44 protein-coding genes and 1 tRNA gene (1 of these 45 only partly in view) are annotated in these 57671 nt (G+C 45.1%); 30 read left to right on the forward strand and 15 right to left on the reverse strand.

From position 1 onward, the window contains the following. Nucleotides 1–31: 31 nt before the first annotated feature. From PBAL39_RS19390 to PBAL39_RS19435, 10 genes are all read left to right on the forward strand, one after another. Nucleotides 32–811 (forward strand): hypothetical protein, encoded by a 780-nt coding sequence (locus tag PBAL39_RS19390; RefSeq protein WP_008244718.1) that lies wholly within the window; start codon nt 32–34, stop codon nt 809–811. 144 nt (nt 812–955) lie between these two features. Beyond that, nucleotides 956–1405 (forward strand): DinB family protein, encoded by a 450-nt coding sequence (locus tag PBAL39_RS19395; protein WP_008244719.1) that lies wholly within the window; start codon nt 956–958, stop codon nt 1403–1405. A gap of 102 nt (nt 1406–1507) precedes the next feature. Further along, nucleotides 1508–2080, forward strand: a complete 573-nt coding sequence (locus tag PBAL39_RS19400; RefSeq protein ID WP_008244720.1) for an RNA polymerase sigma factor — start codon at nt 1508–1510, stop codon at nt 2078–2080. An 88-nt stretch (nt 2081–2168) separates the two neighbouring features. Next, nucleotides 2169–2702, forward strand: coding sequence for an RNA polymerase sigma factor (locus PBAL39_RS19405; RefSeq protein ID WP_008244721.1), 534 nt, complete (start codon nt 2169–2171; stop codon nt 2700–2702). Between the two features lie 42 nt (nt 2703–2744). Beyond that, nucleotides 2745–3887, forward strand: coding sequence for a FecR family protein (locus PBAL39_RS19410; protein WP_008244723.1), 1143 nt, complete (start codon nt 2745–2747; stop codon nt 3885–3887). 74 nt (nt 3888–3961) lie between these two features. Next, nucleotides 3962–7273, forward strand: a complete 3312-nt coding sequence (locus PBAL39_RS19415; RefSeq protein ID WP_008244724.1) for a TonB-dependent receptor — start codon at nt 3962–3964, stop codon at nt 7271–7273. An 11-nt stretch (nt 7274–7284) separates the two neighbouring features. Then, a complete protein-coding gene (locus PBAL39_RS19420) occupies nt 7285–8964 on the forward strand; it encodes a RagB/SusD family nutrient uptake outer membrane protein (protein WP_008244726.1) in 1680 nt (559 codons plus the stop codon). Then, nucleotides 8964–10967, forward strand: a complete 2004-nt coding sequence (locus tag PBAL39_RS19425; protein WP_008244728.1) for an FAD-dependent oxidoreductase — start codon at nt 8964–8966, stop codon at nt 10965–10967. Before PBAL39_RS19420 ends, PBAL39_RS19425 begins: the two co-directional genes overlap by 1 nt. A 155-nt stretch (nt 10968–11122) precedes the next feature. Next, nucleotides 11123–12409 carry a carcinine hydrolase/isopenicillin-N N-acyltransferase family protein gene (locus PBAL39_RS19430; protein ID WP_157274116.1) on the forward strand — a complete coding sequence of 429 codons (1287 nt, stop codon included), beginning with the start codon at nt 11123–11125 and terminating at the stop codon, nt 12407–12409. Between the two features lie 60 nt (nt 12410–12469). Next, a complete protein-coding gene (locus tag PBAL39_RS19435) occupies nt 12470–13042 on the forward strand; it encodes a Crp/Fnr family transcriptional regulator (RefSeq protein WP_039867186.1) in 573 nt (190 codons plus the stop codon). An 80-nt stretch (nt 13043–13122) separates the two neighbouring features. On the opposite strand, the gene PBAL39_RS19440 is transcribed toward PBAL39_RS19435, so the two are convergent. After that, the gene (locus tag PBAL39_RS19440) at nt 13123–14532 is read right to left on the reverse strand and encodes a DNA/RNA non-specific endonuclease (RefSeq protein ID WP_008244735.1); all 1410 of its coding nucleotides are present in this window, start codon (nt 14530–14532) and stop codon (nt 13123–13125) included. 411 nt (nt 14533–14943) lie between these two features. On the opposite strand from PBAL39_RS19440, the gene PBAL39_RS19445 reads away from it, so the two are divergent. From PBAL39_RS19445 to PBAL39_RS19465, 4 genes are all read left to right on the forward strand, one after another. Next, on the forward strand, nt 14944–17385 hold the full coding sequence (locus PBAL39_RS19445; RefSeq protein WP_008244737.1) for a TonB-dependent receptor: 2442 nt from the start codon (nt 14944–14946) through the stop codon (nt 17383–17385). 43 nt (nt 17386–17428) lie between these two features. Beyond that, nucleotides 17429–18610: a PepSY domain-containing protein gene (locus PBAL39_RS19450; protein WP_008244739.1), complete on the forward strand. Its 1182-nt coding sequence runs from the start codon at nt 17429–17431 to the stop codon at nt 18608–18610. A 266-nt stretch (nt 18611–18876) separates the two neighbouring features. Next, nucleotides 18877–19278, forward strand: coding sequence for a hypothetical protein (locus PBAL39_RS19460; protein WP_008244742.1), 402 nt, complete (start codon nt 18877–18879; stop codon nt 19276–19278). 71 nt (nt 19279–19349) lie between these two features. Further along, entirely contained in the window at nt 19350–19781 is a 432-nt protein-coding gene (locus PBAL39_RS19465) for a DUF1801 domain-containing protein (RefSeq protein WP_008244754.1), read from the forward strand. A gap of 44 nt (nt 19782–19825) precedes the next feature. Here the strand turns inward: PBAL39_RS19465 and PBAL39_RS19470 are convergent, their stop codons facing one another. Further along, nucleotides 19826–20416: a WG repeat-containing protein gene (locus tag PBAL39_RS19470; RefSeq protein ID WP_083801781.1), complete on the reverse strand. Its 591-nt coding sequence runs from the start codon at nt 20414–20416 to the stop codon at nt 19826–19828. Nucleotides 20417–20459: 43 nt separating this feature from the next. Continuing rightward, the gene (locus PBAL39_RS19475) at nt 20460–21935 is read right to left on the reverse strand and encodes a serine hydrolase (protein WP_008244760.1); all 1476 of its coding nucleotides are present in this window, start codon (nt 21933–21935) and stop codon (nt 20460–20462) included. Nucleotides 21936–22228: 293 nt separating this feature from the next. On the opposite strand from PBAL39_RS19475, the gene PBAL39_RS19485 reads away from it, so the two are divergent. Next, nucleotides 22229–24820, forward strand: coding sequence for a TIM-barrel domain-containing protein (locus PBAL39_RS19485; protein WP_198139857.1), 2592 nt, complete (start codon nt 22229–22231; stop codon nt 24818–24820). 142 nt (nt 24821–24962) lie between these two features. Here PBAL39_RS19485 and PBAL39_RS19490 read toward each other — a convergent pair whose 3' ends face one another. Further along, entirely contained in the window at nt 24963–28958 is a 3996-nt protein-coding gene (locus PBAL39_RS19490) for a hybrid sensor histidine kinase/response regulator transcription factor (protein ID WP_050784369.1), read from the reverse strand. 303 nt (nt 28959–29261) lie between these two features. Here PBAL39_RS19490 and PBAL39_RS19495 point away from each other — a divergent pair, with 303 nt between their 5' ends. From PBAL39_RS19495 to PBAL39_RS19505, 3 genes are all read left to right on the forward strand, one after another. After that, a complete protein-coding gene (locus PBAL39_RS19495; protein ID WP_008244766.1) occupies nt 29262–32243 on the forward strand; it encodes a SusC/RagA family TonB-linked outer membrane protein in 2982 nt (993 codons plus the stop codon). Nucleotides 32244–32253: 10 nt separating this feature from the next. Then, a complete protein-coding gene (locus PBAL39_RS19500) occupies nt 32254–33993 on the forward strand; it encodes a RagB/SusD family nutrient uptake outer membrane protein (protein ID WP_008244767.1) in 1740 nt (579 codons plus the stop codon). A gap of 164 nt (nt 33994–34157) precedes the next feature. Then, nucleotides 34158–34967, forward strand: coding sequence for an oxidoreductase (locus tag PBAL39_RS19505; RefSeq protein WP_039867189.1), 810 nt, complete (start codon nt 34158–34160; stop codon nt 34965–34967). Between the two features lie 234 nt (nt 34968–35201). Here the strand turns inward: PBAL39_RS19505 and PBAL39_RS19510 are convergent. Next, nucleotides 35202–35286, reverse strand: a tRNA-Ser gene (locus PBAL39_RS19510). A gap of 515 nt (nt 35287–35801) precedes the next feature. On the opposite strand from PBAL39_RS19510, the gene PBAL39_RS25935 reads away from it, so the two are divergent. After that, nucleotides 35802–35996, forward strand: a complete 195-nt coding sequence (locus PBAL39_RS25935; RefSeq protein ID WP_008244772.1) for a Bor/Iss family lipoprotein — start codon at nt 35802–35804, stop codon at nt 35994–35996. A gap of 59 nt (nt 35997–36055) precedes the next feature. Here the strand turns inward: PBAL39_RS25935 and PBAL39_RS24820 are convergent, their stop codons facing one another. Next, complete coding sequence (locus PBAL39_RS24820) at nt 36056–36793, reverse strand: DUF4142 domain-containing protein (protein ID WP_008244773.1); 738 nt, start codon at nt 36791–36793, stop codon at nt 36056–36058. A 91-nt stretch (nt 36794–36884) separates the two neighbouring features. After that, the gene (locus PBAL39_RS19525) at nt 36885–38144 is read right to left on the reverse strand and encodes a pyridoxal-dependent decarboxylase (RefSeq protein WP_008244778.1); all 1260 of its coding nucleotides are present in this window, start codon (nt 38142–38144) and stop codon (nt 36885–36887) included. 171 nt (nt 38145–38315) lie between these two features. On the opposite strand from PBAL39_RS19525, the gene PBAL39_RS19530 reads away from it, so the two are divergent. After that, nucleotides 38316–38717: a cytochrome c gene (locus tag PBAL39_RS19530; RefSeq protein WP_157274118.1), complete on the forward strand. Its 402-nt coding sequence runs from the start codon at nt 38316–38318 to the stop codon at nt 38715–38717. 7 nt (nt 38718–38724) lie between these two features. Next, nucleotides 38725–40011, forward strand: coding sequence for a cbb3-type cytochrome c oxidase subunit I (locus tag PBAL39_RS19535; RefSeq protein ID WP_083801783.1), 1287 nt, complete (start codon nt 38725–38727; stop codon nt 40009–40011). 1 nt (nt 40012) lies between these two features. Here the strand turns inward: PBAL39_RS19535 and PBAL39_RS19540 are convergent, their stop codons facing one another. Next, a complete protein-coding gene (locus PBAL39_RS19540; protein WP_008244784.1) occupies nt 40013–40375 on the reverse strand; it encodes a glyoxalase in 363 nt (120 codons plus the stop codon). Between the two features lie 152 nt (nt 40376–40527). Here PBAL39_RS19540 and PBAL39_RS19545 point away from each other — a divergent pair, with 152 nt between their 5' ends. The 3 genes from PBAL39_RS19545 to PBAL39_RS19555 all read left to right on the forward strand — a co-directional run bounded on the left by PBAL39_RS19545 (nt 40528) and on the right by PBAL39_RS19555 (nt 43643). Then, a complete protein-coding gene (locus tag PBAL39_RS19545) occupies nt 40528–41388 on the forward strand; it encodes an AraC family transcriptional regulator (RefSeq protein ID WP_008244786.1) in 861 nt (286 codons plus the stop codon). 68 nt (nt 41389–41456) lie between these two features. Further along, nucleotides 41457–42788 (forward strand): amidohydrolase, encoded by a 1332-nt coding sequence (locus tag PBAL39_RS19550; RefSeq protein WP_039867166.1) that lies wholly within the window; start codon nt 41457–41459, stop codon nt 42786–42788. 114 nt (nt 42789–42902) lie between these two features. Further along, the gene (locus tag PBAL39_RS19555) at nt 42903–43643 is read left to right on the forward strand and encodes an SDR family oxidoreductase (RefSeq protein ID WP_008244788.1); all 741 of its coding nucleotides are present in this window, start codon (nt 42903–42905) and stop codon (nt 43641–43643) included. 124 nt (nt 43644–43767) lie between these two features. Here PBAL39_RS19555 and PBAL39_RS19560 read toward each other — a convergent pair whose 3' ends face one another. The 4 genes from PBAL39_RS19560 to PBAL39_RS24825 form a co-directional block, all read right to left on the reverse strand. After that, entirely contained in the window at nt 43768–44469 is a 702-nt protein-coding gene (locus PBAL39_RS19560; protein WP_039867194.1) for an AIM24 family protein, read from the reverse strand. 155 nt (nt 44470–44624) lie between these two features. Beyond that, nucleotides 44625–47123: a YfhO family protein gene (locus tag PBAL39_RS19565; RefSeq protein ID WP_008244790.1), complete on the reverse strand. Its 2499-nt coding sequence runs from the start codon at nt 47121–47123 to the stop codon at nt 44625–44627. Nucleotides 47124–47418: 295 nt separating this feature from the next. Next, nucleotides 47419–47571, reverse strand: coding sequence for a lmo0937 family membrane protein (locus PBAL39_RS25455; protein ID WP_008244792.1), 153 nt, complete (start codon nt 47569–47571; stop codon nt 47419–47421). A 98-nt stretch (nt 47572–47669) separates the two neighbouring features. Beyond that, a complete protein-coding gene (locus tag PBAL39_RS24825; RefSeq protein WP_157274119.1) occupies nt 47670–48035 on the reverse strand; it encodes a hypothetical protein in 366 nt (121 codons plus the stop codon). Nucleotides 48036–48250: 215 nt separating this feature from the next. On the opposite strand from PBAL39_RS24825, the gene PBAL39_RS19575 reads away from it, so the two are divergent. The 4 genes from PBAL39_RS19575 (at nt 48251) to PBAL39_RS19590 (ending at nt 53468) form a co-directional block, all read left to right on the forward strand. Then, entirely contained in the window at nt 48251–48877 is a 627-nt protein-coding gene (locus tag PBAL39_RS19575; RefSeq protein ID WP_008244795.1) for a hypothetical protein, read from the forward strand. Nucleotides 48878–48915: 38 nt separating this feature from the next. Then, nucleotides 48916–49914 (forward strand): hypothetical protein, encoded by a 999-nt coding sequence (locus tag PBAL39_RS19580; protein WP_008244797.1) that lies wholly within the window; start codon nt 48916–48918, stop codon nt 49912–49914. A 94-nt stretch (nt 49915–50008) separates the two neighbouring features. Beyond that, on the forward strand, nt 50009–51739 hold the full coding sequence (locus tag PBAL39_RS24830; RefSeq protein WP_008244798.1) for an ATP-binding protein: 1731 nt from the start codon (nt 50009–50011) through the stop codon (nt 51737–51739). Between the two features lie 109 nt (nt 51740–51848). Then, complete coding sequence (locus PBAL39_RS19590; RefSeq protein WP_008244799.1) at nt 51849–53468, forward strand: hypothetical protein; 1620 nt, start codon at nt 51849–51851, stop codon at nt 53466–53468. A 4-nt stretch (nt 53469–53472) separates the two neighbouring features. Here PBAL39_RS19590 and PBAL39_RS19595 read toward each other — a convergent pair whose 3' ends face one another. Next, nucleotides 53473–54084 (reverse strand): hypothetical protein, encoded by a 612-nt coding sequence (locus PBAL39_RS19595; protein ID WP_008244800.1) that lies wholly within the window; start codon nt 54082–54084, stop codon nt 53473–53475. 207 nt (nt 54085–54291) lie between these two features. On the opposite strand from PBAL39_RS19595, the gene PBAL39_RS19600 reads away from it, so the two are divergent. Further along, nucleotides 54292–55410: an acyltransferase gene (locus PBAL39_RS19600; RefSeq protein WP_008244801.1), complete on the forward strand. Its 1119-nt coding sequence runs from the start codon at nt 54292–54294 to the stop codon at nt 55408–55410. A 144-nt stretch (nt 55411–55554) separates the two neighbouring features. Further along, complete coding sequence (locus PBAL39_RS19605; RefSeq protein WP_008244803.1) at nt 55555–56037, forward strand: hypothetical protein; 483 nt, start codon at nt 55555–55557, stop codon at nt 56035–56037. 27 nt (nt 56038–56064) lie between these two features. Here the strand turns inward: PBAL39_RS19605 and PBAL39_RS19610 are convergent, their stop codons facing one another. Together PBAL39_RS19610 and PBAL39_RS24835 are read right to left on the reverse strand one after the other, a co-directional pair. Continuing rightward, nucleotides 56065–56814: a LytTR family DNA-binding domain-containing protein gene (locus tag PBAL39_RS19610; RefSeq protein ID WP_008244804.1), complete on the reverse strand. Its 750-nt coding sequence runs from the start codon at nt 56812–56814 to the stop codon at nt 56065–56067. Nucleotides 56815–56921: 107 nt separating this feature from the next. Then, a protein-coding gene (locus PBAL39_RS24835) for a sensor histidine kinase (protein ID WP_008244805.1) crosses the window boundary here: on the reverse strand, nt 56922–57671 show its end. It continues 2040 nt past the right edge of the window; 750 of the gene's 2790 nt are visible here — the last part of the coding sequence; the start codon falls outside the window, past its right edge; it ends in the stop codon at nt 56922–56924.

A 57671-nucleotide genomic window follows, 5' to 3' on the forward strand; every position in this document is an offset into this window, starting at 1 on the left:
GTATTATTGATTACACACAAATGTAAACGATATGAAAAAATTACTCATCATCGCAATGGCTTGCTATGGCCTTAGCGCAACTGCCCAGCTGCAGGAATCAAAAAACTTTTTATACCTCTATTCCGACTCTGTTATTTATGCAGACAGGATCCGGATGCGAATGGATTTGTCTGACAGACTGCAGGTCAGAGCGGACTCCAGGCGTGTGCCTCTGGGTCAGGTGAAGTTCATCAACAATCAGGACGGATTTTTTGCCAACACTAGAAAGCTAGGGTCCAGTCGCTACGACGGTCTGGCGGAGAAAGTAATTGAGGGGCGCATGAATCTTTTTCAGGACATCTCTTTCGGTGAGCTCTATCGGGACCAATTCTGGCCGGAAGCAGAATTCAGGCGCCGGTCGGGATATCGGTCGACATATTCCAGTGCACAATCGATCACCGGTACAATGTATTATAATAAGGGATACGGTGATCTTAAGAAAGTGAAATATATCAATCTTAAAAATGACATGTCTGACGACAAGGAGAGCCTTGATCTACTTGAAGGATATAGGAAGAGCATGAGAACCACCAAGGTGTTGTATGTTGCTGCTGGTGTTTCACTGTTGGCATCAACAGTGGCTTTTTTTGTTGATGTAAATAAGGTCAATGAACCTACCGGACCATTTGGGTTCCGGGAGCCAAGAGGAGGCAATATGACGGGAGCTTTCGCGCTGATGGGGGTAGGTGCAGGTTTTGCATTTGGCGGGGTGCTTAAACATCTGTCGACAGCCAGGAAGCTGGAAGCTGCGATAGACCATTATAACAGGTAATAACAGCTCCACATCAGGGGTGCAGGGCAGATTTAATTAACTGCGGTTCAGTTGATCAGATGGACATCCTGAATTGCAATGAAATAGATTGAAGATTATGATTAATTTGGCAACAGATTTTTCTGTTCCTAATAAAATGATCCGATGTTAAAAAAGCTCTGCACCTATAATAACTGGGCCAATGCCTTAGTATTTGATGCCCTAACCAAGCACCAGGCGCTACTGCCTGAGACCTGTGTGCGTATATTCTGCCATATTGTGAATGCGCAGTCCATCTGGTTGAGCAGGATCAGTGGCATTCAGCCGAACCGTGGCGTATGGGAGTTAGCCGAGTTATCGGATTGTGGACAGTATCTCGAAGAAAGTGCAGCGGGGCTGACCGCTTATCTCAAAGCAACAGACCTGAGTAATGTTCAGCCGATCCGTTATACAAATACCCAGGGCATCGCTTATGAAGATGGTAACCTGGATATACTGACGCATATTTTCAATCACGGCACGTATCACCGGGCACAGATTGCCACGCTATTCAGGCAGGCAGGAATCAACCCTTTGAATACCGACTACATTCAGTTTGTAAGGCTTCCGGTTTAAGCGGAGCGGCTTGTTCTCAAATTAATTTCATAGTCATTGAGAACCTGGCGGGCAGCAGTACATCGTATTTTGAGAATAACGACGAGGCACTAACGCTACAACATGAATAATAGATATCTAACGGAAGAACAACTGGTGATGGCCTTAAAGCGCCATGACATTAAGGCGGTTGCCTATATTTATGAGCACTACTGTGATTCGATCTATGGTGTGCTGCTGAGCATACTCAAAGATCCTGATTTGAGCAACGATGCCTTTCAGGAGGTGGTATTCAAGATCTGGAATGCTGCCAGTAGATATGATGCATCCCGGGGACGCCTGTTTACCTGGATGATCAACATTGCCCGAAACTATGCCGTTGACCGGCTACGCTCAAGACATTTGAAAAATCACGGGAGAAACAACCGCCTGGACGACTGCTTTCATGAGGTAGATCATAGCCATCAGGTAAATTACAATGTTGACGTGATTGGAATCCGGAACCTGGTGCTCCGGTTAAAGCCTGATTTGCAGACTGCAATAGACCTGGTTTACTTTAAAGGGTATAGTCATGTGGAGGCTGCTGAGTTTTTAGGGCTTCCGTTAGGCACGCTGAAGACCCGCGTCAGGACGGCGATGATGACCTTGAAAAGGTGTTATACCTATGAATGTCCGGCGACAACACATCCTGACTGAACAGGTCTTCCAGCAGCACACCGGTAATTTTACATTTGGCTTTTAAGGAGTTATCCCATATATTTATTCTTCACATTAATTTTGTTTAATGGGGCATGACGACCAAATATTACTGGATGAGCTAAAAAGCGGAAATCAATCTGCTTATGAACTTGTGTTCAAAAAGTACTATAAAATGCTGGTTGCCAAGGCCTATTTCATTCTTGAAGATGAGATGGAGGCCGAAGATCTGGTGCAGAACCTGTTTGTGACCATCTGGCAAAAATCCCATTTCCTATCTGTAAAAACTACCATTAAAGCTTACCTGTTCGGAGCGGTGCACAACCAATGCATGATGTATATCCGCGATAAAAAGGTATCTGACCGGCGACTGAATGCGTATACCGATACGCTTGCGGTGGAGGAAGAACAGCAAGAGGCAGAGCCGGACTATGCAGGGCAGCTCGACCTGATATTCAATGACCTTCCAGTGCAGCGACAGCGGGTGTTTAAACTCGTATATATGGACAATAAAAAATACAAGGAGGCTGCAGAGGAGATGGGTTTGTCCGTCAATTCCATAAAGACCCACCTTAAGCTTGCCGTGAAGGCGCTCAGACATAAATTAATTAAAGTAAAATGAATCGTTCACCCGATTTCCTATTACTGACTCTAATAGATAACGATGACAGATCATAAGGAATACATAGCGGCGCTGTTATTTGAGAAGATTGCCGGCACGATCAGTGAGGACGATGACCTTATTGTCGAGGATGCTATTTTAAGAGATGCAGAGGTGAGGGCACAGTGGCAGGTCTTGCAGCAAAAGATGTCAAGTCCTGCTGCGGAGGCATTTCTGTCCGGTATTAATGCGGATGCAGCATGGCTGCAGACCTCGGGACGTATGGCCGAACCATCGCTACAGCCTGTTGTCCGTCGATCCCGGTATTGGCAGCTGGCGGGTGTCGCCGCCATTCTGGCGTTAACGCTACCATTGGCCTGGTATTTTATCTCTCTGCGGAACCGTGTTGAACCATCTGCAGCATTAAAGCTGGCTGCTTCCAACCAGATTTACCTGAAGAGTGATGACGGGCAGCTGATGGAGATCTCCGGAAACCAGCAATGGTCTGTCGGCGACGCAAAATTGAAGGCTACAGCTGACGAACTCAGCTACCAGACGAAAGCTGGAACAGCGGATGTCCGATCGGTGACATTGGTGGTTCCGGCAACGAAAGATTATAAGATCACCCTGTCGGACGGCACCAAAGTATGGATGAATGCCAGTTCAAGTCTGCGTTTTCCGCTGCATTTTGGCAAGCGACGGAGAGAGGTTCACCTGACAGGTGAAGCTTATTTCGAGGTTACAAAAAATAAGGAACAAGAGTTTGTCGTCCATACCGGTAGTGCCGATGTGCGTGTACATGGCACCTCATTTAATGTGAGTGCCTACGATACTGAGCAGTTTAGTGCGGCCCTGGTGGAGGGCTCGGTATCTGCCCTTAAAGATGGAAAACTGCTGAGGTTAAAGCCAGGAGAAAAGGCGGTGTTGACAAACGACGACCTGCACATGGAACATTTTGATGCACAGGAGGTACTGGCATGGATGCATGGAACTTATTTCTTCCACAACCAGGCGCTTTCGGATATCGCCCCGGTGATCAGTCGCTGGTTCGATGTAAAGGTTGCCTGGCAAAGTCCGTCCATTGCGCAGCAGACCTTTACCGGTGAGATTGACAGGCGCTTGCCGCTGGCGGTGGTGCTGAGCAATCTGCAGTTGTCGTCGGGCATAAAAGCAGAACTAAAAAACGGGATACTTACTTTTAAATAATTTTTTAAAAAAGCGTTCACCCATTTTTGTCTTTGTTGCATCTTCTAAGCAAACCATCTATAAACTTAGAATGTATGCTTAAAACCCTGACCAGATTTGGCCGGCTGATGCTACCGGTTATTTTCCTGCTGTGTACGCTGTCTCCGGCGTTTGCAGGAATGCAACCACTCCACAAGATCAGCATGAAAGGCAAGGACATCACACTTGCTGCCGTATTTAAGACCATCAAAAATCAAACAGGCCTGACCGTATTTTACAGCAATAAACTGCTCAATGACGCAGAAAGGATTTCTGTAGACTTTGACGAGGCAGAGCTTGCCGAAGTGCTGAGCTATGCGCTCAAAGGAAAAGACCTGGAATGGCTCCTGAAGGAGAAATACATCATCCTTCAGAAAGGGATCCCTGCGCCCAAAACAGAAAGCGCCAAGCCGAAAGGAAGCGGCGAGAGTGCCGTTCAGGACATCCGTGGTACAGTGACCGACAGTACCGGGGCTCCGCTTCCGGGTGTTGGCGTAAAAATAAAAGGAACGACCAAAGGAACGGTTACCGGTACGGATGGACGTTATGTTATTGAAGTTACTACCGGCGCGGTACTTGTATTTTCCTTTGTAGGTTATGTGAGTAAGGAAGTGACTATAGGTACACAAACTACCCTAAATATCGTCATGCAGCAGGAAGATGCCAACCTCACAGAAGTAGTGGTTGTCGGTTATGGCACCCAGAAGAAAGTAAACCTGACCGGCGCCGTCTCGCAGGTGACGGGGAAAGACCTTGCTGCAAGGCCGATGGGCCAGACTTCTGCAGCCTTGCAGGGGATGGCGCCCGGTGTGACCGTGAAACAGAGCTCGGGCAGACCTGGCGGTGATGCCGGAACCATCCGCATCCGCGGGATCGGTACCTTGAGTAGTGATGCTGCTGCAAATCCTTTGGTTATGATTGACGGTATTGAGGGTTCCATGAATAACATTGACCCCAATCTGATCGAATCTGTATCTATTCTGAAGGATGCCGCGTCTTCCTCGATTTATGGGTCCAGGGCAGCAAATGGGGTAATTTTGATTACCACCAAACGCGCCAATGCAGACCAGATCAGCATCTCGTACAACAATTACATCGGATGGCAGAGCGCTACCAATATGCCCAAGATGGTAAACGCCCTGGACTACATGCTGCTCATCAATGAAGCTTATGTAAATACCGGCAGGACGCCATTATATAGTCAGGGTCTGATTGATGATTACACCGCACAAGGAGGGAGGAACTCCGATCAGTTTCCCAATACCGACTGGCAGAAGGAGACGCTTACCGGTTCGGGACTGCAGCAGAGTCATTTTCTGAACATCCAGGGAGGAACCCAAAAAGTAAGGTTGCTGGGGTCCTTCGGTCTGTTTGATCAGAAAGGGATCATTGAGAATTCAGGCTTCAAGCGTTATACGATCCGCAACAATGCAGACATCACCTTTTCGGATAAACTGAAGGCAAGGATCGACCTCCAATATGTCAATGCCATTACCACAGAGCCTGGTGCTTCATCAGGTGCTATCTTCCAATGGATGAATGGCATTCCTGCCAATCAGATTGGTATCAATGAAAGCGGACAATGGGGGGTAGGCTGGAATGGCTCAAATCCTATTTCTGCAAGTAAGGATGGCGGCATCAATCGCACAAGAGCGCCGTTCGGGAGTATCAATGCTACGGTAATCTACAAACCTGTGGAATGGCTGGAAGCAGAGGCTGCCTATTCGCCTAAATATGCACTGTCTTCCACCAATAACTTCAGGAAGGCGATACAATCTTACCTGCCAAATGGTAGCCTGAGCTACCTTACACCTGCACTGACCGCCCTGCAGCAAGGTGAAGCGCATTCCTTTTTCAACAACATGCGGGCTACGGTAACAGCAACAAAGAATCTGGAATCACACACCTTTAAACTGCTCCTGGGTGGATCGCGTGAAGATCTTTATATGGAGTCCATCGGCGCTTACAGGGATACGTATATCCTCCCGCAATATCCCGTGCTGAATGGTGGATCTGCCATCAACCAGAAAGCTACGGGAACAGCTGAAGAATGGGCACTGCAATCTGCTTTCGCCAGGTTCAACTACAGCTTTAAAGGAAAATACTTATTGGAAATGAATGCCCGTTACGACGGTTCCTCACGTTTTTCTGAAGGCAACAAGTACGGATTTTTTCCTTCGGCATCTGCAGGGTGGAGAATCTCTGAAGAAGGGTTCATGACTGGCTTGAAAAAGACCATCAACGAGGCCAAGATCAGGGTGTCCTGGGGCAGACTGGGTAATCAGAATATAGGTACTTATCCATCGGTAACGATCCTGGCGCTCGAATCTACAGCCATGGGCAAACAAATTGTCAATACTGCTGCGCTGAATGCGATGGCAAATCCAAACATCTCCTGGGAAACGACGGAAGAGAAAAATATTGGCCTGGACCTTACACTCTTTAACAACCTGAGTATTACTGCCGACTATTACCGCCGTCGCACCAGGGACATCCTGTTACAGTTGGATGTCCCCCTGATTATTGGGCTGGAGAGACCTTTCCAGAATGCAGGAACAGTCGACAATAATGGCTGGGAGCTTGGGATGACTTACCGTGGGAATGTAAAGGATTTTAACTATAGTGTCAACCTGAATGTATCGGATGTAAAAAATACAGTGGTAGATACCAAGGGCATAAGCCTGCCGGGATTAACAGTTAATAAAGAAGGGTACGCCATTAACTCGATTTTCGGCTATCAGGCGGAAGGGTTGTTTGCCACCGATGCGGAAGTCGCGGCTCATGCAAAACAATTCGGTACCGTAAAAGCGGGTGACATCCGGTATAAAGATCAGAATGGCGACAACCTGATCAATGAGGCAGACAAGGTGATCATCGGGAGTACAGTACCGAGGTATACTTTTTCGTCCAACCTGTCTGGATCCTTCAAAGGATTCGATCTGTCGCTGCTGATTCAGGGTGTCGGTAAGGCTGATGGTTATCTGAACGGACCTGGTATTCTGCCCTTCAATGTAGGTGTGATCGGTGGCACCATCCGTGAGGACAACAAAGACAGATGGACACCTGAAAACCCAAATGCGAAGTACCCGCGACTGGCATTCGGGGAGTCTAATAATGAGCAGGTATCCAGTTATTTTCTTAAAGACGCTTCTTACCTGAGGATCAAAAATGTACAGATCGGCTATACCCTGCCCGCCGGAATTGCTAAAAAAGTGAAGCTCAACAGGCTGAGGGTTTTTGCCAATGGCTCTAACGTATCCACTTTTACCAACTTCTGGGATGGTTATGATGTAGAGACACCTGTAGGAAATGTCAATATCTATCCACAGGTGAAAGTGTACAGTTTCGGTTTAGACGCCACCTTTTAAACATAAAACAGATGAAAACGAAGATATACTATTTGATGATTGCCTTTATGGTGGCAATATTACCATCATGTAAGAAGAACTACCTGGACAAGGATCCCCTGGCGGGACCTTCTGATGAGACTTTCTTTACCAATCAGGAAGAGCTGATCCTTGCTGTAAATGGCATTTATAAGGCGGCAGGTTACGCTGCCATTGATGGGATGCCCTTAAACCTTTCTGTGGATGACGGTACCGATATTGGCTGGGACCGCAATAACAGTCCGCTGCAAAGTCTGGGAAAGGGAGATCATGACAGCAATAATGGTTATTCACTGACGATATGGCGCGAGGCTTATAAGGTGATTGCCAAGTGCAATTTTGTACTGGACAACATCAATAAGGTGGAGGGCATAGCGAGCCCGGCCATCCTTAACCGTTCACGTGCCGAGGCCCGTTTTGTGCGCGCCTTTACTTACCATTACCTGGTGGATTATTTTGGCGATGTGCCACTGGTGAAGACCATGCTGACGCTGGAGACCTCGCAGGTTGCCAAAACCCCGAAATCGGAGGTTGTCGATTTTGTGTTGCAGGAGCTGACCGACGTTGTGCCGGATCTGGATGCCAGTTATAGCGGAGCCAATGTGGGCAGGGCAACAAAGGGTGCTGCGCTGGGGATCAAAGCGCGGACGGCACTGAACAGCGGTCGCTGGGCGGTAGCTGCGGAAGCCGCGAAGGCGGTTATGGACCTCAATGTTTACAGTCTTCACAACAACTATGGCGCCTTGTTCAGCTATGCCGGGCAGACCTCTAATGAGATCATCTGGGCTTTTCAATACCTGAGGGCGTCACAAACAAAAACGCATTCGACACCCAACAACCTGCTGTCGAGAAATGGCCAGGGGTTTTCGAATAAGGTGCCCTCACAATCGTTAGTAGATGTCTTTCCTTGTACTGACGGATTGAATATCGATGAATCACCGTTGTTTGATGCAGCAGATCCTTACAAAAACAGGGACCCAAGGCTTGGGTTCACCATTGCCTTGCCGGGATCGGTATTTTTCAACTATCAGTTTGAGACGCACCGCGACAGCCTGAAATGCTGGAACTACAATACCACACCGGCTACTCGGGTAGACAACCAGGACGCCCTCAATGCCTTTGCCACATTCACTGGATATTGCTGGCGGAAATATGTGGATCTGGACGACCGCATTGACCGCACGAATTCGGAGATGAACGTCATTCAAATCCGCTATGCTGAGGTGTTGTTGATCTACGCGGAAGCAAAAAATGAACTCAACCAGCTGGACCAGTCGGCATACGATGCGATCAACCTGGTGCGGAACCGGCCGAGTGTGAACATGCCGTCGGTACCCGCAGGACAGACACAGGTCTCATTCCGCAGTCTGGTACGTAAAGAGCGTTTGTATGAGTTGTCGATGGAAGGCTTCCGTTTGACCGACCTTAGGCGCTGGAGGATTGCGGAGCAGGCTATGACAGGAAACTTTTACGGAAGAGTGCAGCGGGGGCTGGTTGCTGCGGCGCCGGAGATTGATGAAAATGGCTTGACGGATTACACTGCTGTACCAAACAGGGCAGCAATGCGGGTGATTGAGGTACGTACCTTCAATGCCGAGCGGGACTACCTGTGGCCGATTCCGAATATTGAAACTGTAACGAATAAGAAACTGATACAAAATCCGAATTACTGATGAAAAGAAAGTTAAACCTACTGTTGTCGTTGTTGATGGTCGTAGCGAGTACCAGGGGCGGAGAAGCGAACAAGCAGCTGCCACCGGCTTATGACATCTGTATCTATGGCGGAACCTCTGCAGGCGTCATTGCCGCTTATACCGGGGCAAAACTTGGAAAGAAAGTATTATTGATTGAACCGGGCAGGAACCTTGGGGGCATGAGTTCCGGTGGACTGGGCCTGACCGACATTGGTAACAAATATGCCATCAGCGGACTGGCGCTGGATTTTTACCGGCGCATTGGTCAGCATTACGGCAATTTTGAGCAATGGGTTTTTGAACCCCATGTGGCAGAAAACATCTTTCAGGATTATATCAAAAGAGGAAAGGTAGAAGTCCGGTATGAAAACCGGATTACAGGACTGACAAAAAAAGGGAATGTCATCCGGGAGATCGCGCTGGAGCATACTTTTAAGGGGGGCGCTGTTAATGGTGTCGCAGCAAAAGTATTCATCGATTGCTCTTATGAGGGCGACCTGATGGCAAAAGCTGGTGTTTCCTACCGTGTGGGCCGTGAAGCCAACAACGAATATGGGGAGACTTTCAATGGCGTACAGCTTATGGATGGTCATCAGATGCCTGAAGGCATTGATCCCTATCGTGTTCCGGGAGATGCGAGCAGTGGTTTGCTATGGGGCATCAGCGGCAACAGTCTTGCCCCAGCTGGGACGGGTGATAAAAAGGTGCAGGCCTACAATTTCCGGATATGTCTGAGCAGCGATCCGAAAAACCAGGTGGAAATCACAAAACCGGCCGATTACCGGCCGGAGCGCTACGAGCTGTTGCTGCGTCAGATGGCTAAGCGCGACTGGAAGTCGCTGCAGGACGTATTCATCTGGAGTGGCATGCCGAATGGAAAGACGGACATCAACAACAGAAACGGGTTTTCTACGGATATGATCGGCATGAACTGGGAATATCCGGATGGCGATTATGGCAAACGTGCGGAGATCTGGAATGCACATACTGAATATACTAAAGGACTACTTTATTTTGTGGGTAATGATCCAAGAGTGCCCGGCCATGTGCGCGCGGAAATGAAAAAATGGGGTTATCCTAAAGACGAATACACTGGAAATGGAAACTGGTCGCACCAATTGTACATCCGGGAAGCACGCAGGATGGTGGGGCAGCTGGTGATGACACAACAGCATTGTCAGGGGAAAGAGCTGGTAACAGATGGGGTGGGCATGGCTGCTTACACGATGGATTCGCACAATTGCGACAGGTTAGTGGTAAATGCTGAGGTGAAAAACGAAGGTAATGTAGAAGAGGGCGGTTTCGGTCCGTATCCAATTGCTTACCGTGCACTTGTGCCAAAAGAGTCCGAGGCGGCCAACCTGCTGGTGCCGGTATGCCTTTCTGCAACACATATTGCTTATGGATCGATCCGGATGGAGCCCGTGTTTATGGTGCTGGCACAATCCGCAGCCACAGCAGCCGTGCAGGCCATAGACGCGCAGTCTTCTGTGCAAAGTATTGATGTTGCAAAGTTGCAGGCCATGCTGAAGCGTGATCCGCTAGTAGATGGCACTGCTCCCGAGATCCTGGTGGATAATGACGATACGGACAAGGTATTGAAAAAGGGTGAATGGAAAGTACAGGCGAGGGGAGGATATGGTCCTGATTTTTATATTGCTGGTCCTGGTAGTATGGGACTTTCTTCAGTACGGTATCAGCCGGTAATCACTAAAACTGGCAGGTATGACCTGTACATCTACTATCCGAAGCAAAAAAATGCGTCAGCTGTGACTGAGATTACCGTACATGACGGCAAACGGCTGAAGTTGCTGCAGATAAAAGATGCAGAGGTGAAAGTGCTTGGGCAGACCTCCGGAGAGTGGGTATCACTTGGCAATTATACCTTAGCAGGTGGCAGCAAGGCTTACGTGGAAGTAACCAATAAAAATGCAGATGCAGAGGTGACTGCTGATGCCCTGCTACTGGTACCTTCAAAATGATAATTTTCAATTGTTAGATGCACCCTTGAGGTCGTGAAATACAGGTTGGTCGAGGCGCCTTTGTAACAATCCATTTCTATAGTTGTCTATTAAATAGTGTGTTATCCTGATGTGCAGGTGATTTCAGAATAATGTCGCTGATCAAAATTGACAACATGATGAAATGGATTGTTACTTATATTTTTCTCGGGCTAAGCATGGCTTTGAGTGTACCACATCAGGCAAAGGCCTGTACCGTTATGTCTTGTTCATTGCGTGGAGAGGTATTTGCCGCTGCGAACGAGGATGACTATATTGGTTTTGCGCGCATGTGGTTTAATCCTCAGACACCGGAACGTTACGGATCCGTCTGTTTTGGTTTGCCGGATCTGCAGGCACAGGCAGGGATGAATGAGTTTGGCTTATTCTTTGACTTCACCGCTCAAAATATCGATCCTGCGAAATATGAGATTAAACATCCCTATAAAGGAGATCTTTTTTTTGACATCCTTGGGAAGTGTAAAACGGTAGATGAGGCACTTGCTTTTTTAAAAGAACAATCCTACAGCAATAGTGCGCAAGTACTGATTGCGGATGCAACCGGAAATTCTGTCGTGATCAATCTAGGGACAACCGTTGTTAAGAAAGGCAGTTATCAGGTCAATACCAACTTTGATATCAAAAACCTGAAAGACCACAATTACAGCTGCCGCAGGTACGACCTTTCAGACGCTGCCCTTGCGGACGCAAAGTCGTTGTCTGTTGATTTTTTCAAAGATATCCTGGACAGGACCCATCAGGAAGGGAAACTGGCTACAATATATTCCAACATCTATGATCTGAAGCGCGGCCTCATTTACGTTTATCATTTTCATAATTTTCAGCAGGTTTACGTAATTGATTTGAAAAAAGAGCTGCAGAAAGGTTATCGGCTGGAGCGAATCAGTGATTATTTCCCAACAAGCTTTGCTTACGAATTATTTACGCAGCAAGATAAAGCAATGTTCAGAAAAGAAGTGGTGCTTGATGAAATCAGGTTAAAAGGGCTGGATTTAACGCTGGATCGTCATTTGGAGATGGCAATGAAACCTGGAACAGACAGTACCCTAAATCTGGTTTTGCTCGAGGTCGGTTTGCAACTGGTAAAGGATGCCTGCAATCGTGCTTCCGGAGGAGCGATGTGGTCATACTGGTTTAATCAGCCTGATGGATTTAACATCGTTCCTTTTCAGGACAGACGGCTGGAAGCAGCAGACCGGATCTTTGCTTTTTTACTTGATCAGGACAAGCTGGATCAGCAGTACCGGAATTTTATATACGAGATCAATGGATATACAAAGCTGGTACGCGGCGATCGGTCTACAGCAGGAAATTATTATGAAAAGGCTGCTGCAAGTCCTGCGGATTCATGGCCGATATCTTACCAGCGTTCCAAAGAAATGTTAAAGCATCTTAAACCTTAATTCTGCACTTTTTGCCAAATGACAAATTCCAGCATAGTAACTAATGTTTATCTTGGCATGATGGAAGCGTTAATTGCATATCTTTTACAATTCGGTCAGCTCAATCCACGTCAGGTTGAACTGATCACCAGTAAATGTGTTTTCAAAGAAACCAAAAAAGACGGTTACTATATGGAAGCGGGAAAGATCCCCAGGGAAGTGATCTTTCTGACAGAAGGCATTCTGAGGATTTGTTATTTCAACAATAAGGGGGATGAAATCACGAAGTACTTTATTGATGAAAATCAGTTTATGGCCGATGTTAACAGTTACCTTCAGCAGGTTCCGACATCAGAGTATGCGCAGGCGGTGACTGACTGCCGGTATATTGCCATTTCCAGGGAAAGTATGCAGGAATTGTCCATGACGATTATTGGATGGGACGAGATCATCAGTAAGATCATCACCAAGGGCCTTGCAGACAAGGTGAATAAGCTGAGTCCGATGATGGCCCAGGATGCAACGGAAAGGTACCTGGGATTTTTTGAGAAGTTTCCAGGGTTGGCCAACAGGATCCCTTTATCTTATCTGGCCTCTTACCTGGGGATCACGCAGTCGTCACTCAGCAGGATCAGAAAAAATATTACCGGATAAGTGGTTATTTGCCATTTGGCAAATGATATGAGAGAAGGTTTGAATGAACCCGGAGCATGAATAATGCTCCGGGAGGAATGTTAGTTTAGGTTGTCTACTACAGTTTCTATCGCATCCTGAATGTTCTTTGGGAGAGATGAAAGCAGGTCGTAGCCGGTTGCCGCTTCAATGTCCCTTACAGAGACCCTGTATTTTTTCCAGTCGGTGTCGATGGTGTTGATGTTGGGGGTATTAACCGCGATGACCCTTGTTGTTGCAGACACCCTGCTGATGTCGCCATTTCCAGATGGGATGATGACAGCGACTTTCCAGACATTGGAAGGGACGGTCACTTTTCCATTGGCAATGGTGCTGGCAAAACCATTGCTTCCCGATCCTCCGCTGCCATAGCTGCCCATGATGATGTATACCTCATTACCTGCCACTGCCTGTGTACGCAGGTATTGTTCCATGTTGTTCCAGGTTTGCTGGTTGTTCTGGGGCGCCTGGGGAATCATGTTGGTCATGAGGAAGGTGGCGCTGTTGGCGTTTGTGGAACTGGTACGGTCTGCAGAAGGCACGTTATGTCCCCTGTCGAATCCAGATCCCGAGTAGCTGTTGCTTTGCACCTGGAAGGCACCGGTAGGAAGGCCTGTGAAACCGGCGAAATTATCCAGGCGGTCAGAGGCGCCATTAAAGTCGGCAGGCTCAAGGTGCCAGCTGACCCAGTTTGGCGTGCCGCGTGTGCTGCTGTAGGATTCTATGTAGTAATGTTTGTCGATCAGGAAGTTATCCGGTGTCAGCGTCGTTGCGCTGGAAGGGTTGCCGAAGAGCGCATTGCTGTTGTCACCTGAAGCAGGCTGTGCATCCGGGCCTGCCGTAACGCCGCGAGGAGTAGTCGCAGGTGGAGGCGTACCGCCACCATTGCCAGGCTCAGGTTCAGTGATGGTGCTGTCTGATCCAATGCCTGGGTCACCGGTACCTTTGAAGGTGACGTCGTCGATGTTGATCCTGGTGGTACCTGTTTTTCTGATCTGGAAGCGTACTGGCTTGTTGCCATCAAATTGAAAAGAGTCCAGTTTGAGCGAAGTATTGTTTTCCTGGATGTCTGCACCTACCTGGGTAAATGTTTTTCCCGTATCCACAGACACGAGCAATTGCCAGGTAGAGTTGGCGTCGGTTCCATATTTACCATGTTTGATATATAACATTTTCATGCCTTGCAGGTCATAATTCATGGTGACGCTGCCGTTTCTAAGTCGAATGCTTTTGGTGCCCTCTTTCAGGTCGCCTGCCAGGCTGCCTACCAAAGCGTCATTTAAGGTCCATGGGCCTATAGGAGAGCTGATGGTGCCCGTTGCATATGCCGTTTTTGTAGAATTTTCGAATCCTTCGGTGATCGTGTAAACTACAGGAGGGACCTCAGGGACGATCACCTCTACAGGTGTTTTCTTTTTGCAGCCTGCGAACGTGATTGCAATTGTTCCGATTAACAATAGATTTTTAATCATAGTTTTTCATTAGGTAGGTAGTGATTATCAAATAAGACAAATGTCGACTATTCTTGTTAATATAATATTATCATTAGATAACTTTCTGAAAGAACTATCTCACCATAGTTGGCGAATGAAAAAGAAATGATCAAGAAGGGATCGTAACCGATATTACCATGATAAAGCAGGACTAGTGTATTTTGGTAGTTCCTTTTCCTTGGACTAGAGGTTAAGGTAGGGTGATTAAAATAACATAGTGTCTTAATGTTTATCTTATTTAACTATCTGGTTGTCATTGTCTAGTGGGTGGATTTGATGATTATAATTGGCTTTTTTTTCTCTGTAAAAGCACTTATTTGGAATAATACTAAATAATTTGTTTAGACTCGTTTTAAATAGTAGGTTTGTCTCAACCAACACCTATAAATTATGATTAAAAGCATTACTAATTCTATTATTTTACTCTTGTTTTCTGCAAGCTTTTCCTTTGCGCAGACAGGAAATATTGGCGGATCTGTGAAGACCTCTGATGGGGTGCCGGCGGAACTCGTGACGGTAACAGCCAGGGGAGCAGGTAAGACGGCAGTTACCGACAGAACAGGGAATTATTCACTAAAAGGAATAAAGCCGGGTAAATATAAACTGGTGGCTACGTACATCGGGCTGTCAAGACAGGAACAGGAGGTAGAGGTGAAGTCGGGTGAGACCGTATCTGTTGATTTTATATTGAAAGAAGACGCAGATCAGTTGAAAGAGGTGATCATTTCATCAGGACATTCCAATAAGGTAACCGCGACTGTTGCTAAGATGCCGTTAAAGAATCTTGAGAATCCACAGTTATACAGCTCTGTTCCTTCGGAGATCCTGAAGCAGCAGGGCATCGCAAATTTCGATGATGCAATGCGGAATGTTCCCGGGTTAACAAGGACCTGGGAATCTACCGGACGTGGTGGAGATGGTGGATCTTATTTTGCACTTCGTGGTTTTGAGGCGCAGGCCAGTCTGATCAATGGTTTGCCTGGGCTGACCAGTGGAAACCTTGATCCTGCAGGGGTGGAGGAAATTCAAGTAATCAAGGGGCCATCCGGCACTTTGTTCGGCGCGAGTTTCTATGGATATGGAGGCGTCATCAATACCATCACCAAAAAGCCCTATTATGATTTTGGTGGAGAAGTGGCTTACAACCTGGGAAGCTTTGGATTAAACAGGGTAACCGCGGATATCAATATGCCCTTGAGTAAAACGGAAAAGATTGCTTTGCGTGTCAATACCGCTTATCATACAGAGAATAGTTTTCAGGATGCTGGTTTTAAAAAGTCCTTTTATTTCGCACCGACCCTGGCATATGAGGTGAACGACAAACTTTCTTTTCAGGTGTTGACGGAAATCCTGCAGGAAGAAAGGGCGGTACCTCCGATATTTTTCAATTCCAACAGGGATACTACGCTTATTTTCAATAACCTGAATGAGCTGAACCTGAACGGGAATTTATCATTTACCAGTAACGACCTGGTGATCAAGAATCCAAGATACAACCTGCAGGGGCAGATGTTGTACAGGCTATCCGATCAATGGACTTCGCAGACGGTGATTTCGAGGGGGAATATTCGTTCTAATGGCTATTACAGTTACATCTATGACGATGCGTACACCAATATGGGCGGGATCAACAGAGATAATTATTTTGACCAGTTGTTTCATAAAGAGCAGCAAACGACAAATACCACGGATATACAGCAGAATTTTAACGGTGATTTCAAGATCGGCAGCCTGAGGAACAGGGTGCTTATAGGGCTGGATTACTTTAGTCGTAATGTGATCGACAATGGCTCAGGATGGGCAACGGTAAGGCAGATTACTCCGCAGGAAAGCGAGCTGACTACAGATAAGGACGGCAATGAAATTGCCCCGGTATTTTTAAGTCAGGCCGTAGTAGACAATGCCCTGGCTGCTGCCGGAGGCGGGAGCCGCACCAATATCAAAAATAGTGCGTATAGTGCCTATGCTTCCGACGTATTGAATTTTACACCTTCCCTTAGTGTTATGGCGAGTCTGAGAATGGACTATTTTGATTCAAAAGGTGACATCACTGCTACCGAAGACGATTATGATCAGCTGACCTTCTCGCCGAAGCTGGGTGTAGTTTTTCAACCTGTTCTGGACAGGGTATCTATTTTTGTCAATTATATGAATGCGTTTTTCAATGTGGCTCCGCAAGAGGTCTTTGATGCCAATAATGTCAGTCAGGGGGTAAGGTCGTTTAAGCCGGAGCAAGCCAATCAATGGGAAGCCGGGTTAAAGACCAGTTTGTTCTCTGACAAGTTGTTTGCGACGTTCGCTGTGTATGACATCAGGGTGGCTAACCGGGTGTATTATACACCTACGTCGGCCATTCAGGGTGGTAAAACGGGGAGCAAGGGCTTTGACTTTGACTTAAGTGCGAACCCACTGCCAGGTTTAAGTCTGATTGCCGGTGTCAGCCATTCGAAGATTCAGGTCCTGGAAGGGAATACCGCTACGCCTAACGATTTCTACAACGAAGTGGGCAGAAGTCCGGGAGGGCAGGGGCCTCAGAACCTGGCCAACTTGTGGGCAACCTATAAATTTGGTTATGGTAAACTGAAGGACTTCGGACTGGGCCTGGGTGGTAATTATGCAGGCCGGTATAAGGTGATTGACAACAGTGCTACTGGTAATTTCTATCTGCCAAGTTACACCCTGATCAATGCAAGTTTGTTTTACAACTCCAGCAAATACAGGTTCACTTTAAATATGAACAACCTGACCGATAAGGAATACTACATTGGGTACTGGTCTGTCAATCCGCAGAAGCCCAGAAATTTTGCAGCAAGTTTTACGTATAAGTTTTAGGGGAAAACGTTAACTTGATCAATCAAGTTGGTATGAAGCGCGTATGAAGGCGAAGACAATAAAGAAATGGTTTGAGGTTCATAAATGGACCAGTCTGATCTGCACGGTATTTTTGCTGATGTTATGTCTGACTGGTCTGCCGCTGATCTTTTACGAAGAAATAGACCATCTGTTGGGCAAGGAGCTGGAGATGCCGGCAGCGGCATCGGGGAGTAAGCCGCTGTCAAAAGATGTGGTACTGGAGGCCGGTATAAGTACGCTGCCCGTGAAAGCGGTCAAATATGTCTCCTGGGATGTGAAGGAGCATCCGGGGCAGATGTTTGTAGTGGTGGCCGATTCTGCGGAGGCGCCGATTGAGGCCGACCATTACCTGACCATGAATGAGTATTCCGGAAAAGTAATGGACACACCGCCTAATGAGATGGATTTCATGTTGGTGATGTACTATCTGCATGTGGAAATGCTGGCGGGCCTGCCTGGTAAACTCTTTTTAGGTTTTATGGGCTTTCTATTTTTTGTCGCCATTGTTTCCGGTGTAGTTTTATATGGGCCGATTATGAAACGTTTTGATTTTGGTATGATCAGAACGGAGAAATCATCGAGGTTAAAATGGCTCGACCTGCACAACCTGCTGGGCATTGTTACCCTTGCCTGGGCCTCTGTGGTGGGGCTCACCGGGGTGATCAACACTTTGGTCGATCCTGCGTTGGAGCGATGGAAGGCAAGTCAGCTGGCGGAGATGGTTGCCGGCTATAAGGACCAGCCCAGGGTGACGGGAACCTTGAGTTCTCTTGATGCTGCGCTGAAGCGCGCGAAAGCGGCGGCACCGGAGATGGAAGTCTCCTTTGTGGCCTACCCGGGGACCGTTTATTCCAGCAAGTACCACTATGCAGTATACCTGATTGGCAACACGCCACTTACGTCCAGGATCATCAAGCCCGCATTAATCGATGCGAAGACCGGGGAGCTGACGGATATGAGGGATCTTCCCTGGTACCTGAAGACCATTTTTATCTCACAGCCATTTCATTTCGGCGATTACGGGGGGATGCCGATGAAGGTGCTCTGGGCAATCTTTGACCTGGCAACGATCATCGTGCTGATTTCGGGGATTTACCTGTGGATTGCGAGGCGCAAGTCGAAATCGGCCCAGCTGAAAAGAATGATGGAGACATCAGAATCGCTTACCTTATCAACTATGGGAGAAGATGCAGCAGAAAAATAAGTCATTTATGAAGTTATGGGGCATGCCCATTTTGTTGTCGGTTATCACCATTATTGGCTTGCTACTGGCGATTATGGGGCTGGGAATCTGGCATTTGTTGTCCTGGGTTTTTCTAAGTTATCCGGTGTATGTAATGATCAGATACGGGATCAAGTATTTTCGGTAGTTTCGTGCTGCTGTAGCGTTTTTAAAATTTTAAACGTTTCGGAAATTAGTGCGGAGATGTGTGTGCGCAAAGGGAACCGGAAACCAGTCAACTAAACTATATGAATACGCTTAAATTTACGCTAATCATTTTTCTTACTGTGCTGTTATGCTCATGTAAAAAGGATCGGACGACAACCCATCCTCTCGTTGGAACCTGGGAGCTGAGGGCAGACATCAATGGTCTGACAGCACTTAGAACGAATTATCCGCCGGGAAATGGACGGATTTTAAAATTCACATCCTCTCAATATGAGAAACAGGATGCAGGAAAGGTTATTGTAAAGGGGAATTATACCCTGAGAAATTTCATTAGCCAACTGACCGGGGAAGAAACTAGTGGAATTTTTTTTGACAGTGAACCGAGCGTATCTAATTCGTTAACCATCGAGGGTAGTACATTTACCTTAAGTATGGACGTTTACGATTCGCCCGGATCGGTATATGAGCGCATTGGTCCGTAGGTACTATTGAGATCTGGGGATTTTTTGTTATTTTAGTTATACCTATCGATCTATATTTTTAATCCTCAGTTATGTCTGCCATTAAAACCACTGCCACAAGTGCAAACGTTGAAGATTTTATCAACTTTTTTGCTGATACAGCGCAAAAGAAAAAGGACAGTTTTGAACTGGTTAAAATCATGCAGGAGTACACTGGGCAGAAACCTAAAATGTGGGGGCCGAGCATCATTGGTTTTGGCAGTTATCATTATAAGTCTGACAGGAGCCGGCAGGAAGGAGACTGGCCGTTAGTGGGGTTTTCGCCTCGTAAAGCCGCGATCTCACTCTATGTTTATATGGGAACCCCCGAGAATGAGGCGCTGTTATCGGAATTGGGTAAATTTAAAATGGGTAAGGGCTGTATTTATGTCAAGAAACTAACTGACATCAATGTTGAAGTACTTAAAAGCATGATGGGGGAGACAATCAGACGGTTACGGGAAAAGTTTCCTGAGGTCATATAATTTTTTCAAAAGATCAGTTTACTGCATAGGATTTGCGCTCAAATTTAATGGCCTGTGCTTTTGACGACTTCATTTCCTAAAGAGTCGATATAGGTATGTTTTCCGTTTAACGTTACAGCTGCTAGCCCATCAATAAAGGACGATGCCTCCTGAAACTGAAAAGGAATAACTACTTCATTTTTCAGGTTAATGAATCCGAATTTGCCATTTTTACCTGCCGTAAATAAGCCATTGGAGGAGGTGTTATCCAAATGGTCATATATTATCGGAACTACTATTTTTCCAGAGAAGTCTACGAATCCGAATTTGTCTTTTTTTTCAGCCCAAAGCAGGTTTCTATCCACCATACCCAAGTAATCAAAAATAGTATCTATGACCATTATTCCTCGATCATTCATCAGGCCATTTTTCGTATCGGTGCCAACAACGTATGCACCAAATTTCTTCCCATCAGGATTAAGGGTAATGTTTGTAAAAGGATATTCAACAATGTCTTCTGATTTGCTATTCGTGAATACCATATTACCCGTTTTTTTTGACATATAATATCCAACAATTTTATCGTCTGCTGGTCTTTGAGCGCATGAATTTAAACATGTGAGGAGCATCAGCGCGACTATGTAGTATTTTAACATGTGTTTGATTTTTTGAGTCTTTCAAAGATTTACATTTTTGCTGTCAATTTTCATTCCTTAAAAATTCATTGATTGAAGTAGGCCGTTGGTCAGGTCTAAGTCTGCTAAGGATATAAGTCCAGTGCAGGTTATCAGGCTCTAGTTCGGATGCTTTTTCAAAACATGAAATTGCTTTCTCTTTTTGATGATTACGGCGAAGCGATTCTCCTAAGCTCTCATATGCAAGGGTAGCATTTGGATATTCCTTTACATTCAAGTCGAAGACCTTTATGGCATCTTTTGTCTTTTTGGCTCTTCTCAATTCTTCACCCAGATAATTGAGTTGGTATTCGTTAAAGACGAGTGAGTGATTTTTTGATAGTTTAAGCTTTTGATAAAGTTTCATTGTGGAATCAATGCTGGTTTTTCTATATGTCGCCCTAAGGGTATCCAGTAATGTCCATCTGTATTTGTATGGTTCCATTTGATACGTTGAATCAAGAATATGCCGGCCGATGTCTGTTACAGGATTGTTGGAATTTGACAAGACGACTACACCGATTTTATTTTTCTTGTCTATTCCCAGAAAGGTGCAATATCCGGGCATTCCGCCATCTTTAAAAAGCAAGTTTCCATCACCTGTAAGTGTCCAGCCCATGGTGGTGAAGGTGTCATTGCCATCTTTTTTTGCCTGCCTCACATGGCTGAGCTCCATAGCTGGCTGCAATCTCGAATTGGTTAATCCAAGGTTGGCTGCGGCAAAAGTAAGAAGATCATTTACATTGGACCGCAACGATCCTCCAGGTCCGATAGCGCCCAGATCGGTTAAGCCTACAGGAGTTCCTGTTTCTGCATGTCCTACGGCCAGGTTTGATTTTTGTGCTGCCGTTAATCTTACCACGGTATTATTCATATGGAGTGGTTTGCAGATTTCCTCTTCAATTAAAGTTTCAAAATCTTTCTTCGAAATGATCATTAATATGTTGCCCAGTAAACCATATGCGATGTTTGAATAGCGCCACTTTGAGTCAATATCGTATGGCGGTTCAAAAGTTGAGACATATTGATATAGTTTCTCTGTGGTGTAGTCGCGATAAGGTTGGTTTAAGTCTTTAGGGTCTACATTAAAAGGGAAACGAGGCATTCCCGACCGATGTGTGGACAGGCTGATCAATGAAATTTCTTTTTCATTTCTTACCGGTGTTTTTACACTTGACGGAAGAAATCTTGAGATTGGATCATTTAGGTTCAGTTGCCGTTTTAAACTCATATCTGCCAGTGATAAGGATGTGAATACCTTGGTAATTGAGCCAATTTCATACATGGTGTTTTCATCCGGAAGTCTGGAGTCATTGTCGCTTATTTGTCCTTCCGCAAATATTTGTCGCCCATTGGGGCCTATAATCCCAACGATGATGCTTTTGCTTCTTTTACTGGCTACCTCTTGTTTGATGATTGCTTTTATACCATCAGCAGGTAATTGTCCGAAAGCAATGTTTGAGATGATTAGGAGAACAGCGATGAGGATGGTGTTTTTCATTGTGCCATTTTTATATAGGACTTCGAAATGGCAGGTTTATAACACATCGGGAGAAAAATATATGAGATTGGTTTTCAGAAATGATGGTGACGGTTCTTTCACTTGTCGCAGCTATTCTATTTGTAATCACCACGATTCATCATGCGTTGAGTTCCAGAAAAAAGCTGGATTTTACAACCGCCAAATGAAGAAAGTGATCAGCGCCATTTCTGGCCCGGCGGTCACTAGCTAGTTTAGCATCTTACAATCATTACACACAAAAGGAAAAAATGTTAAACTCTAACCAAATGCAAATGCCATTAGTTACACCGCTCTGTGATCGGATCAAACCGATGAGGCAAGGTTTTATAATCTGCCTGCTTATATTCATTTTTAATTTACAACTTATTCATGCACAGAGTGCAGGAGTATTGCAGGCTGATGTAAAGGCTGTAGTTGCGGCCGACGAGGCAAGGTTTACTGTGCTGACCTCCAGGCTAATTCGAATGGAGTGGGAGCGTACCAGACAATTTGACGATCATGCTTCATTTGTTGTGGTGAACAGGAAGTTATCTGTGCCCGCTTATACCAGTCGCAAAGAGAAAGGATGGTTGTACATCAAAACCGATGAGATCGAGCTGGCGTATCAGCTGAACTCCGGGCAGTTTAATGAAAAGAACCTGAAGATCCGTTATTTGAAAGATGACGCCGTGCAGTGGGTGCCTGGAAAAACGCAAAAGCAGAACCTTAAAGGAACCACACGAACGCTTGACAACATTGATGGGGATACCAATTATCACACGCATAAGAAACTTGAACTGGAAGATGGCATTCTGGCCAGAGACGGGTGGTTTTTCCTGGATGATTCAGGCAACCTTCGTTTGGACAACAGCGAATGGCCGTGGGTATATCCGACAAATAACAAAGGCCTGGACTGGTATTTCATGGCCTATGGCAAGCAGTATAAAACGGCATTAGCTGACTATTCAAAAATTGCAGGTAAAGTGCCGATGCTGCCACGTTATGCTTTCGGCTATTGGTGGTCGCGTTATTGGAGTTATTCCGACAATGAACTCCGCGCGCTTTATGGCAATTTCAAACGCTTAAACATTCCGGTGGATGTACTTGTCGTGGATATGGACTGGCATAGAGAAGGATGGACAGGCTGGTCCTGGAACAAAAACCTTTTCCCTGATCCTGAAGGATTCCTGCGCTGGACAAACAAAACACACCTGAAAACCACCTTAAATCTTCACCCTGCAGACGGAGTAGGCGCACACGAAGACATGTATGGGAAGTTTGCCAGCCGCATGAAGTTCGATACAACCGAAAGGAAGGCCGTTCCATTTGTGGCTTCAGACAAAAAATACATGACTGCGCTGTTTGAGGAAGTCTTACGTCCAATGGAGAAAAAAGGAATTGATTTTTGGTGGCTGGACTGGCAGCAGTGGCCTAACGACCCGAAAATTACCAACCTTAGCAATACGTGGTGGTTGAATCATGTTTTTTATACAGACATGGCACGCAACCGACAGACACGCCCGATGCTTTACCATCGCTGGGGAGGCCTTGGAAACCACCGTTACCAGATTGGCTTTTCAGGCGACTCATTTATCAGCTGGAAATCACTTGAATACCAGCCTTATTTTACCAACGCCGCATCGAATGTTTTGTATTCCTACTGGAGTCATGACATCGGCGGACATCAATTGATCCCGGGAGAACAGACCACAGATCCTGAGTTGTACACCCGCTGGTTACAGTATGGCACGTTGAGTCCGATTTTACGTACCCACTCTACTAAAAACGGATTCATCAAAAAGGAAATCTGGAACTTTGAAAATACCTATGCTCAGGCTCAATATGAAGCCATCCGTTTGAGATACGAGCTCGTTCCCTACATCTACACCATGTCTAGAAAAACCTATGATACCTCCGTAGGTCTTTGCCGTCCAATGTATTACGACTACCCGGATGCTGAAGAAGCTTATAGTTTCGACAGGGAATACATGTTTGGCGATAAGATGCTGGTTGCTCCGATCGGCGCCCCATCCGTAGATGGGCTGTCTAAGGTCAAAGTCTGGCTTCCTGCAGGCAATGACTGGTATGAATGGCATACAGGTACTTTACTTAAAGGAGGACAAACCCTGGAACGTTCATTTGCGCTCAATGATTATCCGATTTACTTCAAAGCAGGTGCAGTGATTCCTATGTATGATGATGCTGTGCAGCATCTGGACAATAATCCCGAATCTATGGTCTTTTCTATATTTCCTGGTGCAAACGGCAGTTTCAATCTGTATGAAGACAATGGAAATGACCAGACTTACAACGATCAGAATGCCATCACGACAGTAAGCAATGTTCTGAAAGGAAGACAGTCGACCATAACGATTGCAGCCGCAAAGGGAACTTATAAAGGAATGCCTTTAAAAAGAAAATATCAACTGAAAATGTATGGCTCTGAAATGCCTGTGGAGGTTAAAGTGAACGGGCAGCCTGTTGCTTTCAACGAGCAGGCGAATCTACCTGGCTGGAACTATTCCGGACGTGAGCTTTGCTTGAACGTAACATTGCCGGAAAGCGATTGTCGTAAGCCGCAGAAAGTAGAGGTGCTTTACAGCAGTAAGCAGCAGGTGGACGTGCTGAATGGTTTATCAGGTAAGTTCAAGAGACTCTCGCAGGTCGCGCTTGACCTGAAAGGACTTGACAATGGCATCTACATCCCTGAGGCCTTCGGACGCGCGGAGGAAACAAACAGGGCCTTGGAATATAAAACAGGCGAGTTCTATCAGTTGATCAATCAGTTCAATGAGCAATATCTTAAAGTTCCTGAAGCGATTAAAGGACTGAAAAACATCAAAGATAAAGACAAGGAACGCATGCTGAACTTTTTACAGCAATAACAATTGCGGTAAAAAGACACAGACGTATAAATTCGTAACAACAGCATTTACTCCTGAGAGTCAGGGCGTAAATGCTGTTTTTTTATGAACCGAATTGTTTTGGTATAAATCAAATGGTTTAGCTATAAATCCAGTTGTTGTCTTATTGATCAAGTTGTTTGATGTACGCAGAAGGCTTGATGCCAAATTGTTTCTGGAAGTCGCGTGTAAAATTTGCGGGTGAATTGTATCCGATGATAAAGGAGATTTCATTGATTTTATACTGCCTGGTAGCCAGCAGCTCAGCAGCGTGTTTTAGGCGGTATAAAGAGATCAGTGCGCTGGGAGGCATATTTGTGAGTGCCTTGATTTTTCTATACAATGTTGGGCGGCTCATGTTCATTGTTCTGGAAAGCATCTCCACGTCAAGGCTGGAATCGCTCAACCTATCAGAGATCACTGTCGTAAGTTGTTCCAGGAAGCTGACATCTGTTTTGGAATAAGCTACGGCCTGAATCTGACTAAGTGGGGATCTGGCAAAATGTTCCTTTACCAGTTTCCTGTTGCGGAGCAGGCTTTTGATCTGCATCTCGAGGTGAGACATCGAAAAGGGCTTGTCTATATAAGCATCAGCCCCCGTTCCCAGGCCTTCTATTCTGGAATCCACTGATGTTTTGGCGGTCAGCAGGATTACTGGGATATGACTGTAGGTAAGGTCGGTTTTAATGCGCCGGCACAAGTCCAGGCCATTCATCCTTGGCATCATGATATCGCTGACAACCAGCTGTACGGGATGTTTTTCCAGGAGTTCCAGTGCTTCCATGCCGTCGTTTGCTTTGAGGATAAAGTACTCACCCCTCAATTCCTGGGAAATGTATTTGAGTATATCATTATGGTCCTCGACAAGCAATATTGACGGAAGTCCGTCCGGTGATGTCCTGTCTTCAGCATCGTTGATTTCTGAGTCCGCATCTACCGGTTCTTCCACTTTAAAGTCTACCTCTTCCTGCTGGTGTATAGGCAGACTCAGTTTGAAAACATTGTATTTTTCATTGGTTGTCAGTGTGAGTGTTCCATTGTGCATTTCTGTGAGTGACCTTGCCAGGGCCAGTCCGATGCCACTACCAGAGTGTTTATCATGGTCATCAATTCTGAAAAAGGGTTCAAAAACCTTCTCATGATACCTTGCAGGGATGAGGGAACCATCATTTTGTACCTCAAGGCTGAAATGATCATCGTTGCTGTTGAGGGGGCTGATGCTGATGCGTATGGTCCTTTCCGCGTATTTAAAGGCGTTGGATATCAGGTTGATCAGGATTTTTTTGAAAGCCTCAATGTCTACATAGGCATGAAGCGTCAGGTGCCGGGGCAGTTCCAGCTCATAGCTTAGTTTTTGTTCCTGTGCGATGATCTGAAAATCTTCATAGATGTCGCTGAGTAAGGTGTTGATGTTGGTTTTTACAAACACCAGTCTGAGGTTTTCCCGGTCAGACTTTCTGAAATCCAGCAGCTGGTTGGTCAGTTCAATTAGTCGATTGGTATTCTTGTTAATCATGGTCAGGTTTTCCTTTACTTTTGTATCTAATGCCTCGACGTTGGTAAGCTGGTCTAAAGGCAGCTTAATAAGCGTTAGAGGCGTACGAAGTTCGTGTGCAATGTTGGTGAAGAAGTCAATCTTCGATTGGTAAATTTCCTGTTTTTTCTCATGCTCAAATTGCTGAAGTTTGGTTTGGTGTTGTCTGTTCAGGTAAAACTCGTAACTGCGGATGGAATAATAGATGACCATCAAGGTTAGGAGGAGATAAAGAAAATAAGCCGTCATGCTCAGGTATAGTGGAGGCTGTATGTGAATGAAAAGCTGCTTTGGACTGGTTTTCCATTCTCCGGTATTGCTTTCTGCGGCAAACTCGAAAATATACCTTCCCGGAGAAAGGCCCGTGAAGAAAACTTTCCTGTTTTCTTCCAGCGCAATCCATGAATCATTCAGTCCTTTGAGCCTGTACTTATACCTGATGGCCTTTGCAGATGAAAAATCAAGTGCAGCAAACTCCAGGTTGATGTTGTTCTGACTGTGGGTCAGTTGCAGACTATCGGTATCACTGATGCCATGCCTCAATACGGATTGCCGCGTACCTGGTAGCACAGGCTGGTTGTTGATTTCCAGAGTGGTGAGGTATAACGGGGGTGATTTTAGGGTTTTATTGAAATCCCGCGGATCGAAACCTATCAGGCCTTTGACGCTGCCAAAATAAATGATTCCATTGGATGCCCTGTACGATGCACTATAGTTGAACTGATCCGTGATCAGTCCGTTATCCTGTGTGTAAGTTGTGATCTTGCCGGTAGCCATGTTCATGCGCATGAGCCCTTTCGTGGAGCTCATCCATAGCTGGTGCTGATCATCTTCAACAACCCGGTATACATAATTGCTGGACAGACCAGTATGCGTGTTGTAAGCTGTTTTTTTGCTGCCGTTGTTGTCCAGTTTGAAAACGCCAGCACCTTCAGTGCAAAACCACAAATGATGCTGACTGTCTTCATAAATGTAATGTATGGTAGTTTCTGCTCCACCAGTTTTAGGCAGGGAGCCATTGCCAAATTTAAGAGGAGTGCTTTTTCCGGAAATGGGGTCATAGCAAATCGCCCCCTTGTTGGCCGTGCCGATCCATAACCTGCCAAGATGGTCTTCGGACAGGGCGAAAACACCGTCAGAGAGGTCGAATCCCTCAACAGCGGTTACCTGTTTTGTGTTTTTGTTAAACTCATACAGCCCTGCACTCGGTCCGATGGTACCCAGGTATATTTTTCCCTGCCTGGTGGCCAGCAGACAGAGGACAAAGTTGCTTCTTTCCTTGTACTTTGCAGCGAGTGTTCCATACCTTTCCGTGATGAAACCGGTATTGATGTCGAGCACCTCCAGGCCGTTCTGAAAAAGGCCAATGTAGAGCTGATTTCCTGACATCAGCAAGGCGTGAACGTTGTTGTGCGCAAGACCATTCGACTTCCCATTGAAGCGGAAGTTTCTAACTAAACCAGAACTGATGTCAAGCTTGCTGATCCCTGCATCTTCAGTCCCGATCCAGATGCTTTGCTGCCGGTCTTCACAGATGGCACTAATGGCATTTCCGGAGATGGACTGCTCGTTCTTCAGCGGATAATATTTCCGGAACCTTGAGTTTTTGGAATTTTGGTAGTTGAGTCCGCCGAAATAGGTGCCCACCCACATCCCACCATCCGAATCTCTGCAGAAGGCGTATATGGCATTGTCGTTGATGGCATAGGGATCACTCTGATTTTTCTGGAACACCATGGTCTCCTGCGTTTTCTGCTTATATACCACTACACCAGATTCTGTGGCTACCCAATATTCCCCTGGTTCTCCAGGCAGGATGGCACGGACATTCAGCTCTGTTCCGTCAGCATTTCTGCTGAGTATAGGACTGGATTGCCTTGTTTCCGGATTGAAGCTGAGCAGGCCCAGTTTGTTTGTTCCGATGACGTAACCCGTGCTGGTCTCCGCAATAGCCGTTATAGGTTGAAGGTTTATGGGTAGGTTTTTTTCTACCACCTGAAAATGTCTGCTATTAGTACTGCCTGGCTGATATCTGATGATCTCGCCTTCGTCGTTACCCATCAGCAGCTGCTGATGCCGGTCTAATATCAGGCAATTGGCCCGGATGTGCAGGTCGGTGAGTTTTTTAGTCTTGAGGTGGTACGACCAAAGACGATTGCCGGCCAGGAACCATAAGTGCTGGCGGCCATCGGTCACTATGAAGGTCACCCTATCGAAAGGAGCAATGACTGACTCCTCAAAAGATTCTGTTTTCGGGTCAAAGCGATATAAACCCCTGCCGGTACCTATCCACAGCTTTCCTTCATTGTCCTGACACATGGCATGAAGCTGGTCATCGCCAATGCCGCCAAACCGATGCCTGTCATTTCTGAACTTCTTGAAATTGAAGCCGTCGAAGCGGTTTAGTCCGTCTTTGGTACCAAGCCAGATGAAACCTTTCTTATCCTGAAGTATACTCAATACGGTATTGTGTGAGAGGCCGTCATCCGTCATGAAATGGCGGAAGTAATAACGGCTTGCTTGTCCGTAACTCGTTAAATACAGCACCAGCAATAGGGCTGTTAGAAGATATGGTATCCTGCTCATCAATCGGTTGCTAAATCCAGGGGCCTGCAAAAACTCAGGGCTATAAAAATAAACTACTTCCCCGGGATATCGGGGATTTATTTAGCACAGCAGTCATATTGAATCATAGTGATTAAAAATTGAACAGCAGCGATAAGCCATTCCATTTTTATTGAAATACATTCGATGCGGTTTAATGGAACGGCTGATGCCCCCAATATCAGTCCTGAACATTTCCCCTTTAACCAATATAGACAATTTATTATGAACGGAAAATTACGAAATTTTAGAATTTCATTATTAGCGAGATCCTTTGTGTTTCTTATGGTGCTAATTTTTCAACTTATCGCTGTGGAGGCCATTGCAAGCCCTCCCAGTGTTGCATTAAAACACCCTCCGGTAGCGATCACCGGTAAAATTACCGATGAGAAGGGTGACCCGATACCAGGGGTTTCCATTAAAGAAAAGGGCACTAAAAACGGCGCAGTTACAGATGTAAACGGAGGCTACCGACTTACTGTAAATGGTCCGGCATCAGTGCTCGTGGTGAGTTATGTTGGGTACAACAGCCAGGAAGTGACTGTTGGCGAACGAACGACCATCAATTTCAGTTTGAAAGAAAGCTCGAATGCCCTTGATGAGGTTGTGGTGGTAAGCGTTGGTTACGGTACGCTCGACAAAAAGGAAGTCTCGAGTGCCATCACGCACGTGAGCGCCCGTGAGCTGCAAACGGTAGCCAGTAATAGTCCACTTCAGGGATTACAGGGTAAAGTTGCAGGTCTGACTGTCACGAATACTGCCAATGGCGATCCGAATTCAACACCTTCTATACAGATGCGTGGTGTCTCTTCCAGAAATGCAGGCCTTGGACCATTGTACATCATTAACGGTGTCATTGGAGGTAATATTGATAACGTCAATCAAAATGATATCGAATCTATTGATGTGTTAAAAGGTGGTGCAGCTTCTGCAATTTATGGCACCAGGGGAAGTAATGGTGTCATCATCATCACTTTAAAAAAGGGGTCAGAGCAATCCCAATTGTTTTATGATGGCTATAGCAGCATGGATTATATCACAAATGCCTATGAGGTGCTTTCTAAAGATGCGTTTGTTGCCAATCGGGTGCCGAACAATAAAGGCGTGGACTACGGAGGGAATACGGATTGGCAGAAAGAAGTCAGCCGGTCAGCGGCCATCGGACAAAAACATACGCTTCAACTATCGGGTGGTTCAGGTACAACAAACTTCTTTGCCTCAGCTGATTATCGCGATGCAGATGGAATTGACCTTCGTGCAAATAAGAGAGAATATGGCACGAGAATCAATGCCAATTACACTTCAAAAGATAAGACCTATGAAGTGAGTCTAATGGCGGCACCACGTTATGCCCAAACCAGAAAGGCAGATTATAGCGGTTTTAAGAATTCATTGACACTGAATCCAACATTTCCGGTATACAATGAGAGGGGGCAGTACAACTATCTGAACACAGGGTTCGATGCGAGTAACCCAGTTGAGAATGCGAGAATGATCAAGGCGCAGGAGGAAATTAAGAAGATAGACATCAGCGGTAGCCTAAAGGTCAACCTATTGGACAACCTGAATACGATGGTGGTGGTGTCTGAAGCAAGTTCTTCATTTAAAAATTTGGACTTTAGGCCTTCTACGCTGTCTAATATTGTATATAATAACCAGACGATCAAGTCCAACTATGCACAGCAGGAACAAACGGAAAGTGATGTGAAAAACCTGGAATGGACTGCCAATTATTCTACTGCATTTGAAAAGCATCGCATAAAACTACTGGGTGGTTATTCTTATTCCTTATCGAATTACAAGCAATTCCGAGCGAGCAACTATGATTTTCCTTTCGATGCCTTTTCATGGAATAATCTGGGCTCAGGTTTATATAACGGTGGAGCGGCAGGAAATGGTCAGGATGCCGTTGCTTCCACACAGAATGGATCTACCTTGATTTCTTTCTTCGGGCGTATCAATTATGACTTTGACCATAAATATATTGTCACTGCCAGCTTGCGCCGTGAAGGGTCTTCGAAATTTGGAATCGACAATAAATGGGGGAACTTCCCGGCAGTATCTGCAGCATGGCGTATTACTGAAGAGCCTTTTCTGAAGGAAAAAATATCCTGGCTGGATGACTTAAAACTACGTGTGGATTTTGGTGTCACCGGAAATCAGGACTTCGACAATTACCTGTCACTGTTGTTGTATAGCGGCTTTGGTTATTTCCCTTTTAACGGCACAAATTATCAGGTATATGGGCCGAATAAAAATTCGAATCCCAATCTGCGATGGGAAAAAGCGCATAACTTTAACGCGGGATTAGATTTTGAGGTCTTGAAAGGCAGAATTACAGGTGCCTTGAATTACTATGTGAGGACCAATAAAGATCTGCTTGGAGAATACGATGTTCCTGTCCCTCCGAACCCGCACGAAAGAACTTATGCGAATGTAGGTACACTTAAAAATTCGGGTGTAGAGCTGCAGATTCAGGCTAATCCAATAAAGACCGATGATTTCAGTTACAGCATCACGCTTGCGGGTGCTTACAATGACAATAAATTTATTTCTTTTTCCAATGATCTTTATAAAGGGGCGGCATATCTTGACGTTGCTGGTTTACCCGCTCCGGGATCTCCGGGAACCATCCAAAGACTTGAAGAAGGCCGACGGATTGGTTCATTTTATACCTACCGTAATGCAGGCATCAGTGAGGATGGGACATTGCTCGTTTATAAAAAGGACGGCAGTGTTGTCCCAGCAAATCAGGCCAACAATGATGACAAGCAGTATGTTGGAAATGGTCTGCCAAAGTTTACCGCCTCTCTAGGCAATACCTTTACGTATAAACAATTTGACCTGAGCATTTTTCTCAGAGGAAACTTCGGATACAAAGTTTTCAATACACCCGCATTTTACCTGGGGACACCGGCAACCCAGGCTGATGTTAATGTGCTGACTTCTGCTTACGACAGCGGTAGCAAATACTCCAAACTGACAAATAGCAGCAGCCTTTCTATTCCTTCAGACTATTTCCTGGAGAACGGTTCATTTGTGAAAATCGATAACGTTGCACTGGGGTATAAACAATCGGTCAATTCCAAATTTGTTCACGGGATAAGGCTTTATGCGGCCGGCCGGAACCTGCATACCTTTAAAAAATACAGTGTAGGTGATCCCGACCTGATTCCTGTGAACGGTCTGACACCAGGGGTCAATACCTCTCTGAATTATTATCCTTCTACACTTCAGCTGATTTTCGGTGCACAAATTACTTTCTAAAGAAACATACATGAAAAAGTATTTCAACATAAAAAATATTAAAATCACTTCAGTCATTGCTTTGGCCATTTTTTCCGGATGTACCAAGCTGGACGAAGAAGTTTATGATAAAATAGATGCAGGTGCATTCCTCCAGCGGCGCGATGATGTCATCCGCGATTTCCTACGTCCGTTTGAACATGCCTATTGGAGCATTCAGGGTGGCGATGTCTTCGCCGCAAATGAAGATACGTCAGACGAGTTCGGAACTTACAATCGTCAGGGAGACTGGCAGGATGGAGGATATTACCAACGGATGCATTATCATACCTGGACTGCCGAAGATGGTTTTACCAGCAACGCCTGGATCTCTTTCTATCAGGGGATTGTGCTGGCGACCAACTCACTACAGGATATGGAAAGCATCACAGATCCGGAGAAACTCAATGTCACACCGGTGGAGCTTGCCGATTTCAAGGCGGAACTGCGTACACTGCGCGCCTGGTTTCACCTGAGGGCATTAGATTTCTATAGGAATATAGAGATCATCAGGACAGTGAAAAATGAAACGCAGGGTGGATTGCAGGCCACTCCTCAGGAAGCATTTGACTTTATTGAGTCAGAGTTGAAAGCTTCGATCCCTGATCTGCCATTAAGGGCTTCGCTGGGTAACAACAGCATCGGACGCTGGACACAGGCGGGGGCAGCGTCGTTATTGGCGAGGTTGTACTTAAATTCCAAAGTGTACACCGGGGTAGATAAATTTGCTGAATGTGCGGCCATTTCGCAGGATATTATTGACGGGAAATATGGTGCTTATGCACTCGATACAAGATGGGATGCTCCATTTGACTATACCAATAATCAGCCCAATTCGGAGGTGATCTACGGATTTCCATCCAGTCTTACCCGTACACACTGGCAGTATGATAGTGGCATGTATTTCTGGGGAATGACTTATGATGCAGCACCTCTTTACTGTGGTTTTACCGACTTTGGAAAGTCGAATCCTAAGTTTGCACTTCAGCCGGGACGTGACGTGGATAGTGTGGAATATGCTTTTCAGCTTGGTAAACCATTTGTTAAATTTCAAAAGTACCCGGATGACGTACGTCTCAAACTTTATAAGAACCTTGGCAACAGCAAACGCGAGGGAATGTTTTTGTATGGATATCTTCCATTTCAACGGAGTGTGAATGGCAGTACCGTAGCAGATACGGTTAGGGGTAATAAAGGCCCTTACGCCCTGTTTATACGCGATCAGGTGGGGATGTTTCTGGACACCAAGCCTGGTAAACAAATTACCGATAAGACGTCCAATATGAACCATGCGGACCACAATTCCGGGGTATTCATGGTTAAATATCCGGTTTATCCGACATCTGATGCAAATCGCATCACCTCAGCTTATGCCGAAATCCGCCTGTCTGAAGTTTATTACATGCTTGCTGAGTGTAAATACCGTGCGGGCGATAAAGCAGGCGCAGCAGTGTTATTAAATGCGGTGCGCCGACGTAACTATCCTGAGGGATCAACAAGTCTTTATCGTCCGGATGGAGGTCAGTTGACTGATCAGGAGGTTTTGGACGAGTGGGGTAGGGAGTTTCTTGGTGAAAACAGACGGAGGACAGACTTGATCCGTTGGGGAGTTTTCAGCAGTGGTGTTTGGTGGGACAAACAGGCGGATGCAGATAAACACACTGAGATTTTTCCTATAGGTAGGAAAGTGTTGAATGTGAATCCTCAGCTAAAACAAAATCCTGGATATTAGTTACCCTCTCATAATGTAAATCTTTATTTATAAAGTGCCGTCTTACAAGTGAATTGTAAGGCGGTTTTTTTATGTTTTTTGCCAGGTGTTGTGTTTTTTGCCAAATGGCAAATGAAATGGTTTTTAAGCCAGGCATCTTTGTGCTGTTAATAAAACATAAAAGAATGAAAACAGTATTGGTCACGGGAGCTTCGTCAGGTATAGGGAAAGCAACCGCAGTTTACCTGGCACAAAATGGGTACAAAGTTTACGGAGCTGCACGTAGAACGGAGAAGTTGGAAGAGTTGAAAACACTAGGAGTGATCCCGATCTCTATGGATGTTACCAACGAGGAAAGTCTGAGCAGATGCGTTGAGCGGATTATGAAAGAGGCAGGAGGGATCGATATTTTGGTCAACAATGCTGGTTCAGGTTACTATGGTGCGTTGGAAGATATGCCCATGTCCGACGCAAGATACCAAATGGAAGTAAACGTTTTTGCCGTTGCACGCTTGATACAATTAGTGCTTCCAGGTATGCGGAAAAACAAATATGGAAAAATTATAAATATCTCTTCAATTGGCGGTAAAGTAACGCTGCCTATGGGTGTTTGGTATCACGCAAGTAAATTCGCTATTGAGGGTTTGAGCGACGCACTTCGTAAGGAAGTGAAATCGTTTGGAATTGATGTCGTGGTCATTGAACCAGGTGGAACAAGATCGGAAATGACGGGTCTTGGAACGGGATACTTAAGCCGGATATCAGGAGATACCGTTTATAGCCATTTAGCAAAAGGTGTAAGCAAAATGTATGCGGCGACAGAAAAAGGAGCGGCTGACCCTATTGTTATTGCTAAACTCATTAAAAAAGGAATTGAAGCAAAATGTCCTAAAACGAGGTATGCCGGTGCTTCGGGAGCTAAACCAATGCTGTTTTTAAGGAAGATTTTGTCAGACAAGATGTTCGACAGGATGGTAATGAGTCAGATGAAGTAACATTTAAACAAATTTAGCATTGCAACTTTAAGAATTTTAGATGTTTATGTATGTAAATTACTTATAGTCAGTTTTTTGTATGTTATTCGGTGAGTCATTTAAAATTTCTGATTTACTCACCGAATCACTCACCAATCTTATTAGAAATGATGAAAAATTTGGGTACCCTCAGAAACAAGAAAGCCTGCAAATCATATGATTTGCAGGCTTTCGAAAGTTTAACAACCTTTTCAGCGGAGAGTGAGGGATTCGAACCCCCGGAGCTATTACACTCAACAGTTTTCAAGACTGCCGCAATCGACCACTCTGCCAACTCTCCGCCGCAAAAGTACAAACTCAACTTGATTTTGCAAACTCAGATGTACTTATTTTATCATCTCGACCGGTATTCAGAGCTAACCCGCACATTATAAGTGAGAATAATTTTTATTTTAAATCCGGTAAATAAAAAATGAGCGCTGTTTAAGTCAGAAATTGCCGTTGTTTTGATATTCGGAAAGCTCATTTCCATGGTGAGATATCCAGCAGCTGGAATGTTTAGGATTATAACAGGAAACATGATGGGTATGGTAAAGGCTGATCACAATAACGGACGTTGTCGTGTTAGTTTTGAGGTGAATGTAGTTTATAAAGCTGTTGATTTGGTTGTTGCCTATCTGATAATTGGTAATATCTTTGGCGAAATTCAAGTTAATCCTCAAATATGAAAAGAAACGCTATTCTGCTGTCCAGCCTTGCGCTGACTTTAATGTTCTCATCTTGATACACAGCAAAAATCGCTCACGGTGACATTTCTCTGGATGCACCCGTCGTGAAAGTAAACAGTAAAAAAACATGCACTTATTGCCGGACTGGTACCATTTAACAAATGGATATGAGGCAAAAAAGTTAATTGGAGATAGAAAAGACTACATCGTAAAAACTCAGCATACCTTTGTTGATGGTCTTTTGGAATTGGTTACACTTTCAATTTACACCCAAACAACGACTACGTTTTATGTTCCTCTTAAAGACGTAGAAACAAAATAAACGTTTTGCAAAAGAGAGCCAATATGGCTCTCTTTCAAGTTAAAATATATGATTTCTTATTAGTTCTTGGCTACAGGGCGTACAACCTTGGTCAAATCCTGAGCAGCATTTAAATGCGTTCTTAGTAACGGAAGATATTTATTGGCGAAGTCTGCGACTTCTGGTGTCTTCGACTTGGCACCAGCTTCAAAAAGCCTGATGGCATTTCTGTGGTCATCGATCATAATCTGAACATACCTGAAGTCAAACTCACTGGCTCCTGAGGCAGAGCTGCTTTTTGCCGCCATGTTCTGCATGACCTTTACGTTATTGTCGCTCGTATCAGGAATTTCAATATCCATTTTTGATGACAGTTTCTGTAATTGTGACTGGATGTCCCTGTGGCTGCCGACAATCATTTTGGCATAACTGCTAACTTCCTTAATGGCCGATTTCTCAGATGCAATTTTACTGATGTTACTTTCCATCATGATGTGTACGGCGGCTTTATGCAGAAAATCATCATTTGAAACTGAGTCTAACCTGAATGCCTGACCGCGTGCATCGGTTCTTGCCTTGCTGATCGCATTGTTGGAAATGTTGACTGCATTGCTGGCACCTGTACCCATATTGCCGCCATTTGGATTTACTCCCGGAGTGAGTCCGTCGCCACTCGCATTGATGATGCTTTGGCCTGGTCTTTTTACCCTTGGCGTAACGCCGCCTTCACTGTTGGCAGATCTGTTTCTGGAAGTCGAACAGGACATCATCACAGTGGCGCATAGCGCTAAAATCAGGTATTTATTCAGAATTTTCATAATGACAAGAATTAATTTATCAGGTGTTGAATACATCAAAAACTATGCGACGATTCCCTTTGATAACACCTGATATCGAGAATTGTGTGGATTATGAAAATGCGGTGAATGCAGTGTCTTCGATCCTTAGTTTTAAAGCGCTGACCAGCAGCTGTAAATGTGTAACTTCCACATGATCCATAATGATGACCTTATACCACTCATTTCCTGTGTCATGTTTTTGTGGCACAAGATGAAACGATGTCGCCAGGTCATCGGAGATATAAGCAGCACTGATGGTGACAATGTTCATTGCACGTTCCCTGAAGTAGGTTACACCGAGCAGGTCGAGTTCTTTACACAACCAAGCTGTTCTCATCTGCAGTATACTGATCTTTTCAAACCATCCATTTTCACCATAAGTGAAGAGGATCATCCAGATGGCAACGGCGTTAGAACCGGATCTGCTGCCACATAAGGTAAGGTCCATGCCTTCCACATATTCAGCTTCTTTGGTCAGTACATGCTCAATCCAGCCTTTGCGACATAAAAATATCCCTGTGCCATAAGGTGCCTGTAGCATTTTATGTGCGTCTATGGTGATGGAGTTTACTTTTGGATTGCTGAAGTCCAGGGCATGACCCGTTTTGCTGAAAGGGTAGACGAAGCCGCCGTATGCAGCATCCACGTGCAGCTGGTACTGAACATCATGTTTCTCCAGGGCTGAAGTATAGCTGTCAGGATCATCTACAGAGCCAAACATGGTGGTGCCCATATTGGCTACGACGATGAAATATTTCCTGCCATCTGCTTTTGCCTGGATAATGAGCTGTTCCAGTGTGTTTTTATCGATGGTCCTTTCATGAAAGTCCACAGGAACACTGATCCAGTCGACCATCATCAGGTTGGAAGCTTTGGGAATGGAGTAGTGGGTATCCTCAGAGGCCAGAATGACGATTTCATCCAGTCTGGCACCGTAATTTTTGATGTAATGATTGCGGTAAATCCAGATCGCCTGGATGTTCGCTTCGGTACCGCCGGGTGCCACGTAGCCGTCAAAACTTTCTGGCGTAGCCTTAAATATGTCTACTGCCACTACATTCAATACTTCCCGTTCAATATCCTGAGTGCCTTTGAAAGCGTGTTCTGAGCTGCCATAAGTATGACAGCCGATATGATTAGGATTGGCCACAAAGGTTTGTAGGGTATAAGCATCTTTTAAAAAGGGAGCATCATCATTAAAAACCCGTCCATCCAGTTTTGATGCAGGGTATCCCAAAGAAATGTCATTAGAAAAATCGACGTTTTCGGATAATGCCTGTTGAATGCGTTTTTGTCTTTCTGTAGTGGTTAATTTTTTCCAATAGTGCATAGCTTAAGTTTTTGTGCGAAAAATTATTCTGTATACAAAGAAACAGCTAATGGAAAATACGAAATATGATATAGATCATTTAGTAGGTATCAGCGCTCTTTTTGGTGATGACACGAGTCATATATCCTTCATGCCGGCAGTTGTACTTTTGGCACAAACACAAAATCGCCGATGAAATTACGACTATGGTTTACGCTGATGATACTTTTCCTGATTTACTCTATACTGGTGTATGTCTATAGTGATCAGCATGGGCAGGGTAGCAGTCCCTCAGGCGCCGCCTATGCAGGGTGGATGGTTTGGCAGGAGCACAATTGCCATGCCTGCCATCAACTGTATGGATTGGGAGGGTATATGGGGCCGGATTTAACCAACATTGCAGCAGACGAGATCAAAGGTAAGCCTGCATACCTGAAGGTCTTTATAAAGTACGGATCGGCAAATATGCCTGATTTTCATTTGAGTGACCTGGAAGCCGACCAGCTCCTTGCTTTCCTGAAATGGGTAAATGACAGCGGACATTCGGCCGTTGCGAAAGAATCTGTGCATTGGAGTGGAACCTATATCTTTTAATTGACTTATGATTCAAATAGACCGGTTATTTGCCCGATTTTCCTTAAGTATGCTGATGCTGTCCATTGTAGCCGGAGTGACTGCGTCCTTTGCCTATCTTTTTCCTGCCACTTTCAATGGGATTCTTCCTTTTCATCAGTTCAGGCCCATCCATGCTTCCGCGGCGCTGTTCTGGATCATCACAGGTGCAGCCTGTTGCGTCAGTTATTTCAGCAAACGCAGAAGTGCTACGTTTATGGTCATCTGGATGGTTAGTATTGTACTCATCTTCATCAGCTATTTTTTCAATAGATATGGAGGACGTGAGTACTGGGAGTTTCCGCCATTGCTGAACCTTCCGCTTTTGATCGGATGGCTGTTTTTTATGGCTGCTTTTATCCGCAAGTTTTCTGAAGAGGCACCTGTGTATACCTGGATGTGGACCTCCGGGATAATTTTCTTTTTGCTGACTTTCCTTGAGCAGAACCTTTATCATGTTCCCTGGTTCAGGGCGTCTTTTCTCAGGGAGGTTACGGTACAATGGAAGGCGAACGGCTCGATGGTTGGTGCATGGAACCAGATGATCAACGGTTTGTCGGTCGTCCTGCTGATGGTGATTGGAAACAACAAAGGACCGGCCATTTCAAAAAAAGCTTATTTCCTGTTTTTCCTCGGATTGTTTAACCTGATGTTCAACTGGGGGCACCATATTTACAATGTGCCCAATAACAACTGGATGCGTGGTGTGGCTTATGGAGTCAGCATGACGGAATGGATAATTCTCATTCTGATCATCAGGGATTTTAGAAGAACGCTCGACCATGGCAGGAAACTACGGCACCTGGTGGTGTACCGTTTCATCAGCGCAGCAGAACTCTGGGTCTTCGCAAATTTATTTCTTGCATTACTGATGTCAATACCAGCAATCAATAGGCATACCCATGGAACACACATTACTGTTGCCCATGCAATGGGAACGACGATTGGCATAAACACCATGCTGTTGCTGGCTGCGTTTGGACAGATGATGGACATCGATCAGATTGCTGACCGTACAAAACGCTGGATATTGTTTGCGATCAGGTTAAACAACGCATCACTGGCCGTTTTCTGGTTGTCGTTGATTCTTGCCGGACTGCTTAAAGGTTACCTTACTGTAGACCATGCGGATGCAGTGTTCAGCGAGGTGATGCTGAAAGTACGACCTTTCCTTGAGGCTTTTACCGCATCAGGACTGGGCGTGATGATTGCTCTCGGCATCATTGCCTGTATTTACCTGAAAAATACCGGAAGAATAAGTTATGAGGACGATTAGCTTAATTGAACTGGCCAAAATGCCATAGAATGCCGGCCGGATCGTGCAGGAAACATTCTTTCCCCCAGTCCTCAACACGGACAGTGCTCAGTTTCACGGTCTCATATTTTGCCGGCAGCTGAAGTGCGTTAAGTTCATTCCAGTAACGGTCAACGTCATCTACTTCCATAAATATCATGGTATTGTCTATCCAGTCTTTCACATAGGCATCCTGCAGGTAAAAGGCTGTAGGTCCGGTTTTGAAAACTGACAAATTACGCGTCAATATGGTTTCTTCAAAGCCCAGATCGCGGTAAAAGCTGCGTGAGGTTTCAAAGTCTTTGGATCCTACAAACGGTCGGATTGATTTTGCCTGGTGTTCCATATTTCTGATGATAAAGTAGCCGGTGATGATAAAACAACCGGTGATGTATGAATATTCTTAATGATATTACGAATATAGCTTATGAAAGCTGTATTTCTCAAAAAAAACTGAATTGCATGATGGGATGTCAGGCGGTGTTGCTATTTTAGGGAATGCCTGCTGAGCCAAGTGACTTCCCGGTGCTGGGACTAGAAAATTTTCATTTTGATGATAAAACAGATGTTTGCCTGCTCAATCATGCTGTCGACGGTGAGCATCAAATTACTGCCCATAAACATGATTTCTATCTTTTCTTTCTGATTGAAAAAGGCAGGGGCATACACCGCATTGATTTTGTCAATTATCAGGTAGGCGATCGGGAACTACACATCCTTCTGCCCGGTCAGGTGCATGAGTGGACATTGGATCAGGACACCCTTGGTTATCAGCTGATGTTGAGCGAAAGGGTACTCCAGACCTTTAATGATTATCTCAGCTATGCTCAGATCCTTCATTTCAAACATCCGGTAATGCGATTGAATGAAGATAATTTTCAGCAGATGAGCCTCGACTTCAGGGCGCTGAAACAGGAGCTGACTAAAGATCGACTTTGCTGGGAGATCATCTGGCTGCGTTGCAGGCTGATCAGCCGTTCACTGACCAGGGAGGCCGGCCTTGCTTTCGACGATGTCGGGAGCCGGCAGTCAAATCCTATTGTGGTCAGGTTTGTGCAGCTCGTTGATGAATATTACAAAATGGAAAAGGTACTTGCATTTTACGCGGGGCGGCTGAATATTACCGCTAACTATCTCAATATGTTGTGTAAGAAATATTTGCAGCTGTCGGCCAATACGCTGATCCAGAATAGGCTGATCCTGGAGTCCAAACGAATGCTCCAGATTTCTGACAAGAGCATCAAGGAAATCGCCTATGAGCTGGGCTTTACAGAGGTAGCTTATTTCTCCAATTTTTTCAAAAATAAAACCGGGGGTACACCCAGGGATTTCAGGTCGATTTATCATTTGCCCAAGTAATGTGATGTTTTGTATAATTGGATTGGAGGAGGGAGGCTTAGCTTTGTAACCGCTAGAAATCAATCCATATGAACCATACAGATTTAAGTCGTAAACAATTTCTTCAACAAACCATGGGTACCGTAGGCTACAGCTTAATCGCAAGTACCCTGCCCGTGTCGGCCTTTGCGACACAACAGGCGCAGCGACATGCAGAGGAAGTGATACTGAAGAACGTCCGGCTGGAGACTGGTTTTGAGCAGGACGATGTGGAGGTTACCGCCACTAAAACCGAATTGTTCTGCCTGACGATCGCGAATGGGAAAATCAAATCCATACAGCCAAACCGGGATCTTCCCGGGGCGATCGATGCGAAAGGTCATTTGATGCTGCCCACGATGAAAGATATGCACATCCATCTGGATAAAACCTATTTCGGTGGGCCATGGAAGGCACATTCCAAACGTCAGAAATCAGTTAAGGACATGATCCTCCTGGAGCAACAGATCCTCCCGGAAATGCTGAAGACTTCTACCTACAGGGCGGAACGTCTCATTGAATTGCTGCAGTCCAAAGGTTCTGGCTTCGCAAGGAGCCATGTGAATATTGAACCCAGCTCCGGACTGAATTCGTTAAAAAACCTGAATCAGGCACTGGAGCATAAACGTGATGGTTTTGCTGCGGAGCTCGTGGCTTTTCCTCAGCATGGCCTCTTTAATTCCAAATCTGAAGGCTTGATGGAGGAGGCTGCACAGATGGATATTGACTTTATCGGCGGACTGGATCCCTTTACTATTGATGGCAGCATTGAGAAGTCAATTGATTTCACGGTACAGCTGGCGGTGGATTATCATCGTGGCATTGATATCCATTTGCATGAGTCGGGTGAAAGTGGCTTGAAAACCATTCAATACCTCGCCAAAAAAGTAATGGAGAATCCAGTGTTGAAGGGTAAAACGTTTGTGAGCCATGCTTTTGCGCTTGCACGACTGGATGAGCCAGTATTGAAAAAAACTTGCGAACAGTTGGCCGAAGCTCAGATGGGCATCATTTCCACGGTGCCGATGGGAGGTATGGTAATGCCACTGCCCACCTTGTACCGTCATGGTATACCGGTCATGACCGGTACAGATAGTGTGATCGACCATTGGAGTCCTTTCGGTTCCGGTAGTGTGCTTCAGAAGGCCAATCTGATGGCACAACTGTATGGCTACTCCTCAGAGCTGGACCTTTCCAGGGCGTTAAGGATTGCCACCAATGATGTTCTTCCGCTCGACGAACATGGAAATGTGCAATGGCCAAAACCAGGGGATACGGCAGACTTTAATCTTGTGGCAGCAAGTTGTTCAGCGGAAGCGGTGGCCAGGATCTCGGAAATAAAAGCGATGTACCATCGAGGTAAATGCGTGTTTAGCTTGTAACTTTCCTTGGTTATGGGCGCGAACTATTTGAAATAGCGATAACATTACAATTTTAACTACGTTTTCAACCAATCTGGCAACTTTTTCGGCAATGGATGTGCGGAACTTTGTGGTATGGAAAATACCATCAAAGGAAAAGTAATTGCAATTACAGGTGCCAGTAGCGGTATCGGTGCAGCCATGGCGAGAATGTTGACTGCTAACGGAGCTAAAGTAGTGTTGGGCGCAAGGCGTGCCGACCGGTTAGTAGGCCTGGTGGCTCAAATTAAGGAAGATGGGGGCGAAGCCATCTGGATGGAAGTCGATGTCAAACAGCGGCATGACCTGATCCGGTTTGTTGAGCTTGCCAGTACAGAATATGGCGGACTAGATGTAATGATCAACAATGCGGGCATCAGCCATCTGGCACGCATCGATGAACTGGATGTGGCCGACTGGGAAGACATGATCGATGTCAACCTTAGGGGCACCTTATATGGCATTGCCGCTGCATTGTCGGTTTTTAAAAAACAAGGCAACGGTCACATCATCAATGTAATTTCCACATCGGGAATCAAGATTGTTCCGCTGCAGGGCGTATATGCAGGGACGAAGAATGCTGTTCGCACAATCAGTGAAGCTTTGCGCCAAGAGTCGGCAGGCCGTTACCGGATTACAGGGATTTCCCCAGGTATTGTGCGCACTGAATTTGTGGATGGTTTAAAAAATGCAGACATGAAAGCAGCTATTCAGGAAAAGATGGGGGATATAGGCATTTCCGCAGATGACATTGCCAGGGCAGCTTTGTATGCCATCAGTCAGCCTGACCATGTCGATATCGGAGAAATGGTAATCCGTCCGACTGCGCAGGATTAATGTGATCTTAATCGTCTTATAAAGCACATTTACGGCAGTTCCAATTCTACTGACAACATCACCTGCTATTGAAAAAATAGCAAAAGGGCACTAGCATGCCCTTCTGCTATCTTAAGTACCGCTATTATGATTTTGCAGCATATTTTACTTCTTCATAAGGTTGCACGAGCACCCATCCTTCACCCATAAATTCGAGTTGGAAAGATTCGCCACTGCCTCTGCCGATGAAAGAACCAAAGGTGAGGTTGGTTTTTATCTTTGGTGTCAGGTTCTCAGACCAGGCGACAGTTGCATTGGGATCAGTGTATACCGGCTGTCCCGGAGTGACCTTCAGGAGGATTGGCTCCCCATGAGTGGTGATGGCGATGTATCCTGAACCGGATAATTTCACCTGAAATAAACCACCTGACATCATTCCAGCAATACTTTTGAGCATTTTGATCTCATTATGGATGCTGTCTTCCAGGGCCAATACGTCATTGCCATTGACAAATACTGACTCATTCTGCAGTTTGATGATCTTTACCTTTTTCCCCTCATCAGCAAGGTATAACTTTCCGCTGCCTGTAGCATGCATCAATGAAGTGCCTTCACCTGATATGGCCTTCTTAAGTAAGCCACCAAGACCTTTGCTGAGCATACCTTCTCTCTTAAAGTCGATATTTCCGATATAAGCCACCATAGATCCAGCTTTCGCCATGATTTTCTGATTTTTAAGGTTGACCTCCAGCATCGCAGGTTTCTCCAGCTCAAAGAAATCATTCTCATTAGGGTCTTCTGCTGCTTCCAGAATAAATTCATTCAGGGTGTACTCTCTTTTTTCCATCGTTAATTTGTTTAATTTCATAAGTTGGATAAATCTAAAATTAAAACTATACAATATCGAGTAATGCGATAAAAAAAATAATCTATGTCAATTTTAACACAGCAACTGATGTGCTTTGTTAATTTGTACCGAAGCGGGTACGCAGGGGAGTGTTGTTATTCAGCGACAATGGGTTTAGGTTTGAAATTCCTGTAAAAGGCGAACAGCCCTGCCAGCACCAGCAGGATGGAAGCGGCCAGAGAAATCTTGTCGCCAATCAGGTAAGCATCAGGTTCGAACTTAAACTCCAGCTGATGGGTGCCTGCCGGCAACTTTGCCGCCCGCAGAACGTAGTTGGCCCGAAGATAAGGTATAGATTTCCCATCCAGATAGGCATTCCATCCCTTGTCATACCATACTTCTGCAAATACCGCCAGCGCATCCGTTTTTGACTGATAATTGTAAGTCAGGTGATCCGGGTGATAGCTTTTCATGATAATGCGGGCTGTAGTGTCCCTGTTAACAGGGAGTGCACCGATCTGGTTGCGGAATTTGTCATCCACAACTGCCGTGGAACCAGGTTTAAAATCGGTGATGGCCTGCATTTCTTCATCTGCATTGCGCACGTATCTGATGTCGTTAACGAACCATGCATTTCCAAGTGCACCGGGTCTTCGGAGGGCCTTTGGTGCCGGACTGGTGCTGTCTGCAACGATCACGTACCTGGTATTCAACATATCCAGGATTGGCTCGTTTAGCTTACCATCAAACTGAGTGCTGATCAGTTCATCGTATCGCCTTAATCTTGCCGAGTGACGGCCACCAACAGACTTGTGGAAATTTGAAGCCGTAGCATCAAAAAATGGATTTCCACGTGTAAGGTCAATGACCCTGAAGTCAAGGGCAGGATCTGCAATGGCGACCTGGTCGGCTGCGGTAGGTGTGGTACCCTGTTCCAGCTCGTATTTAGCGTAAAAATTGTCGTTGTTCAGGTATCTCCGGTCAACAGGCCACATGTCTGCCAGGATGAGGAGGCCTATGATGATTGCTGTATTCTGGTTGCTGAGCTTTGCCTTCAGCAGGTACCACAGGGTGGCGAATCCGAGGCATACAAAGATGAGTGACCTAAGTGCATCCGCACGTGCCAGAGTGACGCGGTCGGCCACCAGACCATTGCCAATCACATTGGCCATAGCAGGATTGTTGCCGAATGCCTGACTCAGCTGACTGATGAACTGCTGGTGATCTGCAGTCTTGAAGCCGAATAATGCGGTCGGAACCAGCAACACCAGCAATAAACCTCCGGCGGTAATGTAAAAGGAATAAACTAAATTTTTCTGAAGGTCTTTCCGTTTTTCCTTTTCTTCCATCAGCTCCTGCAGTGCGAGAAATGCCAGTAATGGAAAAAGAAATGCAGGAATGGCTAATGTAAAATCTACCGACCTGAACTTGTTATACATTGGGAAGTAATCAAGGAAAAGGTCTGAAACCAAAGGGAAGTTTTTGCCGAAGGACAGAAAGATGAAGAGGAATGAAGTAGAGATGATCCACCATTTGATGCGGTTATTTACGATAAATAAGCCGAGAACAAACAGGAAGATCACAATGGCACCAAAATACCATGACCCCACCGTACTTGGTTTGTCGCCCCAGTAGGGCCTGAGCACGTTTGCCTGGGTCAATTGTTCGACAATCTGCTGCGCTTGTACCTCCTCAACGCCATTCTTTATCAATCCCTCTTTTACCGCCCTAGGTCCTTCAGGGAATTTACTGCTGGAAGAACCACCATAAAGGTTTGGGATGAGGAAAGTGCCAATCTCACCTACACCCTGACTATACTGATAGACATAACTGCGGTCCAGACCCGAGTCAGACTGGTTATTTTTCGGCGAAAGGTTTGCCTTGCCACGGATAGACTCCTGTCCATATTCCCAGGTGGACCAAAGGGTACCGGCATTGATCGCTACAGCCAGTACAGCGGACATTCCGAGATAACTGAGGGCCACTAAATATCTGCGCATCCGGCCTGCAGCATAGGCATTGTAAAGTTCAATGAGCACCAGGATCATGATGGCCATAAACAGGTAATAGGTCATCTGTATGTGGTTTGTCCTGATTTCAAGCGCCAGAAAAAAAGCGGTGAGCAGGCCTCCGGGAAATAGATACCTTCCTCCTCGTAAGGTTAACAGTATTGCCCCCAGCACCGGTGCAAAAAAGGCCATGGCCATGGCGTGGTTACTATGGCCTGCCAGTATATAAATGAAGTTATATGAGCTGAAAGTGAAGGCTATTGCACCAGCTGCGGCGAGCCAGGGCTTCATTCTGAGCACACAAAGCAGAAAATAGGAGCCCAGAAAAAAGCAGAAGATGGTGTCAATGGGATCTGGAAATACCGTTTTCAGCAAGTCGATCACATAAGTGGTAATGTTGCCTGGATACTTGACCCAGATCTGAAAACTGGGCATCCCTCCAAACATTGAATTGGTCCAAAGCGGGCCTTCGCCGGTTTTGGCTTTGACGTCCATGATTTCTGTGGCCATCGCTTTTGCTTCCTGTACGTCGCCCTGGTAGAGTACCTTACCGCCCAGTGCTGGACTAAAATAAATGCAGCAGAGCAGCAAAAAGATGCCAATGATGATCAAATGCTGGTAGTTGGAGGAAAACCACTTCTTCATGTAACAGGTTTTTAAGTTTTGCCAAATATACAAGCCTGTGCCATGTATGTCCCATATCCAGGGATATAATTGTATTTTGAATTTAAAAAGATACAATTTGGTGAAAACTATACAAATCAGGCCGTCCGTACCATTTCCCTGTTAATGAGATAAAATTACTGATTATCCCTTTTGAACGGGGTGGCAAAAGTTATCCAAATATCCTGATGACGGAATTGAAGGTAATCTGCGTAAAAAAAAATGCCCTCAGAAAGCTATCAACTTTCTGAGGGCAGGTAAAAGGGTGTTTATGATTTTAAGCGGCCCTTCGGATGACGCCAACTATAACTGCAATGATGGCAATTACAATAAGTGTATGAATGATTCCGCCGGTATAAAAACCGCCTAAAAAACTAATGGCCCATATGATGACCAGGATAACAGCGATGACATAAAGTAGATTTCCCATAGTGTGTAGATTTTGTTTAATAATTTAAGATGTATACTAAACTAACTGTTCTCGCGGCGATTTGTTTTAAAATTTGCTCCAGGCTATTTCCTGAGCAGTCAGTTTAGCTCATCGTCATCATCGTCAAGGCCGAGCTCGTCATCATCAAAGTTGAGGTCATCGTCAACCTCAGGTTCGTAATCATCCTCCTCTATATCATCACCAGTAGGGAAATCGTCGTCATCCTCATCATCTTCCGGATCTATGTCTGGATCCTGATGAAAGGCGGGGTCTAGCTCGTCTGTTTCTCCGGTTATGGCGGGGTCAACAATGACCGTTTGCTGATCTTCGGCAGATGAATAAGAATCATGGTCGTTGGTGGGAATGAGGCGGTCCTGGATCTCGTGGACGCTCTCCTCAATAATTTGTTCTTTAGTTTCCATAACATTTGTCTTTAGTAGTAAAAAAGAGGAATGCGAATTCAATGTATAGAGGTAACAATCCAGAAACAGAAGTGTTTGTGTTGGGATTACAGTTGATAAAGAAAATATCTGCAAAAAAAATGAAACAAATAATATCTGCAAAAGGAGTGAAACAAATGCTGTGTTTCAGCTGTAATTAGTGCGAAGGAAAAGAAGACATTCATAAAAGGCAGATAACCACGATTTTCATAAATAGGGTCTTTCTAAATTACGATACCATGGAAACAAATAATGAGCACGATCAAACTGGAGATAGCCATGTACCTCTTCAGCAGACAGGATCGGAAATGAATGCTACAGCTGAGCTTGAGCTGGGCTCTGAAGCAGAAGCGGTATACTTTTTTCAAACCGTCAAAGCGCGTTTACTGGATGTCAACCGCTGGAAGGAAATTGCCGGGGCGGCAACGGCAGACTTCATGCTGACGGATGCTGGCGGGAAGCCCGTAAGCCGGATGGCAACCGGAGGGGACCACATTAAGATTGATATTCCAGGCCCCGGGCCCCGCGCTGGAGGTGGATTTGATTGGGTGACAATAGAAGAAATCCGGCTGCAGGAACTCGATGATGTGGAAATACTGAGCATGACGGCCCGTCCATCAGCCAATCCTTTGTCAGATCAGGATGAAACGGCCCATTTTTTGAAGGACACAGCAACCTCTACTTTTCAGGTAAAACGAATTGGCACCCGGATATATGCAGAGGAGCACGGACGTAATGAAGTGCCGAATACTGAAACTGACCATCAAATTGATAACCTGCGCAATACCTTTGTAGGCTGGGCTGCAAAAATTGGCTTTTCGTATCCGCAGTGGAAAGCGTTGGTGGACGGATTGCTCAAGCAATAAAATGCTCAAATGTTAAAAACAAAAATATAGTCATACTTATGTCGTTGAAAACTCTCACGAAAACACAATGGAAAATAGAACAGGACCGGGTGCTGATCTACCCTCACGGTTTATTTCATATCCTGGCAGCGGTGCTGGCAATGCTGTTCAGCGGGCTGATACTGGTATATGTGAGTTATCAGAATACCACGATGCTCGATTCCTTACCTCTTGTTTTTCTGATGTTTTTCGTTGTACTGCTGTTTTGGGCATTTGCGGGCACCTACATCGAATTCGATAACCGTAAAGGGCGAATGCGTAAAGTTGTAATGGGCGTATTGCCTACCTCTAATATTGCTTTTAAGGAATTACAGGGAATCAATGTCGTAAGCCATTTAGCGGGGGGATACAATTACCGTCTGTTTAGAAAGGATGCAAGGTATGGGAAAGGGATAGTTGTTTCATCCGGTTATTCCAAAAATGATGATCCCAATGCAATTGCTTTTGTGGAGGAGGCGGTGCCGGTCATACATGGTTATATGGATCAGCACGACTCTGCAGCGACTTATGTAGTGGAGCCAATTACCAGTTATCGCTTCTTTAAGGAGGAGAATGGTGTTTTTGCCGTCAAGACAAAAAAAATTGGAGCGATCATTTTCGCATTGTTCTTTATAGGTCTTGGCGTATGGCTGCTTACCATTCCGGTCAACGGTGTGATGGGAACGGTCATCATGATCCTTTTCATGTTTCTACTAGGGGCTATATTTCTCAATGCAGCTTTTACGAGGACTATGGTAAATCCTACAGATCAGACCATCAAAAGAACTGGATTGTTGCCTTTCTTTAATAAGATGTATCATTTTGAAAACTTTGTTGGCATTCAGACCGTGCGTCAGAGCATTAACTTTGTGTATTCAGGTACGATCATCAATATGCACTTTGAAATACCCGGAAAGACTGGTAAGCAGGGTGTTTTTTCTATTGCTACCCGCAGAAGAAGTTCGAGCATTGAGCGTTTCATTCAGGAGCTTTATCAGATTATGAACCTGAAAAGTTAATTCGGAGAAAAAAGCCGGAAACGCTCCCTTAGTATTTAACTTTGCAAGAATGAGAAGCGGCCCTGATGAAGTGGTCTGCATAAATAACTATTGAATGTCTGGCAAAATCTTTCAGAAAGTAAGTGCTTTATTTCCTCCCTACGAAGGTACATTGATAGAAAAAGCGCAGTTGAGACTGTTTTACCTTATGCTTGGTGCAAATGTATTGAAAGGTACAGTGTATCTTGCAGATGCAGTGATGGCGCATCAGGGAGAGGGCAGCATGCGGGCCCTCAGACTGATCATCACCTCTTTATTATTGATTGCCATTCTTCGCAGATTTCCAAAGATTGCGCGCTGGGGAATCCACTACGCTGTTCTTGCAACCATTCTTCATATATATTACAGGGTGTTCAACCGGGACATCGGTGCAGATCCCATTGCGCTTCAGGCTATTTTTATGGTGGTCATTTCCGCTTTTTATGGTTTAAATAAGCGCTGGGGAGCCGTTTATACTGTCGTTGCCGCCTTATCACTGATCCTCAGTCATTATATTAGCTTTCGGTGGACCGGGCTTCATCCACTACCGCAGGGATTAAATGATGTATACATCGTGATCAATTTTCTGGTGATCCTGATTGCGCATGTTTATTTTCATGGAGTGCTATTCAACACGATACATGAAAAAGATGCATTAAATGAGGAGTTGGCAAGGGTGGCGGATGAAAAAACCAGTTTTTTATCTACGATGTCTCATGAGCTGCGGACGCCGTTGAATGCAGTAATCGGTATTGCCGGGCTGCTGACCAGGAATAATCAGGATCCGGCACAGAAAGAACATCTCGATATACTTAAATTTTCTGCGGAGGGGCTTGTCAGGCTCATTAATGATGTGCTCGATGTCAATAAAATGGAATCTGGCAAGCTGGAACTAGAGTCTGTTCCATTTAATTTATACCAGTTATTAAAGAGTGTTTCCGGAAGTATGGTCCAGGGGGCTGAAGAAAAGTCCATCCAGTTTGCAGCTGATATTGACAGAAAACTGGAAGGGAGACAATTCATTGGTGATCCTACCAGGTTGAGCCAGATCATTTATAATCTGGTCGGCAACGCGATTAAGTTTACCAACTTTGGAGCGGTGACATTGCGGGCAAACCTATTGCGGCAGCTGGATGACCAATACATCATTCGTTTTGAAATAGAAGATACCGGCATCGGCATTACAAAGCGTCAACAAGAGAAAATTTTTGATCCTTATGTCCAGGCATCAGAAACTACCACCCGTAATTTCGGAGGTACAGGTCTTGGTCTGACAATTGTCAAACAGCTGGTGTTGATGTTCGGCAGTGAAATCCATATCAACAGCAAGCCTGGTTTTGGCACTACGTTTTATTTCGATATTGTGTTTAAAGAGCATTTAACGCCGATGTCCGATAATACCGGTAAAGATCCTGAAGAGGGGCAGGATCTGAGTAAACTCAGGATATTACTGGCAGAAGATCATGCCATGAACATCTTTTTTATGCGACAGTTGTTCAAACAGTGGCATATTCAGGCCGACATTGTCGAAAATGGTATGGAGGTAATCAACTTATTGAAGGAAAAAAATTATGATCTCCTGCTGCTGGATCTTCATATGCCGGTAATGGACGGTTGGGAAACGGTGAAAAATATCAGGGAAATGAATGATCCTGAAAAAGCAGAAATTTACATTATCGCATTGACGGGGTCAGTTTCAGCTGACATCCAGGAAAGGATTGTGGATGCCGGCATGAACGATTATCTTTCCAAACCCTTCCAAATGGATGATTTGAAATTGAAACTGCTCGGAAGATTGGCTAAGTGACCTTAATTCTATATCGCTATTGTTACTCCCTTTACAATTGGTTTTAAGTATGCATAGTGGTATTTTGCAGAATTGAAACTCTTGCCATGTTTTATTCCTTAACTCGCTTATGCTCAGATTCAAGTTATTTAGTACGTTTGCGGTAGTGTCCCTGGTATTTTTCTTCAATTTTACCCTTCAAGGTCAAACCTTACCTCATGAAATAAATTTCGTCCGACAGGCGGCACAGCGGATGATTTTTGACGAAAATCAATCCATTTTACTTGCGCGTCTTGATCCTGCAAAGATTGTGGGCATGTCTGCGATGCATCCCGCGCGTCATTACCTGAATGGGCAATCGGATATTAGGGTTAAAGGAGACAAGCTGGTGGTCTCTTGCTCAAGGCCGGCTCAGACCGCTATCTGGTTTGGTGGCTTTAATCCTTTCGCAACGTATACCATTAATTTAAGCTCCTGTTCAGGGGTAGGGGAGATTGGCTTTGAGTTTTCGGATGCCGATCATAAAGAGCAGTTCTTAGTTACAGCCATATTTGGCGACAGTATACTTCAGGATGTGAAATTAAAGATAAAAACAGTAGAGCAGACTATGGTAGATGAGTCCATTTTCGTTGTTCAGGAAGCAGAGGGGCAGGCTGGAACTTCTTCTAAAAAAGATGCTGTTGCTGCTGATGAAGGGGCGAAGATGAGGGGAAAACTCATTCTGCAGATGCTCGGCAGCGGATTGGTAGTCTATCTGCAGCATGAAGGATTGCCCCAGGTCATCGGCCAAAGTGATTTCAACCAATATATAGACCTCCGTTCAATAAAACGGATCAGTTCTTTTCAGTCGGCGCTCTTTCTGAGTTTTCAAAACGGAGAAGTTGGGGTCAATAAAGTGGAGGCTGCCCTCAGTACTGGTGTCGGATTGGCCGATATCCGTCCGATCAGCTACGAAAATGGCGATCCACTTTTAGATCAGGGGCGGTTGTGGTATACCATGTCAATTCGTGGCAGGGGGCTTCCCCATCATCTGCAGGGTGTTTTTAGCTTGAACCCAACGGTGTTTGACCTCAAACTGGAGGGGGTGATCCTGTTCGACAGGAATGACGGTTTATGGAGAAACGAGATTGCTTCTCATATTTTCTACGATAGGAAAGCAAAGTGCTGGAGGGGGATTACCACCGGATTCAGCGCTTATGCCAATCCGGACAAAGAAAAAAAGCAGCTGCTTGCTGTGGAAAGTACTAAAGATCCCCGGTTTGGTTTTTCGGTGATGAAGGCGGTACCATTCGGTGTCGTTGGTGACATCGAGGATCCACACATCCTGTTTGACGAGCATGCGAAAAAATGGCGCATACTGACCTGTGAAAACCATGATGGTTACAAAGCTGTGATGCTGGAATCGGAAGTCTGGAATAAAGGCTATCAAAAAATTAGCGGGCCTGTCAGCCATAATTCTACAGGAACATCAATCCAGCGAATCAATGGCCGGTATTATTGTTTTTCTGGTAGTGCGGAAGGGAAGATATTCATTTATACTTACCCTGATCTCAAAGAGGCCGGCAACCTGAAAATGGACCTTCCTCCATGGGACATCAGCTCGGGAACAAGAGTCTGGCCAAATGTTGTCCAACTGCCAGAGGGATATCCTTTCAGGTTTGCCGCATTGATGATGGACCGGTACAATTACCCCGGACTGCAGGGACCGAACTGGTCATACGGCGCACTTTACCTCTATCATGGTAACTAAGAGGTTATCTGCAGAGTGTTTTTTTAATCTCGTCATCGTGGGCTGCCTTTAGTAATTTGTATTCTTTTACCGTGGCACTGAACTCACAGGTCCTGCATTTTTCTGTCTTTTTATCCTTTAAATACCTGATGACTTTGTCATTCTGAATATAAGATCTGTATTCATTTTTTTTGATACATCCTTCACAAGCTGGGCCGCCCTCCACAAATTCGTATTTAAAGATAAGTTTTCCATTGTCATAGTAATAATCTTCTTTGGCATATACATCTCCAATGGTTCCGAAATCCACAGAGATCTTTGCAATCTGTCCATTTTCAAAGTACCTGTCGACCATCATTTTTTCATCACACATAAATTCCAGGTGTTTTTTCTCCAGTTGAACGGTGTTGATGTGTTCCACCTTTTTACGGATCATTGCTATTGGGTCTGTAGTCTGGTTGTTTGTGCTGTCTACCGGACTCTCCGCAACAACATCAGCAGTCGTGTCGCTGCCAGATGTGGTGTCCACCGCTGCGGCGGTCGTGTCATCAGCTGCAACATTACTTTTGTTTTCTCCGGATGGGCTACATGACGCAAGCGCCATGAATGCAAGTGCAAAAAAGATCTTCTTCATCATAAACAGGTTTTAATGATCATAAATAGGGTATAACAGCTGGAAGGTAAAGCTGTTTTGATGTTAATATTTCTATTTTAGTTGCCGGATATGAAAAAGTTAAAGTATTTGAGACAAGATGTCGAAAAATTGAGACATGCCGGATATGCGCATCGTTGTTATTCTCCCATCTTTGTAGGCCTGATACTAACCAAATAGATTACATTTTTAATGAACATGCAAATCATCGCCCCTGATCTGGCGATCACCAAACCCCATTTTAAGGTGCTTGACGGACTGAGAGGACTGGCTGCATTGGCAGTTGTGATTTTTCATTTTATGGAAATTGCGGTACCTGATTATAACGATAGTTTTATCGCACATGCTTACCTCGCTGTAGATTTCTTTTTTTGCCTTTCAGGGTTTGTCATTGCTTATGCTTATGATCATAAGATGCTGAAACTTGGTTTTAAAAACTTCATGAAGCTACGGTTGATCCGTCTGCATCCCCTGGTTATTATTGGATCCCTGATTGGGTTGCTGGTGTTTGTTTTCGATCCCTTTAGTCAGCTTTACCAGAAATACATCGGGCAACTGCCGGCCATGTTCTTAGGCTCCTGTTTCATGATTCCCTATCCTGTTGTGCCGGAGCGGTATTTTAATCTGTTTCACCTGAACCCTCCAACCTGGTCCTTGTTCTGGGAATATATTGCCAATATTTTTTATGGTTTGTTGCTCTTTAAAATCAGCAATAAGATACTTTGGATACTGACGGTTATTGCTGCTGCGGCACTGGTGTTTGAAGCACAACGTTCCGGTTATCTGGGCGTAGGCTGGGGCGGTGATAACGTCTCTGGTGGAGGCATAAGGGTGTTTTTTTCTTTTCTCGCCGGCATGCTCGTATACCGTTCCAAATGGGTCATTCATTCGCGCATGAACTTCATGGGGATAGGAATATTGTTGCTGGCTGTTTTCATGATCCCCTTCTCCAAAAGCCTCAACCCCTTTATGGAACCTGCCATTGTGATTTTTTATTTCCCATTTCTTGTGGCCTTGGGTGCTGGTGCCGGAGTGAAGCGCAGGGCAGGAGCAGCTACCCTTCAGGATCGTATCTGTAAATTTTCGGGGGATATATCCTATCCTCTATATATGGTACATTATCCGTTTATATGGATGTTTATGAGTTATGTGGAAGCGAAAAAGCCAGCAATGAATGAAATGATGCTGATCACGACCGTGGGCACACTGGTGTTGGTTGTATTTTCCTATGCCATACTTGTGTTTGTCGACGAGCCCATCAGGCAGCGATTGAAATACATTTTAATTAAAGGTGAAAAGAAAAATAGCTGATAATCGGGATGTTATCATGGCATTAAGTTTGTATGGCCATAAATAAATCGCGCTTATGGAGATTATATTCGAACTGTTATTTGCCCTGGCTACAGGCAACTGGAAAAAAGCTAGCAGGTTAAGGTGGAACCGTAATCTCAGCAAATGATTGTAGCCGCTCAAACCTTTCATATTATACTCATAGCGATTGCGGTTTTAATCTGTTTAAAAGCACTCTACACCCGTTTTATAACAAAGCAAGGTAATAAGGACGACTGGATGGTGCTGTTGCTGTTGATCTTGGTGCCCATCAATTGGTACACACCCACAGTATTGACCATTTCAGACTGCAATCAATACACTAAAGAAGTGGTGTTGTTTCCTGGACAAAGGGCTGGCATCAGTTATACTTATGGACGAAAGAATTACATCATCAATCAATCCAAAAGGAACCTGAAATTTGAGTATCTGTTTTATGGAGATAATAGGAGAGAAGAGGGGCAGGTAGATCAACTGATCCTGCCGGAGAATGTGGTGATCGTAAACGAGGTCACGATTAGTTACCTCTTTGAAGCGCCTGAGAAAAGTGTTTCCACAAAGTCCAGTGGGGCGACGAAAACGCTGTTATATTGTCTGGCTAATGATTAATTCTTGCACCATCGGCACCCAGCTGGATTACCTCAATATTTTCGCCAGTACTTCTTCTTTTTTCTGTCTGGATATGGGCACCTGGCTTCCGTCTTCCATGGCAATGTAACCTCCGTCGGTTTTGACATAGGCAGAGATTCTGTGGAAGTTGATGAGGTGTGATTGATGGGTACGGATGAAATGATGTCTTTCGAGGAGTTCCTGATAATCTTTCAGTGTTTTACATATCAGAAGATGTTTTCTGTCATCAAGATAAAAGTGTGTATAGTTGCCTTCGGCTTCCAGCCTGATGATCCTGGATACAGCAATGAACTCTATTTTATCTGCAAGCGGAACAGCGATTTTCTGTTCATCAATGCGGCGGTCAATATTTGCCACCAGCTCTTTCAGTCGGAGGTTTTCCTTTTTAGGGCCAATCTGTTTGATGGCTTTGTCTACCGCTGTACTCAGTTCAATGATGTTGATGGGTTTAAGAAGATAATCTATTGCGCAGGCTTTTACTGCCTGAATTCCATATTTGTCGAACGCAGTGACGAATATCAGCTCAAACCTTTGCTTGCCATGAAGCAGTTTCAGTAAATCGAATCCGGAGATCTCTCCCATTTCAATATCAAGGAAGAGGAGGTCCGGTTGATGTGCCGCAATCATCACTAAAGCACTTGTTGCTGAACCGGCTTCGGCGATGACCTCTACATCCGGACAATATTCAGTCAGCAGCTGCCTTAGATTACTTCTGCTTTTTGGTTCATCGTCTACAATAATGCTTTTTATTTTCATCGGTTAGTCTTTGTGTGATTGGTCGTTCTTTTCGGGAATAAAGAATATGGGATCCATTTTTATTTTTTATGAGCCATGTACCCTGCTGGCCTTAATTATCAATTTCGTTAGTCAATAGGGATGGTCAGCACCGCATTCACACCTCTATTTTGCTGGTTCAAATTATCGTTTATTTTCAGATCTCCGAGTGCTCCCTGTGTATTTAATAGGTGAAGACGCTCCCGTACCAGTTTAAGGCCGAATCCACTTTTCTTTTCCTCGGGTTTTGTGATCAGTCCGGGGCCATTGTCGATTACGGCTATTTTAAGGCAGCCATCGGTTTTGCTGATCCGTATTTTCAGGATTCCCGCGGTTCTTTGTTGTGCAATGCCATGTATGATCGCATTTTCTACGAGTGGCTGGATGATCATTCCTGGAATCTCAATGAGGTCAGTATTCAGGTCATCGTCCAGTGTTATGTTAAATACAAAGTCAAACCTGAGCTTTTCGAGTTCTGCGTATAGTGTTACTGCCTCTATCTCATCAGAAAGGCTCACGAAGGTCTGTTCAGAATTGTTGAGCACACGGCGCATCAGGAGGGAAAATTTCTCAAGATAGATATTTGCTTCTTTGTATTGATGATTATTGATCAGGGATTGGATGGAATTCAGTGCATTGAACATAAAGTGAGGGTTCATCTGCGAACGGATGGCTTTGATTTCCAGTTCTTTGATTTGTCTTTTGACGTACTCTTTAGTCCTGATGTTCGCAATTCTCACTTTATATATCCAGAAGAAAATCAGCCCGGCAACGAGGATGGAGCCAAAGCTCCATCCTGTAATTTTGATCCATTCAGCTTTATCTTCACTGCTCATCGT

This window comes from Pedobacter sp. BAL39 (assembly GCF_000170795.1).
GTDB lineage: Bacteria > Bacteroidota > Bacteroidia > Sphingobacteriales > Sphingobacteriaceae > Pedobacter.

Bases quoted from the DNA above. Each gene is read 5' to 3' on its own strand.
- PBAL39_RS19390 (WP_008244718.1), top strand. From the start codon at position 32: ATGAAAAAATTACTCATCATCGCAATGGCTTGCTATGGCCTTAGCGCA.
- PBAL39_RS19395 (WP_008244719.1), top strand. From the start codon at position 956: ATGTTAAAAAAGCTCTGCACCTATAATAACTGGGCCAATGCCTTAGTA.
- PBAL39_RS19400 (WP_008244720.1), top strand. From the start codon at position 1,508: ATGAATAATAGATATCTAACGGAAGAACAACTGGTGATGGCCTTAAAG.
- PBAL39_RS19405 (WP_008244721.1), top strand. From the start codon at position 2,169: ATGGGGCATGACGACCAAATATTACTGGATGAGCTAAAAAGCGGAAAT.
- PBAL39_RS19410 (WP_008244723.1), top strand. From the start codon at position 2,745: ATGACAGATCATAAGGAATACATAGCGGCGCTGTTATTTGAGAAGATT.
- PBAL39_RS19415 (WP_008244724.1), top strand. From the start codon at position 3,962: ATGCTTAAAACCCTGACCAGATTTGGCCGGCTGATGCTACCGGTTATT.
- PBAL39_RS19420 (WP_008244726.1), top strand. From the start codon at position 7,285: ATGAAAACGAAGATATACTATTTGATGATTGCCTTTATGGTGGCAATA.
- PBAL39_RS19425 (WP_008244728.1), top strand. From the start codon at position 8,964: ATGAAAAGAAAGTTAAACCTACTGTTGTCGTTGTTGATGGTCGTAGCG.
- PBAL39_RS19430 (WP_157274116.1), top strand. From the start codon at position 11,123: ATGATGAAATGGATTGTTACTTATATTTTTCTCGGGCTAAGCATGGCT.
- PBAL39_RS19435 (WP_039867186.1), top strand. From the start codon at position 12,470: ATGGAAGCGTTAATTGCATATCTTTTACAATTCGGTCAGCTCAATCCA.
- PBAL39_RS19440 (WP_008244735.1), bottom strand. From the start codon at position 14,532: ATGATTAAAAATCTATTGTTAATCGGAACAATTGCAATCACGTTCGCA.
- PBAL39_RS19445 (WP_008244737.1), top strand. From the start codon at position 14,944: ATGATTAAAAGCATTACTAATTCTATTATTTTACTCTTGTTTTCTGCA.
- PBAL39_RS19450 (WP_008244739.1), top strand. From the start codon at position 17,429: ATGAAGGCGAAGACAATAAAGAAATGGTTTGAGGTTCATAAATGGACC.
- PBAL39_RS19460 (WP_008244742.1), top strand. From the start codon at position 18,877: ATGAATACGCTTAAATTTACGCTAATCATTTTTCTTACTGTGCTGTTA.
- PBAL39_RS19465 (WP_008244754.1), top strand. From the start codon at position 19,350: ATGTCTGCCATTAAAACCACTGCCACAAGTGCAAACGTTGAAGATTTT.
- PBAL39_RS19470 (WP_083801781.1), bottom strand. From the start codon at position 20,416: ATGTTAAAATACTACATAGTCGCGCTGATGCTCCTCACATGTTTAAAT.
- PBAL39_RS19475 (WP_008244760.1), bottom strand. From the start codon at position 21,935: ATGAAAAACACCATCCTCATCGCTGTTCTCCTAATCATCTCAAACATT.
- PBAL39_RS19485 (WP_198139857.1), top strand. From the start codon at position 22,229: ATGCCATTAGTTACACCGCTCTGTGATCGGATCAAACCGATGAGGCAA.
- PBAL39_RS19490 (WP_050784369.1), bottom strand. From the start codon at position 28,958: ATGAGCAGGATACCATATCTTCTAACAGCCCTATTGCTGGTGCTGTAT.
- PBAL39_RS19495 (WP_008244766.1), top strand. From the start codon at position 29,262: ATGGTGCTAATTTTTCAACTTATCGCTGTGGAGGCCATTGCAAGCCCT.
- PBAL39_RS19500 (WP_008244767.1), top strand. From the start codon at position 32,254: ATGAAAAAGTATTTCAACATAAAAAATATTAAAATCACTTCAGTCATT.
- PBAL39_RS19505 (WP_039867189.1), top strand. From the start codon at position 34,158: ATGAAAACAGTATTGGTCACGGGAGCTTCGTCAGGTATAGGGAAAGCA.
- PBAL39_RS25935 (WP_008244772.1), top strand. From the start codon at position 35,802: ATGCACTTATTGCCGGACTGGTACCATTTAACAAATGGATATGAGGCA.
- PBAL39_RS24820 (WP_008244773.1), bottom strand. From the start codon at position 36,793: ATGAAAATTCTGAATAAATACCTGATTTTAGCGCTATGCGCCACTGTG.
- PBAL39_RS19525 (WP_008244778.1), bottom strand. From the start codon at position 38,144: ATGCACTATTGGAAAAAATTAACCACTACAGAAAGACAAAAACGCATT.
- PBAL39_RS19530 (WP_157274118.1), top strand. From the start codon at position 38,316: ATGAAATTACGACTATGGTTTACGCTGATGATACTTTTCCTGATTTAC.
- PBAL39_RS19535 (WP_083801783.1), top strand. From the start codon at position 38,725: ATGATTCAAATAGACCGGTTATTTGCCCGATTTTCCTTAAGTATGCTG.
- PBAL39_RS19540 (WP_008244784.1), bottom strand. From the start codon at position 40,375: ATGGAACACCAGGCAAAATCAATCCGACCGTTTGTAGGATCCAAAGAC.
- PBAL39_RS19545 (WP_008244786.1), top strand. From the start codon at position 40,528: ATGCCTGCTGAGCCAAGTGACTTCCCGGTGCTGGGACTAGAAAATTTT.
- PBAL39_RS19550 (WP_039867166.1), top strand. From the start codon at position 41,457: ATGAACCATACAGATTTAAGTCGTAAACAATTTCTTCAACAAACCATG.
- PBAL39_RS19555 (WP_008244788.1), top strand. From the start codon at position 42,903: ATGGAAAATACCATCAAAGGAAAAGTAATTGCAATTACAGGTGCCAGT.
- PBAL39_RS19560 (WP_039867194.1), bottom strand. From the start codon at position 44,469: ATGGAAAAAAGAGAGTACACCCTGAATGAATTTATTCTGGAAGCAGCA.
- PBAL39_RS19565 (WP_008244790.1), bottom strand. From the start codon at position 47,123: ATGAAGAAGTGGTTTTCCTCCAACTACCAGCATTTGATCATCATTGGC.
- PBAL39_RS25455 (WP_008244792.1), bottom strand. From the start codon at position 47,571: ATGGGAAATCTACTTTATGTCATCGCTGTTATCCTGGTCATCATATGG.
- PBAL39_RS19575 (WP_008244795.1), top strand. From the start codon at position 48,251: ATGGAAACAAATAATGAGCACGATCAAACTGGAGATAGCCATGTACCT.
- PBAL39_RS19580 (WP_008244797.1), top strand. From the start codon at position 48,916: ATGTCGTTGAAAACTCTCACGAAAACACAATGGAAAATAGAACAGGAC.
- PBAL39_RS24830 (WP_008244798.1), top strand. From the start codon at position 50,009: ATGTCTGGCAAAATCTTTCAGAAAGTAAGTGCTTTATTTCCTCCCTAC.
- PBAL39_RS19590 (WP_008244799.1), top strand. From the start codon at position 51,849: ATGCTCAGATTCAAGTTATTTAGTACGTTTGCGGTAGTGTCCCTGGTA.
- PBAL39_RS19595 (WP_008244800.1), bottom strand. From the start codon at position 54,084: ATGATGAAGAAGATCTTTTTTGCACTTGCATTCATGGCGCTTGCGTCA.
- PBAL39_RS19600 (WP_008244801.1), top strand. From the start codon at position 54,292: ATGAACATGCAAATCATCGCCCCTGATCTGGCGATCACCAAACCCCAT.
- PBAL39_RS19605 (WP_008244803.1), top strand. From the start codon at position 55,555: ATGATTGTAGCCGCTCAAACCTTTCATATTATACTCATAGCGATTGCG.
- PBAL39_RS19610 (WP_008244804.1), bottom strand. From the start codon at position 56,814: ATGAAAATAAAAAGCATTATTGTAGACGATGAACCAAAAAGCAGAAGT.